The 57,671-nt window shown below is 37.4% G+C and carries 52 protein-coding genes (1 of these 52 only partly in view); 25 read left to right on the top strand and 27 right to left on the bottom strand.

Annotated features, from left to right (window positions below; all coding sequences use genetic code 11):
* Positions 1–4 precede the first annotated feature (4 nt).
* Together LIV57_RS12095 and LIV57_RS12090 are read left to right on the top strand one after the other, a co-directional pair.
* Positions 5–1,816, top strand: coding sequence for a TonB-dependent receptor plug domain-containing protein (locus LIV57_RS12095; protein ID WP_227942775.1), 1,812 nt, complete (start codon positions 5–7; stop codon positions 1,814–1,816).
* A gap of 71 nt (positions 1,817–1,887) precedes the next feature.
* Positions 1,888–2,604: a DUF2490 domain-containing protein gene (locus LIV57_RS12090; RefSeq protein ID WP_227942774.1), complete on the top strand. Its 717-nt coding sequence runs from the start codon at positions 1,888–1,890 to the stop codon at positions 2,602–2,604.
* On the opposite strand, the gene LIV57_RS12085 is transcribed toward LIV57_RS12090, so the two are convergent.
* The 13 genes from LIV57_RS12085 to LIV57_RS12025 all read right to left on the bottom strand — a co-directional run bounded on the left by LIV57_RS12085 (position 2,601) and on the right by LIV57_RS12025 (position 14,884).
* Positions 2,601–3,047 carry a phosphohydrolase gene (locus tag LIV57_RS12085; RefSeq protein ID WP_227942773.1) on the bottom strand — a complete coding sequence of 149 codons (447 nt, stop codon included), beginning with the start codon at positions 3,045–3,047 and terminating at the stop codon, positions 2,601–2,603. The two genes, LIV57_RS12090 and LIV57_RS12085, sit on opposite strands and share 4 nt — an antisense overlap.
* 81 nt (positions 3,048–3,128) lie before the next feature.
* Positions 3,129–3,464, bottom strand: a complete 336-nt coding sequence (locus LIV57_RS12080) for a YegP family protein (protein ID WP_110008738.1) — start codon at positions 3,462–3,464, stop codon at positions 3,129–3,131.
* A 27-nt stretch (positions 3,465–3,491) separates the two neighbouring features.
* The gene (locus LIV57_RS12075; protein WP_202842485.1) at positions 3,492–3,806 is read right to left on the bottom strand and encodes a hypothetical protein; all 315 of its coding nucleotides are present in this window, start codon (positions 3,804–3,806) and stop codon (positions 3,492–3,494) included.
* Positions 3,807–3,955: 149 nt separating this feature from the next.
* Positions 3,956–5,731, bottom strand: coding sequence for an acyl-CoA dehydrogenase family protein (locus tag LIV57_RS12070; protein ID WP_227942772.1), 1,776 nt, complete (start codon positions 5,729–5,731; stop codon positions 3,956–3,958).
* Positions 5,732–5,856: 125 nt separating this feature from the next.
* Positions 5,857–6,165, bottom strand: a complete 309-nt coding sequence (locus LIV57_RS12065; RefSeq protein ID WP_317259040.1) for a four helix bundle protein — start codon at positions 6,163–6,165, stop codon at positions 5,857–5,859.
* Between the two features lie 101 nt (positions 6,166–6,266).
* Positions 6,267–7,445, bottom strand: coding sequence for a thiolase family protein (locus tag LIV57_RS12060; RefSeq protein ID WP_227942771.1), 1,179 nt, complete (start codon positions 7,443–7,445; stop codon positions 6,267–6,269).
* Between the two features lie 103 nt (positions 7,446–7,548).
* Positions 7,549–8,013, bottom strand: coding sequence for an IS200/IS605 family transposase (gene tnpA / locus LIV57_RS12055; RefSeq protein WP_110008743.1), 465 nt, complete (start codon positions 8,011–8,013; stop codon positions 7,549–7,551).
* A gap of 83 nt (positions 8,014–8,096) precedes the next feature.
* Positions 8,097–10,490 (bottom strand): 3-hydroxyacyl-CoA dehydrogenase/enoyl-CoA hydratase family protein, encoded by a 2,394-nt coding sequence (locus LIV57_RS12050; protein WP_227942770.1) that lies wholly within the window; start codon positions 10,488–10,490, stop codon positions 8,097–8,099.
* A 53-nt stretch (positions 10,491–10,543) separates the two neighbouring features.
* Positions 10,544–10,996 carry a MarR family winged helix-turn-helix transcriptional regulator gene (locus LIV57_RS12045; protein ID WP_062671553.1) on the bottom strand — a complete coding sequence of 151 codons (453 nt, stop codon included), beginning with the start codon at positions 10,994–10,996 and terminating at the stop codon, positions 10,544–10,546.
* 165 nt (positions 10,997–11,161) lie between these two features.
* Positions 11,162–12,085 (bottom strand): ABC transporter ATP-binding protein, encoded by a 924-nt coding sequence (locus tag LIV57_RS12040; RefSeq protein WP_227942769.1) that lies wholly within the window; start codon positions 12,083–12,085, stop codon positions 11,162–11,164.
* A gap of 96 nt (positions 12,086–12,181) precedes the next feature.
* Positions 12,182–12,559: a GxxExxY protein gene (locus tag LIV57_RS12035; RefSeq protein WP_227942768.1), complete on the bottom strand. Its 378-nt coding sequence runs from the start codon at positions 12,557–12,559 to the stop codon at positions 12,182–12,184.
* A 769-nt stretch (positions 12,560–13,328) separates the two neighbouring features.
* Positions 13,329–14,300, bottom strand: a complete 972-nt coding sequence (locus tag LIV57_RS12030; protein WP_227942767.1) for a FecCD family ABC transporter permease — start codon at positions 14,298–14,300, stop codon at positions 13,329–13,331.
* Between the two features lie 23 nt (positions 14,301–14,323).
* Entirely contained in the window at positions 14,324–14,884 is a 561-nt protein-coding gene (locus LIV57_RS12025) for a TlpA family protein disulfide reductase (protein WP_227942766.1), read from the bottom strand.
* 33 nt (positions 14,885–14,917) lie between these two features.
* Between LIV57_RS12025 and LIV57_RS12020 the strand changes: the two genes are divergently transcribed.
* Positions 14,918–16,042, top strand: a complete 1,125-nt coding sequence (locus LIV57_RS12020; RefSeq protein ID WP_227942765.1) for a ferredoxin--NADP reductase — start codon at positions 14,918–14,920, stop codon at positions 16,040–16,042.
* A gap of 56 nt (positions 16,043–16,098) precedes the next feature.
* Positions 16,099–16,656 (top strand): vancomycin high temperature exclusion protein, encoded by a 558-nt coding sequence (locus LIV57_RS12015; RefSeq protein WP_395974871.1) that lies wholly within the window; start codon positions 16,099–16,101, stop codon positions 16,654–16,656.
* Here the strand turns inward: LIV57_RS12015 and LIV57_RS12010 are convergent.
* Positions 16,653–19,262: a BamA/TamA family outer membrane protein gene (locus tag LIV57_RS12010; RefSeq protein WP_227942764.1), complete on the bottom strand. Its 2,610-nt coding sequence runs from the start codon at positions 19,260–19,262 to the stop codon at positions 16,653–16,655. The two genes, LIV57_RS12015 and LIV57_RS12010, sit on opposite strands and share 4 nt — an antisense overlap.
* Between LIV57_RS12010 and LIV57_RS12005 the strand changes: the two genes are divergently transcribed.
* Positions 19,248–19,973 (top strand): TrmH family RNA methyltransferase, encoded by a 726-nt coding sequence (locus LIV57_RS12005; protein WP_227942763.1) that lies wholly within the window; start codon positions 19,248–19,250, stop codon positions 19,971–19,973. The genes LIV57_RS12010 and LIV57_RS12005 overlap by 15 nt on opposite strands.
* Positions 19,974–20,053: 80 nt before the next feature.
* Here the strand turns inward: LIV57_RS12005 and LIV57_RS12000 are convergent, their stop codons facing one another.
* From LIV57_RS12000 to porQ, 5 genes are all read right to left on the bottom strand, one after another.
* On the bottom strand, positions 20,054–20,554 hold the full coding sequence (locus tag LIV57_RS12000; protein ID WP_227942762.1) for a phosphoribosyl-ATP pyrophosphatase: 501 nt from the start codon (positions 20,552–20,554) through the stop codon (positions 20,054–20,056).
* A gap of 3 nt (positions 20,555–20,557) precedes the next feature.
* The gene (locus LIV57_RS11995) at positions 20,558–20,866 is read right to left on the bottom strand and encodes a phage holin family protein (protein WP_034694332.1); all 309 of its coding nucleotides are present in this window, start codon (positions 20,864–20,866) and stop codon (positions 20,558–20,560) included.
* 79 nt (positions 20,867–20,945) lie between these two features.
* Positions 20,946–21,296 carry a YtxH domain-containing protein gene (locus tag LIV57_RS11990; protein ID WP_047431084.1) on the bottom strand — a complete coding sequence of 117 codons (351 nt, stop codon included), beginning with the start codon at positions 21,294–21,296 and terminating at the stop codon, positions 20,946–20,948.
* 95 nt (positions 21,297–21,391) lie between these two features.
* Entirely contained in the window at positions 21,392–22,066 is a 675-nt protein-coding gene (gene cmk, locus LIV57_RS11985; RefSeq protein ID WP_227942761.1) for a (d)CMP kinase, read from the bottom strand.
* A gap of 83 nt (positions 22,067–22,149) precedes the next feature.
* Positions 22,150–23,142 carry a type IX secretion system protein PorQ gene (gene porQ / locus LIV57_RS11980; protein WP_110008755.1) on the bottom strand — a complete coding sequence of 331 codons (993 nt, stop codon included), beginning with the start codon at positions 23,140–23,142 and terminating at the stop codon, positions 22,150–22,152.
* Between the two features lie 167 nt (positions 23,143–23,309).
* Between porQ and pyrH the strand changes: the two genes are divergently transcribed.
* Complete coding sequence (gene pyrH, locus LIV57_RS11975; protein ID WP_076355472.1) at positions 23,310–24,017, top strand: UMP kinase; 708 nt, start codon at positions 23,310–23,312, stop codon at positions 24,015–24,017.
* An 81-nt stretch (positions 24,018–24,098) separates the two neighbouring features.
* Here the strand turns inward: pyrH and LIV57_RS11970 are convergent, their stop codons facing one another.
* Positions 24,099–25,454: a lipase family protein gene (locus LIV57_RS11970; RefSeq protein WP_227942760.1), complete on the bottom strand. Its 1,356-nt coding sequence runs from the start codon at positions 25,452–25,454 to the stop codon at positions 24,099–24,101.
* 742 nt (positions 25,455–26,196) lie between these two features.
* Between LIV57_RS11970 and LIV57_RS11965 the strand changes: the two genes are divergently transcribed.
* The 3 genes from LIV57_RS11965 to LIV57_RS11955 all read left to right on the top strand — a co-directional run bounded on the left by LIV57_RS11965 (position 26,197) and on the right by LIV57_RS11955 (position 29,243).
* The gene (locus tag LIV57_RS11965; protein WP_227942759.1) at positions 26,197–27,060 is read left to right on the top strand and encodes a hypothetical protein; all 864 of its coding nucleotides are present in this window, start codon (positions 26,197–26,199) and stop codon (positions 27,058–27,060) included.
* A 370-nt stretch (positions 27,061–27,430) separates the two neighbouring features.
* On the top strand, positions 27,431–27,985 hold the full coding sequence (gene frr, locus LIV57_RS11960) for a ribosome recycling factor (RefSeq protein ID WP_142722488.1): 555 nt from the start codon (positions 27,431–27,433) through the stop codon (positions 27,983–27,985).
* Between the two features lie 196 nt (positions 27,986–28,181).
* Complete coding sequence (locus LIV57_RS11955; RefSeq protein ID WP_227942758.1) at positions 28,182–29,243, top strand: 3-oxoacyl-ACP synthase III family protein; 1,062 nt, start codon at positions 28,182–28,184, stop codon at positions 29,241–29,243.
* A 43-nt stretch (positions 29,244–29,286) separates the two neighbouring features.
* Here the strand turns inward: LIV57_RS11955 and LIV57_RS11950 are convergent, their stop codons facing one another.
* The 4 genes from LIV57_RS11950 to LIV57_RS11935 form a co-directional block, all read right to left on the bottom strand.
* Positions 29,287–30,078 carry a hypothetical protein gene (locus LIV57_RS11950; protein ID WP_227942757.1) on the bottom strand — a complete coding sequence of 264 codons (792 nt, stop codon included), beginning with the start codon at positions 30,076–30,078 and terminating at the stop codon, positions 29,287–29,289.
* Between the two features lie 131 nt (positions 30,079–30,209).
* A complete protein-coding gene (locus LIV57_RS11945; RefSeq protein ID WP_227942756.1) occupies positions 30,210–31,667 on the bottom strand; it encodes an LptF/LptG family permease in 1,458 nt (485 codons plus the stop codon).
* Between the two features lie 110 nt (positions 31,668–31,777).
* Positions 31,778–32,425, bottom strand: coding sequence for a LolA family protein (locus tag LIV57_RS11940; protein WP_227942755.1), 648 nt, complete (start codon positions 32,423–32,425; stop codon positions 31,778–31,780).
* A gap of 65 nt (positions 32,426–32,490) precedes the next feature.
* Positions 32,491–35,070 carry an FtsK/SpoIIIE family DNA translocase gene (locus LIV57_RS11935; RefSeq protein ID WP_227942754.1) on the bottom strand — a complete coding sequence of 860 codons (2,580 nt, stop codon included), beginning with the start codon at positions 35,068–35,070 and terminating at the stop codon, positions 32,491–32,493.
* Between the two features lie 362 nt (positions 35,071–35,432).
* On the opposite strand from LIV57_RS11935, the gene LIV57_RS11930 reads away from it, so the two are divergent.
* The 13 genes from LIV57_RS11930 to LIV57_RS11870 all read left to right on the top strand — a co-directional run bounded on the left by LIV57_RS11930 (position 35,433) and on the right by LIV57_RS11870 (position 52,957).
* Positions 35,433–36,068, top strand: coding sequence for a cysteine hydrolase family protein (locus tag LIV57_RS11930; protein ID WP_227942753.1), 636 nt, complete (start codon positions 35,433–35,435; stop codon positions 36,066–36,068).
* Positions 36,069–36,507: 439 nt separating this feature from the next.
* Positions 36,508–37,008, top strand: coding sequence for a Crp/Fnr family transcriptional regulator (locus LIV57_RS11925; RefSeq protein WP_317259039.1), 501 nt, complete (start codon positions 36,508–36,510; stop codon positions 37,006–37,008).
* A gap of 269 nt (positions 37,009–37,277) precedes the next feature.
* Positions 37,278–40,547 carry a cytochrome c biogenesis protein CcsA gene (gene ccsA / locus LIV57_RS11920; protein ID WP_227942752.1) on the top strand — a complete coding sequence of 1,090 codons (3,270 nt, stop codon included), beginning with the start codon at positions 37,278–37,280 and terminating at the stop codon, positions 40,545–40,547.
* Positions 40,548–40,969: 422 nt separating this feature from the next.
* Positions 40,970–41,836, top strand: coding sequence for an SPFH domain-containing protein (locus LIV57_RS11915; protein WP_110008771.1), 867 nt, complete (start codon positions 40,970–40,972; stop codon positions 41,834–41,836).
* A 78-nt stretch (positions 41,837–41,914) separates the two neighbouring features.
* Complete coding sequence (locus LIV57_RS11910) at positions 41,915–42,103, top strand: hypothetical protein (protein WP_034694367.1); 189 nt, start codon at positions 41,915–41,917, stop codon at positions 42,101–42,103.
* A 474-nt stretch (positions 42,104–42,577) separates the two neighbouring features.
* On the top strand, positions 42,578–44,128 hold the full coding sequence (locus tag LIV57_RS11905; protein WP_120230952.1) for an aldehyde dehydrogenase family protein: 1,551 nt from the start codon (positions 42,578–42,580) through the stop codon (positions 44,126–44,128).
* Positions 44,129–44,240: 112 nt separating this feature from the next.
* A complete protein-coding gene (gene lat, locus LIV57_RS11900; protein ID WP_227942751.1) occupies positions 44,241–45,566 on the top strand; it encodes an L-lysine 6-transaminase in 1,326 nt (441 codons plus the stop codon).
* A 61-nt stretch (positions 45,567–45,627) separates the two neighbouring features.
* Entirely contained in the window at positions 45,628–45,858 is a 231-nt protein-coding gene (locus LIV57_RS11895; RefSeq protein ID WP_002979801.1) for a DUF2007 domain-containing protein, read from the top strand.
* A gap of 172 nt (positions 45,859–46,030) precedes the next feature.
* The gene (locus LIV57_RS11890) at positions 46,031–46,543 is read left to right on the top strand and encodes a GNAT family N-acetyltransferase (RefSeq protein ID WP_227942750.1); all 513 of its coding nucleotides are present in this window, start codon (positions 46,031–46,033) and stop codon (positions 46,541–46,543) included.
* A 116-nt stretch (positions 46,544–46,659) separates the two neighbouring features.
* The gene (locus tag LIV57_RS11885) at positions 46,660–47,115 is read left to right on the top strand and encodes a hypothetical protein (RefSeq protein WP_034694378.1); all 456 of its coding nucleotides are present in this window, start codon (positions 46,660–46,662) and stop codon (positions 47,113–47,115) included.
* A gap of 1 nt (position 47,116) precedes the next feature.
* Positions 47,117–48,304: an efflux RND transporter periplasmic adaptor subunit gene (locus LIV57_RS11880; protein ID WP_110008776.1), complete on the top strand. Its 1,188-nt coding sequence runs from the start codon at positions 47,117–47,119 to the stop codon at positions 48,302–48,304.
* Positions 48,304–51,450 (top strand): efflux RND transporter permease subunit, encoded by a 3,147-nt coding sequence (locus LIV57_RS11875; protein ID WP_062670038.1) that lies wholly within the window; start codon positions 48,304–48,306, stop codon positions 51,448–51,450. Before LIV57_RS11880 ends, LIV57_RS11875 begins: the two co-directional genes overlap by 1 nt.
* Before the next feature lie 91 nt (positions 51,451–51,541).
* Positions 51,542–52,957: an efflux transporter outer membrane subunit gene (locus tag LIV57_RS11870; protein ID WP_227942749.1), complete on the top strand. Its 1,416-nt coding sequence runs from the start codon at positions 51,542–51,544 to the stop codon at positions 52,955–52,957.
* A gap of 187 nt (positions 52,958–53,144) precedes the next feature.
* Here the strand turns inward: LIV57_RS11870 and LIV57_RS11865 are convergent, their stop codons facing one another.
* Together LIV57_RS11865 and LIV57_RS11860 are read right to left on the bottom strand one after the other, a co-directional pair.
* A complete protein-coding gene (locus LIV57_RS11865; RefSeq protein WP_227942748.1) occupies positions 53,145–54,032 on the bottom strand; it encodes a C1 family peptidase in 888 nt (295 codons plus the stop codon).
* A 195-nt stretch (positions 54,033–54,227) separates the two neighbouring features.
* Entirely contained in the window at positions 54,228–55,208 is a 981-nt protein-coding gene (locus LIV57_RS11860) for a BtrH N-terminal domain-containing protein (protein WP_227942747.1), read from the bottom strand.
* 168 nt (positions 55,209–55,376) lie between these two features.
* Here LIV57_RS11860 and LIV57_RS11855 point away from each other — a divergent pair, with 168 nt between their 5' ends.
* From LIV57_RS11855 to LIV57_RS11845, 3 genes are all read left to right on the top strand, one after another.
* Positions 55,377–55,865, top strand: coding sequence for a GNAT family N-acetyltransferase (locus tag LIV57_RS11855; protein WP_227942746.1), 489 nt, complete (start codon positions 55,377–55,379; stop codon positions 55,863–55,865).
* A gap of 2 nt (positions 55,866–55,867) precedes the next feature.
* Positions 55,868–56,347, top strand: a complete 480-nt coding sequence (locus LIV57_RS11850; protein WP_227942745.1) for a MarR family winged helix-turn-helix transcriptional regulator — start codon at positions 55,868–55,870, stop codon at positions 56,345–56,347.
* 102 nt (positions 56,348–56,449) lie between these two features.
* On the top strand, positions 56,450–57,031 hold the full coding sequence (locus LIV57_RS11845) for a YdeI/OmpD-associated family protein (protein ID WP_227942744.1): 582 nt from the start codon (positions 56,450–56,452) through the stop codon (positions 57,029–57,031).
* Between the two features lie 90 nt (positions 57,032–57,121).
* Here the strand turns inward: LIV57_RS11845 and LIV57_RS11840 are convergent, their stop codons facing one another.
* A protein-coding gene (locus tag LIV57_RS11840; RefSeq protein ID WP_227942743.1) for a TonB-dependent receptor crosses the window boundary here: on the bottom strand, positions 57,122–57,671 show its end. It continues 2,060 nt past the right edge of the window; the window shows 550 of its 2,610 coding nt (coding positions 2,061–2,610); its start codon lies off the right edge, out of view; it ends in the stop codon at positions 57,122–57,124.

The raw sequence follows: 57,671 nt of genomic DNA, 5'->3' as shown, positions 1-57,671 counted from the left end.
GATTATGATCAAAAAGATAGGAAGTGCTTTTTTTCTGGGATCTTTACTTTGGGTAAATGCACAGGAAAAGACAACAGATATTGAAAGCATTGAATTTCAGGGTAAATTTATCTCTACACCTTATAAAAGCGCTAACCAGAACATCAGCGTTATCACCAGAGAAGATATTGTAAATTCTCCGGCTAAAAGTATCGACGAAATTCTTCAACAGGTGCCGGGAATGGATATCAGAAGGAGAGGAGCTAATGGAGTGCAGAGTGATATCGGTTTCCGTGGTAGTTCTTTTGAGCAGGTTCTTTTATTATTGAACGGAATCAGAATGAATGACTCCCAGACCGGACATAATAATATGAATATTCCGGTAGATCTGGATGAGGTAGAAAAGATAGAAATCATAAAAGGCCCGGCTGCAAGACGTTTCGGACAGAATGCTTATGCTGGTGTTATCAATATCATCACCAGAAGTGTTCCGGGGAAAAAAGTGAAGATAAGCGCAGAGGGAGGAGATTACGGCAGCTATGGTTTGGGATTTAACGCGCAGATCGGAAATGAAAAATTCACGAACTCCCTGCAGGCGAATTCTGCTTCTTCAGAAGGGTATATGTTCAATACGGATTATGAGATCAGAAATGTATTTTATCAGGGAAAGCTGAATATCAAAAACGGAGATGTAAGAGTTCAGGCCGGCTTTTCGGAAAAGAAATTCGGAGCCAATGGCTTTTATGCTTCCAGTGCTGCAACGAAGCAGTATGAAGAAATGCAGGCTTCTATCGTAAGTGTAGCTCATCAGCAGACCTTTGGAAAGCTGAAGCTTAACTCTAATGTGTATTGGAGAAGAGGTCAGGATATGTACCTTTATGACAGATGGAATCCTGATTTTTACCGAAATATGCACATCGGAAATAATGCAGGTGGAGAGGTGAATTCCAGCTATCAGTGGGGGTTGGGAACAACCGGAATTGGTGTTGAGCTTAGAAAAGAATTTCTGGTCAGCAGTAATTTAGGAGACAGAAACCGTTTTGTATCTCAGGTTTTCTTTGAACATCATTTTTCATTACTGGATAAAAAACTGAATATCAGTCCGGGAATTTCATGGGCCAATTATTCTAAAGAAGGGAATTTCTTCTATCCGGGGCTTGATGTAGGCTATAACTTTAATGCTAATTCTAAAATCTACGGAAATATTGCAAAAGTACACCGTGTACCCACTTTTACCGAATTGTATTATGTGAGTAAAACGGAGCAGGGAAATCCGGATTTACAGCCTGAAAATGCGATTTCTTCAGAGGTAGGATATCAATATCTAAATAACAGAATTTTAGCAAAAATCAGTGGATTTCTAAGAAATTCCAATAATTCCATTGACTGGGTGAAAAAAGATCTCAGCGATAAAATATGGTATGCCCAGAATGTAGGTGATATCAAAACCAAAGGAATTGAAGCAGAGTGGAACCACAGACCGACAGATTGGTTAAAATATACGGTTGGCTATACTTATATTGACAGTAAGTATGAAGAAAAAGACGGTGTGGTTTCAAGATATATTCTGGACAATCTGAAGCATCAGTTTGTGTCCAAGTTAGAGGTGAAATTCCTGAAAAACTTTACCAATGAGCTTGTTTACCGTTACAATGAAAGAGTCAATCTGGGAACCTATAATCTTGTAGATGAGAAGCTGAGCTTTGCTAAAAAAGATTACTCAGTATATGTGTTGATTAACAATTTGACCAATACAAAATATACAGAAGCTTTTGGTGTCGGGATGCCGCAAAGGTGGTTCCACATTGGGTTTTCTTATACAATTAATATTAAGTAGGTGTTAATTTAATATTAATGAAAGTTAATATTAACAAATTGTTAAAAAATATACATTTGCAAAAATTTTTTATGAAACGTCTTATAGGCTTAGGTTTATTACTTGGAATATCTTTTTTTAAAGCACAGGAACACATTTCCAGCTTCAATGCAGTGACTCTGACCTATAAGTTTCATCCGAAATTTTTCCTGTACGCAGAGGGGCAATTGCGTGGTAACGAAGATTATACCTACCCCGATTATTATGAGATAAAAGGGGGATTAGGGTATAATCTTACCAAAAACCACAAACCTTTTGTTGGGCTGGGAAGATATGTCAACTATAAAGAACATAGCCTGAGCAGAGAAGAGTTCAGGGTATGGCTTCAGGATGTTATCGATGTTAAAAAAGGTGTTGTAAAGTTTGAAAACCGTTTTCGTGCTGAAAAGAGCTGGTTCTATGAGCCGAAAACAGATCAGACTTCCCAGAGAATGCGTTACCGATACCGTCTGAATGTAAGTGTTCCTTTAAACGCCAAAACCATCAAGAAAGGAACTGTTTTCGCCAATGCTTATGACGAAGTATTCTTTGTCTCTCCGATGAAGCCTACTTTCGCCAGAAACAGAGTCTATGGCGGTTTCGGCTATCAGATCGATGATTATTTTGGAATCGTGAGCGGATATCTGTGGCAGCGTGAATTTGAAGCAAAAGGGAACAAAAATTTACATTTCGTTTACCTTGCTTTAAACATCAACATCGATGGAACAGATCATCACACGAAGAGTTACGATTTCCCGGGTGCGGATTAATATTTCTCTATCAGATAACGATAGGCTTTCAGATATTTATTGAATCTTTTGATATCTTTAGGAGTAAGCTCTCTGTTTACTCTTCTGAGATCCATATTGTCTCGAAGGTCATTTAGTTTTACAGCTACAGAAAGGAGAGATCGTTCCGTTCTTTTGATGAATTCATCATAATCTTCTTCCGGATCAAGCTTTGTAAGGCAGCTGATGGCAAAAATAAGATATTCAGGAAATCCCTCAGATCTTAAATAATCCAGACTAAACTCCTGTGGATGGTCTTCTACAACATCGTGAAGTACTCCAACGATTTTTTCATCCAGTGTTTTACCATAGTTCATCACACGCATTACGTGGGCAATGTAGGGAGCATGGTATTTATCGGTTTGTCCTTTATGAGCCTTATCGGCGATTTTGATTGCTTTATTCAGTAATTCTTCTTTTGTCATTTCTAATGAAAAATAGAGTACAAAAATAAAAAATGCCTTAAGAACTAAGGCATTTTTTATGAAGAATATTTTCAGACGATTTTACAGGTTTGTTTCATCCTCTATATGAGCATGCGGAGCATTGTTTTTTACAGATTCTATTCCGTTTTCCATACCATTGTCAGATTCATACATCTGGCTGGTTCCAATGATCTGCCCGTTTCCGGCTTTTAGATTAAAATAGCATCTGCCGTCATTGGCCGTATTTCTTTCAAATTTTGCATCTTCCTGTGCATTGAGTTTTACGGATCCGATTCCGCTTTCACAGGAAGGTTTGGTACTGTATCCCTGACTGGTTAAAATGACCTGTCCGTTTCCTGCTTTAAGATTAAACTGGAAGTCTCCGTTTGTTCTTTTAGAGATAATAAATTTTCCCATGGTGATAGTTTTTAGGTTGTATTGTGTTTATTTTGACGGTATTATCTTTTTTCGGCTTACCTGAAGCTTATCAGGAGTAACCGAATTTAGAATTTTATATTGTGAATAATCCTTTGAAGGCTCTTTTAAGGCCAGATAAAGGGCAGTATCTTTAGGCATATACGTCAATATCCTGTAAAATTCTTTTTGAGGATGCTCGGGCTTCACAGCAGAATATCCCGGGAATTTTCCTTTAGAAATGATCTTTGTTGTATCAATCTTTGGAGCAGGGACTAAATTGTCTTTTTTTTGTGCCGTAACCATAGCCGAAATGAGGACCAGGGGAAATAATAATTTCTTCATGTGTTATTTAATTTAGAATAAAAATAATAATTTTTTTTGAATATACTTATTGGCTGTCAATAAATCCAATGATCATCATCATAAATAAGGGTGAAAAACAAAAGCGCCCCAAAAATTGGGACGCTGAATCAAATTTATGTTATTAAAGACTAATAAGCTCCTTTCTCAATATAGTGAGCTGCTACTTTTTCAGTAAGGGCTACCACATTTGGATGGTTGGTATATTTAGTGAATCTTCTTAATCCAGAAAGCATCATTCTCTGCTCATCTCCTTCAGCAAAAGAAACAATTCCTTCTTTAGCTGCAGTGATGATTTTCTCAACAGCTTTGTAAAGATTTAACTGAGCCATAGCTGCTTCTACAGATTCAGGAGAGAAGTGTTTCTCTGCTCTTAGTACTGCAGATTCTGCCATGTAGATCTGGTTAAGGATTTCAGATGCATTCAATAATAAATGCTGTTGTTTTTCAATATCCATCATGTATTTCTGAAGAGCAGCTCCGGAAACCATTAGGAATACTTTCTTAAGGTTTGCGATAATTGCTTTTTCTTCGCTCATGAATTCTGAATAATCAGGAACTTCAAATGAAGGGATACCCATCAACTCTTTGCTGATCGCCATTGCAGGAGATAAAAGATCCAGTTCACCTTTCATGGCTCTCTTAATAAGCATTCCTACAGCCAGCAGTCTGTTGATTTCGTTAGTACCTTCATAAATTCTTGAAATTCTTGAATCTCTCCAAGCCGCTTCCATAGGAGTATCTTCAGAGAATCCCATCCCTCCGTATACCTGGATTCCTTCGTCTGCGGTGTGTTGTGCAAGATCAGAAACAAATACTTTAAGGATAGAACATTCAACAGCGAATTCTTCTACACCTTTTAATTCTGCTTCCTGATGGCTTAATCCTGCTGCAACAAGCTCATCAATTTTATCCTGAACATTTTTAGCGGCTCTGTAAGAACCTGCTTCACTTACGAAAACTCCGGTTGCCATTTCTGCCAGTTTCTTTCTGATCGCTCCGAAAGTAGCGATTGAAACACCAAACTGTTTTCTTTCGTTAGAGTACTGGATAGAGTGGTTTAAGATTCTTCTCTGTGCATCAAGACATGCGGCAGCCAATTTGATACGGCCTACGTTTAATGCATTTAAAGCGATCTTGAAACCATTGTTTCTTTCTCCTAAAAGATTTTCCACAGGAATCTTCATATCATTGAAGAAAACCTGACGGGTAGAAGAAGCACGGATACCCAGTTTATGCTCTTCCTCACCGAAAGTTAAGCTTTCAGGGTTTTCAAGTTCAGATCTGTTGATCACAAATCCTGTGATATTTTTATCATCATCAATTTTAGCGAATAATGTAAATGTATCTGCAAATCCTGCATTGGAGATCCACATTTTCTGACCGTTGATGATATAATGTTTTCCGTCTTCGGAAAGTTTTGCTCTTGTTTTCCCTGAATTGGCATCAGAACCGGCATCAGGCTCTGTCAAACAGTAAGCTCCGAATTTTGTTCCCGTTGCTAAATCCGGAAGGTATTTTTTCTTCTGCTCTTCAGTTCCGTAAAGAACGATAGGAAGCGTACCGATTCCCGTATGGGCTCCATAAGCTGTAGCCAATGAACCTGTAGTTCCTGATAGATAATCACAAGCAAGCATTGTAGTCACAAAGCCCATTCCAAGACCTCCGTATTCTTCAGGAACAGCGATTCCCAACATTCCCATTTCTCCCAGTTTACGCATGGTCTCTTCAGTAAATGCGTAATCTTTCTTCTCAAAACGTTCTCTTTGAGGAACTACTTCTCTATCTATAAATTCCTTCGCAGAATCACGAAGCATCTTTTGTTCTTCATTCAGTTCTTCAATACTGAAAATTTCATTTGCAGGAATCTGTTTGATCAGGAATTCCCCGCCTTTTAATGTAGCCATATATTATTTTGTTTTTTTAATTTTTTGAGACATTCAGATAATAGACGGATAGATGATAGATTATTAGTGGCGTCTATTTTCTATCTGTCTATTCTCTCTTTGTCTTTTGTCTTATTAGTCTTTATTTAAAGTATTCTGAAATACCATTGTTGCTTTTTGAAATTCTTCAATCTTAATTTCAAAGATTCAGTTTTTTCATCAGATAAATATTTTCTATGATTTGCTAACAATATTTGTGTTTGCAATTCAAATGAAGAACCTAAAGAAATATCCAAAAAATGACTAAAAGACTTATTTGTCCTGCTTGAACCTTCAGCTATATTTGATGGAATTGAAATTGCACATCTGTCCATTTGCTTTTTCAAACCATACTTTTCATAAGTCGGAAAAGTATCTGTAAGATCTAAAGTTAATCTTGATAATTTCATACTCATTTGCCAGATTTTAAGCTTTTTAAAATTGTGCCTCTTAAATCATTCATACATTTTTGGTGTCTTTAAGTCTATTATCTATCCGTCTATTCTCTATTTGTCTATTAAAGAAGTTCAAAAATAGAAGCTGCTCCTTGACCTGTTCCCACGCACATAGAAACCATTCCGTACTTGTTGCCTCTTCTTCTCATTTCGTCAAGAAGTTGTACCGTTAGTTTTGTTCCTGTACATCCAAGCGGGTGTCCAAGGGCGATTGCTCCTCCGTTTACGTTTAAGATATCAGGATTTAAGCCTAATTCTTTTTTGATTGCAACCGATTGAGAAGCGAATGCTTCGTTAAGCTCGATCAAATCGATATCTTTTAATTCTAAACCAGCCTGTTTCAATGCTTTTGGAATAGCATAAATTGGCCCCATTCCCATGATTCTTGGTTCTAATCCGGCTGCAGCATAAGCCACTAATCTTGCCTCAGGCTCCAGTCCTAATTCTTTTACCATTTCCTCACTCATTACCATTACGAAAGCGGCTCCGTCACTCATCTGAGAAGAGTTTCCGGCAGTAACACTTCCTCCGTTGGCAAATACAGGTCTTAGTTTTGCTAAACCAGCTAAAGAAGTATCTGCTCTAGGCCCTTCATCTACTGAAAAATCAAACTTTTTAGTCTGCAGTTTCTGATTTTCGTCCAGGAAATTATATTCTACAGGAACCGGAACAATCTGGTTGGCAAATTTACCTTCCTGATTAGCTTTTAAAGCCTTCATATGAGATTCAAAAGCAAACTGATCCTGTTCTTCTCTTGTAATATTATATTGTTTTGCAACTTCTTCCGCTGTATAACCCATTCCCCAGTAGTAATCAGGGTTTGTTTTTGCGATATCCGTTTCAGGAACCGGCTTATAACCTCCCATAGGAATATATGACATAGATTCTGTACCACCAGCGATGATACAATCTGCCATACCAGCCTGAATTTTCGCAGAAGCAATAGCAATTGCCTCACTTCCTGATGCACAGTATCTGTTCACGGTTACTCCCGGAACTTTATCGGTATTTAACCCCATCAAAGAGATCAGACGTGCAACGTTCAGTCCCTGTTCAGCTTCCGGCATTGCATTTCCTACGATAAGGTCGTCAATTCTGTTTTTATCTAATTGTGGTAGCTCAGCCATTAATTTTTCAATAACAGTAGCCGCCATGACATCAGGTCTTGTAAATCTTAAACTTCCTTTTGGAGCTTTTCCAACGGCAGTTCTGAAACCTTTTACTATGTATGCTGTTTTCATTTTTTTTGTTTAATTAAATTGTTTTAAGAATTTTTTGCCTCGTAGAGGTAAACTGTTCATAGATTTTGCTTTTGCTTTTGCGGAGCTCCGTAGGAGCGACCTGTTAATCATTAATCCATTCAAATAAATATTTTGGATCATATTCTATCTCAAATTTTGACATAAAATCCAGGTATTCTTCTCTAAAAGTTTTCTTTTTATGATGTTCTTCCTGATTTAAAATATATTTTACAACAGAATCAACACTGCTTTTAGAATAAGAAAAAGCTCCGTACCCTTCCTGCCAATTGAATTTTTCATCTACCCATCCTTTTTCATTGATGAATTTTGAAGAACCTGCTTTAATATCTCTTACTAAATCTGAAACCGAAAGTGTAGGATTCATACTTACAAGAATATGCACATGGTCAGGCATTGCAAAAACTGCGAATAATTTTTGATTTCTATTGGAAACAATACCTGTTATAAACTGATGTAATTCTTCTCTGTTTTCTTTTGAAATCAGATTTTGTCTTCCTTTTACCGCGAAAACAATTTGAATATAAATCTGAGTGTAGGTGTTTGCCATACATTAACAGGTCGCCTCTACGAGGCTTTCCGATTTTTTTAATTATTCATGCTATTAACAGTTCGCTCCTACGGAGCTCTCTATTAGTTTCTCAAAGGTTTCCCATTTTGCAACATATACTGAATTCTCTCTAAAGTTTTTCTTTCCCCACAAAGCTGAAGGAAAGTTTCCCTTTCAAGGTTCAATAGATATTGTTCTGTTACAACTGTTGGCTCCGATAGATTTCCGCCTACCATCACGTTGGCCAGTTTATCAGCGATTTTCTTATCGTGTGCAGAAATAAAGTTTCCGGTTAACATTTGGTCTGTTCCTACATAGAACATTCCTAATGCGTCTTTACCCAAAACTTTTACTTTCTGTTCGATGGGCTGGGTATAGCCTTGTTCTGCTAATAGTTTCGCTACTTTTTTCGCTTCAGCAATCTGTCTGTTCTTGCTAACTGAAACAATGTCTTTACCTTTTTCAAGGATTCCCATATCGTAAGCTTCATAAGCAGAAGTCGCTACTTTACCCATGGCGATGTTCATGAAAGCATCACGAAGTCTGTTATTTTTAACATCATCGTTGTGGAATTCTCTGGAAGTTCTTAAAGTCAGTTCCTTAGTACCACCACCGCCAGGAATTACTCCAACTCCGGTTTCAACAAGTCCGATATAGGTTTCTGCAGCGGCAACCACCCGGTCTGCATGCATCGTCATTTCGCATCCTCCACCTAAAGTCATTCCGTGAGGAGCAACTACAACCGGAATAGAGGAGTAGCGTACTCTCATCATTGATTTCTGGAAGTAAGCGATCGCCATATTCAGATCATCCCAATCCTGCTCAATAGCCATCATAAGGATCATCGCAAGGTTGGCACCTACAGAGAAATTAGCTCCCTGGTTTCCAACTACTAATCCGTCATATTCTTTTTCTGCCAAATCAATTGCTCTGTTCAATCCGTCAAGAACTTCGCCTCCAAGAGAGTTCATTTTTGAACGGATCTCAAAGTTGATAATTCCGTCTCCCAAATCTTGAATAGCAGCCCCTGAATTGCTCCAGAGTGTTTTATTTTTTCTGATATTATCTAAGATAATGAATGCATCCTGGCCAGGGATTTTGTTGTATTCGCCTGAATTTTTATCAACATAAATAATTTGTCCCTCGTCATTCACTTTATAGAAAGTCTCTACATTTTTCACCCAGTCTGAAACTTCATATCCGGCATCTTTCGCCAGTTCAATACCTTTCTGAACACCTACGGCATCCCAGATCTCAAAAGGTCCGTTTTCCCATCCGAAACCGGCTCTCATGGCGTCGTCAATTTTGTAAACTTCGTCAGAGATTTCAGGAACTTTGTGTGAAACATAAGCGAATAATGCCCCTAAAGACTTTCTGTACAATTCACCCGCTTTATCTTTACCACCGATCAATACTTTGAATCTGTCGATTGGCTTATCAATAGATTTTGTTAATTCCAGAGTAGGGAAGGATGATTTTCCTTGAAGTTCATACTCCAAAGTATCAAGGTTTAATCCGTGAATTTCAGATTTTCCTTCTGCATTTTTCACTTTTTTATAGAATCCTTGTTCCGTTTTTGAACCCAGCCATTTATTGTCCATCATTTTCTGGATATAAGGAGGAAGGGCAAATACATCATTAAAGTCGTTCGCTTCTGCACCGCTCTGGCGGACACCGTTGGCTACCATTACCAAAGTATCAAGACCTACAACGTCAGCCGTTCTGAATGTTGCAGATTTTGGACGTCCGATTACGGGACCTGTTAATTTATCAACATCAGAAACGGTAAGTCCTAATTTTTGTACATTGTGAAGAAGATCCATCATAGAAAACACCCCAATTCTGTTGGCAATGAAAGCTGGTGTATCTTTGGCTAAGACAGTCGTCTTACCCAGGAATTTCGCTCCGTAATTCATATAGAAATCGATGATTTCAGGAGCTGTATCGTTGGTTGGGATAATCTCTAAAAGGGGAAGGTATCTTACCGGGTTGAAGAAGTGTGTTCCGGCAAAGTACTTCTTGAAATCCTCGCTTCTCCCTTCTGTAAGGAGATGAATAGGAATACCGGATGTATTGGAAGAAATTAATGTTCCCGGTTTTCTGAACTGTTCAATTTTTTCGTACACAGACTTCTTGATATCAAGTCTTTCAACGACTACTTCAATGATCCAGTCGGTATTTTTTATTTTCGGCAAATCATCATCGAAATTTCCGATTGTAATTCTGTCTGCAAACTTTGGTGAATAAAGAAGTGCAGGACTTGCTTTTTTAAGTTTTTCAAAGTTTTCGGAAGCAATTCTGTTTCTTACTGCTTTGTCATCTTTGGTCAAACCTTTTTTCTGTTCAGCTTCAGTTAGTTCAAAAGGAACAATATCCAAAAGTGATACTTCAACGCCGATGTTGGCGAAGTGAGCAGCGATTCCGCTTCCCATAATTCCTGAACCAAGAACCGTTACATGTTTGATTCTTCTTTTCATATGTAAATTTTTATTTGTATAAGATGATATGAGCCCGAAGGCTTCATCATAATTTATTTCCTGTTATTTAATAATTCGTTGGCTATTTTCATGATTTCACCCATCACATCTTTGAAAGCCTCCAGTTTTTCCGGAGAAATTTTTTCCATCACCTTCTTGTTGAAATTCACAACGACTTCCTTAGACATATTTCTGGAGTTTAATCCTTTATCTGTAAGTTTGATGATCACCTCTCTTTTATCAGTGGTGGTCTTCTCCTTATAGATGTATCCGTTATCTTCAAGAAGTTTGATGATTCTTGTTAAAGAAGTGGGTTCAATAGCCATCTTCGGTCCAAGATTGGTACTTCGGGTTCCTTCTTTAGGATCTATTTTTAAAAGTGTGAGTGCCTGTACCGCTGTGGAATCATGTTCCTGGGCTAATTCTGTGTACATTTTAGAAACAGCCAACCAGGTCTGTTTTAAAATTAAATCTACGTTTTCTATTTTTTCCTTATTATGATCCATCATTTTTGCGCCAATGGTTTTACCCAAATTTAATAAATATTATGCATGCATAATATTTATTAACGTTAAATTTTGTTAATAGGCTGTAAATAAATGGATTAAATTGTATGATTAGCATAATACTATGCATGCATAGTATGTGGATAAATCAAAGAAAATCAAGTATTAATGAATGTTTGAGACTAAAATAATGATTTCTTCAAAAGATTCACATTGATAGGTGGAGGAATCCTTAGCAATTACCCAAAATGGGTTCTGAAATTCGAAATTCAGGTCAGACAGGTCTTTTTGGAAGTTTTTTTGAAGCAGAGAATACAGCATTTCCTTGTGAAACTGCGGGGCAGAGATAACTGGCGGAATAAAGGTCTCATTGATTTGAAATAAGGAAGCATTCGTAAGTTCATTATGCTGAAGCAAAATGTCCTCAACAATTCCGGAATACAGATGATTCTCCTTTACATACCATATTTTGTCCGCAAACTCTTTGGCAAGGCGCCAGTCGTGAGACGAAAACAGGATGATTTTATTCTGTTCCTTAGCCAGCTTTCTCAGGGTTTTAAGAATGATGATTTTATTTTTTTCATCCAGATGGGTAGTAGGCTCATCCAGAATGATAATAGGCGAATTTTGGGTGATAGCCCGTCCGATAAACGCTTTCTGAAGATTTCCATCTGATAGGTTTTTCAAAAGAGTATATCGGTACTGATTAAGTTGCAGTTCTTCAATAATATGTGCAACTTCATCGCGGTCTTCTTTTTTTAATTCAAAATAAAAAGGGTAGTAGATATACTTTCCCAGAGAAATAAGATCTTCAACGGTATAATGCTGCGGAATAACCGACTTTGAAAAAACAATGGCAATGTTCTCCGCAATCTCTTTTACCGAAAGATTTTTTACATTTTTTCCATTAATAGCAATTTCCCCGCTCAGTAAAGGAAGCTGATGCAGGATAGATTTGATTAATGTTGTTTTTCCTACACCGTTATTACCAATCAGCAGGCATACATCACCAAGCTTTAAATCTGCATTGACATTGGAGATTAAAGTTGTATTGTAGCCGATATTTGCCTGTTTGATCTGTAGATGCATGTTTTTGTTCGTTTTCGCGAAGACGCAAAGTTTTTTACAAAAATAATGTTTTAAGACGCAAGGAATTTGACTTTGTCAAATTTTATCCTCTTTACTTTATAAGTTGTTTACAATCCTTGTTACTCCATTTTTGAAAACATCAGATTGGAAGTTAAGTAATAGTCCCAATTTACAGTTTGTCATTTTTAAGTAAGTTAAAAGCTGCGCTTTATGAGTAGGTGATATATACTCAACTGTTTTTATTTCCAGAATTACTTTGTTTTCAATAATCATATCGAGTTTGAAAGCGTTCTCTATTTTCAAATCTTCATAAATGATTGGAAGTAGCTTTTGCTTTTCTACTAAAAATCCTGCTTTTGTTAACTCATAGAACATGCATTCTTCGTACACATGCTCAAATAATCCTGCTCCAAGTTTTCTGTGAATCTTTAAACCTGTTTCAAAAACTACTTTTGATAATTCATTTTCTGTCATTTGTGTTTTGTTGGACTTAAATATATGAATAGTTGCTTAATAATTACAAAGACTGTTACTAATGATTTTGGAACATAGTATGCCTATTGATGCGAAATGTTGGGTAAACGCGAAGACGCAAAGGCTTTTAATATTTTGTGTAATATTTTAAGGCGCGAGAAAATCGAAGATTTTCAGCAAGGTATTGGAGAAATTTTTTGTTTAGAATATGAGGTGTTCAATTTTATCGGAGATAAAATCTTTGCGCCTTAAAACAATGTCAAACTCATTTTTATTGCGTCTTTGCGCTTATCCAACAAAAAAGTTACCTCTTATTCTGCTTCTACAGCATCAACAGAATGACAGGAATCCCGAATACAGAACTTATTACATTCAGAGGAATCTGACTTTTTTCGGCAATGACAGAGAAAAATAACATGATAAGCATTCCCAGAAACATATCGAGAATCTATTCCTAGCATAGTTGAGCTTAAATATATGAATTGTTAGATAAGTATAATAGATGTAAGTATATACTTATCAACATTCAAAACTATACTATTAAGTTTATTAGGAAGTCTGTTGGGTAAACGCGAAGACGCAAAGGTTTCTAATATTTTTATGTAATATTTTAAGGCGCGAGAAAATCGAAGATTTTCAGCAAGGTATTGGAGAAATTTTTTGTTTAGAATATGAGGTGCTCAATTTTATCGGAGATAAAATCTTTGCGTCTTAAAAATATAAAATTTTTTAAAAGTTTTTTGCGCCTTTGCGTTTATCCAACAAAAAATCACACTTTATTCTGCTTCAACAGCATCAACAGAATGACAGGAATTCCGAATACAGAACTTATCACATTCAAAGGAATTTGTGTTTTTTCGGCAATGACAGAGAAAAATAACATAATCAGCATTCCCAGAAACATATTAAGAATCCATTGCTGCCATAATCTGGATGGATTATAAACAAGTCTGCAAAAGTGTGGCACAATGATTCCAATAAACAGAATAGGTCCTAAAAATGCAGTAACAGAAGCAGATAAGAGAGAAGACGCCACGATTATTAAAAGTTTCAACTGTTTCAAATTTACACCTAAACTTTGTGCATAGGAATTGCCCAGAGAATTTCCAATGAGCGGTTTTATCGCTCTGAAGCAGATCAACATTCCGGTTAAAACCAGGACGGAAAGTACATAGATCTGATTCCTCGTTACCATATTATTCGCTCCGAAAGACCATAAAATATAGTTTTTAAGACTCTGATTTTCTGCATAAAACTGAAGCAGAGAAACAATAGCTCCGGCAAAAGCAGAGACAAGGAATCCAAAGATAATAAGATACGATTTGTCCTGAAATCTATTGGACATAGAGAGGAGTACTAACATCAACAATAAGCTTCCTCCAATAGCTGATAAACTGAGAAAACTATTCTGTAAAAATTCAGGAAGGGAAATAGTATGGGAAAAGAAAATATAAAAAGCGACTGATAAACTGGCGACTGATGTTATCCCCAATATATCAGGCCCAGCTAGCGGGTTTTGAAAATATTCCTGCATCAGAAAACCAGAAGTAGGAATGGAAATTCCAGCCAGCATCATTACCAGAACACGGTTGATACGGATTTCAGCAATTTGATTCTGAGCGGAATCCTGAAAGAAATCCTGGAAGCTTAAACTTAAAAATCCTGTGTTCAGATTAATAATTGCGCTTGCAATAATGGCAATCACGAATAATAAACACAGGATTTTAAATCTTTTTGACATGATTCAGAAAGAGTTCAGTCTATTTATTTTAGGAAAGAATCGATTTTAGAATTCAATACATCTTCCGTCATCATTCCCAGATATTCGTCGGTTTTATCACCTTTTCTCATGAAAGTAAAAGGAATAGAACCTCCGTCCCATTGTTTGAAGTTATTGTGGAAGAAGTTTTGATCTAATTTTTGTCCATCCAGTAGGATAATACTGCTTCCCAATTTATTTTCTGCAGCAAAATTCTTAACAGCACCAGCCCAATCTGCCTTATCATCAAGGTTGACGAAAGTGAATTTTACAGGTTTTCCTTTCAATTCCTCCATTTTACTTTTAAAGCTTGGAATTTCTCTGATACATGGGCCACACCAGGTTGCAAAAAAGTTGGTTACATATAACGTATCATTATTTTTTGCCAAATGCTGGCTTATGTTTTCAGGAGAAAGTTCTTGGGGGATAGCTGTACTTCCTTCAGATTCTGTAGTTTGAGATACAGAAACAGGGTCTGTGCCAGCTGTGTCTTCAGTTTTCTGACCTTCTTTTTTACAGCTGTAGAGAGCAGTAAGAAGTAACGTGGAAAAAATTATCTTCTTCATAAATTATTTTTTATCTATTTTTGAATTGAAGTTATGGAACAACAAATCTATAAAGGGAAACTGATACAGTTTCATCCGTTAAAAATAGCGAAAAAGGAAGAGCTGACCAAAAATACTTTTTCTCTGGAGTTTGATATTCCTGAGAATTTAAGAGAAAATTTCAGGTTTGAAGCCGGGCAGTTCGTCAGTATACGATTTCAATCACATGGGGAAGAGGTTATTAATGATTATTCAATGACTTCGGCTCCTTATGAAGGAAAAATATGTCTGGGGATAAAGGTGAATTCCTCTGAAGGAGCTACTTCGCAGTTATTTCAAAATTATAATGCTGGTGATGAACTTTGGGTAAGTGAACCTGCCGGAAGATTTACCATTGTATCCAAGCCCAGCGAATTCAGAACTATTGTTGCTTTTGCTGCTGGTATTGGGATTACGCCCATTTTGAGTCATTTTAAAAATATTCTCCACAACGAACCCAGAACACGGCTGTTCTTATTTTTTGGAAATAAAAGTTCAGAAGATTTAGTCTATCGCGAACAGCTGGATAATCTTGCCAGAACATGTGGTGACAGACTTCAGATATTTTACTTTTTTTCTCAGGAGAAAACGGCAGATCAGTTTTTTTATGGAAGACTTGATGAAAAAAAGCTGAATCTTATCATCAATCAGATCCTTCATTTGGATGATACAGACGAGGAATCTACAATCTGGGATGCTGTAGACGAAGTGCTGATCTGTGGAAAAGGTGAAATGATCAAAACTTTAGCTAATGCCTGCTATCATCACGGAATTCCGAAAAAGAATATCCATTTTGAACTTTTTGAAGAATTTAATGACGATATTTATCCTGTGGAAAAAGAATTTCCTCTTATTGAAAATATAGAGGTCGAATTTACCATGCTTGGAAAGAAATATACCACTTATCTGCCTGACAATAAGGATAAAGTCCTACAGCAGCTTTTGATGCAGAAATTTCCTGTTCCTTATTCCTGCAAGTCAGGAATCTGTGGAAGCTGTGAATGTTCTCTGGAGGAAGGGGAAGTAGAACTGCTGGAGAATGAGTATCTTACCGAAAAAGAGGAGGAGCAGGGACATATTTTAGCTTGTATGTCTATTGTGAAAAGTAAAAAAATAAAGCTTAACTTTGATCTTATTTGAGAATTATTAGGAACATATTTAACCTTGGATTTATATCACTGGAATTGGGAATTCTGATGATATGCTTCTGTAATGTGTGGGTTTTCGGGCTTACCAATGGAAGAACTTATACCAAAATCTCAAAAATTCCGCCAAGGGAAATTGCACTGGTTCTGGGGACATCTCCAAAAATGAGATCAGGAAAATCAAACCCTTATTTCACCAAAAGAATGGATGCGACTGCCCTTCTTTACCATCATGGGAAAATCAAGAAAATTATAGTAAGCGGGGAAAAAAGCAAAGGTTATAACGAGCCAGGAGCTATGAGAAATTATCTGGTTAACCAGGAAGGTGTGCCGGAAGATATTATTGTAGAAGATCCGAAAGGGTTCAATACCTATAAAAGCATTCTGCGTTGTAAGGATGTTTATAAGAAGAAGAATGTCATTATTGTATCTCAGGGATATCACAACCTGAGAGCATTGTTTTTTGCAAGAAATAATGATATGAATGCCCTGGGGTTTGATGCGCAGGATGTCACAAAACCAGAGAGTTTCTACAGAAACCAGACGAGGGAAATCCTCGCCCGTGTGATTGCTGTAGTGTATTTTATTTTAGGCGTTTCTCCGGATTAGAAAGGATATCCGAACGCGATATTAACTGTAGGTTTGAAAGGCTGGATGAATTTGAATCTCCATCGGTCGCCTTCAGGTTTATTCGGGTCATAGATCTTATACGCAAGGTCAATTCTCGCCGTTACATAGGCAATATTTAATCTTAATCCGAATCCACTTCCGATACCTACCTGTTTCCAGAACTTACCGAACTTAAATTCATCTCCGTATCCGTCATTATAATTACGAAGACTCCATGTATTTCCGATATCGGTAAATAGTGCGCCTTCATAAGTTTTATTGAAAGGAATTCGGTATTCAATATTGGTGGTAAGCTTCAGGTTATCCGTCATATAAGTACGAACTCTTTCGTCTACCTGAGAATCGGCAGGACCTAATCCTCCAAAGGCTACCCATGCTCTGATATCGTTGGAACCTCCATTGAAATAAGACTTGATGATGGGCATATCCTTAGAGTTTCCATAAGGTATTCCAACTCCGATAAACTGGCGCAGTACCAATGTCTGGTTTCCGTTAAACTTGAAATATTTTCTTGTATCAATATCAAATTTTACAAACTGTGCATAGGGCAGCCCGAAAATAGTTCCTTGCGGGCCGGTAACAATACCTCCGCCGTTATCTTTTTTATTGAATATACTTAATATATTTCCCGCAAGCTCCACTTTTCCGTTAAAATAAAAGGCATTTGGATATTCCTTTTTTCCAATTTCACTATAAACAAAATTATAGATCATAGAAGAGATAAGGACATCCTGGGTCTGTCTGTCTTTGTTGACCAATGTTCCGGTAAAGGCTGTTAAAAGATCTCTTCCCTGCTGATTAAGACTTCCACGGTAAGCATCGTTCTCAATAATCATTTTGGAAACTTCATCTACATTCAGTTTTCCATCTTTGTAATCTTGTCCGGTCTGCGCGGTTTCCGGGCTAAACATAAAATAATTTCCGAATACTTCATCTTTTACCCTTCCGTCATTCACAAAGTAGTCATAGTAGGCATCTTTATTTTTTGTCAGACTGACCTGAGTATTGAATAAAGTAAGCTTGTGATACACCTGATCATTAACACTTGCCTGATAATTCAGTCCGGTATTGAAAATCAACCTTCCCAAACCTATGTTGTTCTGTATGGATGCCCCCAGCAAAATAGATGATGTAGGCGTGTATCGTTTTGGAATAAACTTATAATAATTGAAAGGAAGCAGCAGTCGTGGGAAGTTCAGGGATGCCTGAGCTGATATTTCGTAGGCAGCAACTCTTTTACTGATATCTTTTGTACTTCTGATAGAACCAAATGTCCCTGAAAGGCTGGTAGAAAGGTTTTCTGCTCCTCTGAAAACATTTCGCGTGGTAAGGTCAACAGAAGGAGAGATCCCCAGATTTAAAACCTGAGAATAATTGATATCCGTTCCCACTTTAAGTTCGTACTTTGGTAGTGGTTTCAATACATACAAAACATCAACAATACTGTCGTTAGGAGAAGTCATTCCACCTTGTCTCAGAGAGTCTCTGGCTTTAACGATGCTGAAGTTATTCATCGATAAAAGATTTCTCTTGGTAACGTCCAGTTTTGTCTGGTCAAAAACCTTTTTATTGTCCGGAATAATAGCTCTCCATACCGATGAAAGTTTATATTTATCATTCATCGTATGGAATCTTATTCTCCTTAAGCTGTCTTTTTTGGTATTTTTAGGATAGTCACCGGGTTCATCCACAATGGCCACATCAATATTTCCAAAAGTGGCTATTTTATAGGGAGTATCCAGAGAATCTTTATGAATTTCCAGGGTTAAAGGAACTTGTTTTCTGCTTTTAAGTGAATCTGCAACAAAAAAGACTTCATCATTGGAAGCATTGAACCTGTAGAAACCAAATTCTCTCATCAGATCAGTAATTCTGGTAACCTCTCTTTCCAGAACGGTCTGGTCAAGGATCTGTCCTGATCTTACAAGACTTCTGTTCAGATTATAGTTGTAATACCCTTTGATCCCCTGATCCGGAATATTATAGAAATAATCCTTGATACGCGTAGGTTCGTTATGTTTGATGGAATAATTAACCGATGCTTTTTTGGAAGCGGAATCCAGCGTATGTTTAAAATTGACATCAGCATCCCAATATCCCCTGTAGGTAAGTCTTTTCTTGATAGATTCAGCACTTTTTTCACTTCTTGTCTGATCAAGAATAACCGGCGGTGTTCCCCAGTTGTGCAATAGACGGTCAAAAAGAAGGCTTTTCCCGACACTGCTTTTCATATTATATTTAATAAATAAAGAATCTCTCAGCTTCTGATTTCTCATCTCACCGGGATAGGTCATATATTCATTAAGTATGGTGTCGTATTTCGGATCCGCCATATTGTACAGGAGGAGACTTAATGGCATGAAAAGAAACTGCTTTTTGTTGGGCTTCTGCTGAATATAATCTTTAAGTTCCTCATCGAAAAATACTTTCTTATCCTCGAACTCTAAACTGTTCTTGGTAAGCAGGTATTCGCCGTCAGGAACTTTTTTTGTCGTACTACAAGCATAAAGGAGACCAACAAATGTTGCAAATGAGATAATTTTATAATATTTTTGAGGAGAATTCTTATAATGCTTACAGCTCATACAATAAAAGTTTTACAATCTTTAGATAAAAAGAAGTTCAGACAAAAATACAATTTGTTTTTGGTTGAAGGTAATAAAATCATTTGTGAACTTTCTAATTCTAACTTTAAAGTTAAAGAAATATTGTCAACCGATCCACAAAAATTGGACTGTACTGACATTCCTGTTACCCATATCTCTGAAAATGAATTAAAAAAAATAAGTTTTCTTAAAACTCCAAAAGATTCCGTGGCGGTATGTTATCTTGCTGAGGAAGAAAAATGGGAAGATAAGAATATACAATTGGTTTTGGATGGAATACAGGATCCCGGAAACCTGGGAACCATTATACGTCTTGCAGACTGGTTTGGTATTGAACAGATCATCTGTAGTGAAGACACTGTAGATGTTTACAATCCGAAAGTGATTCAGGCAACCATGGGATCTTTTACCCGGGTGAATGTTGTGTATACTGATCTGGTGGAATATCTTTCCAAAACAGAGAATGTAAATATCGGAACGGATATGGAAGGGGAGAATATTTATACTTTTCAGAAACCCGAAAAGCTAAACCTTATTTTAGGAAATGAAGGAAACGGAATGAGACCGGAGACGGAAAAACTTGTACAAAAAAGTATCAGTATTCCTAGATTTGGAAAATCCCAGTCTACAGAAAGCCTGAATGTATCAATGGCTGCCGGGATTATTTTAGGACAATTATTTTCAAAATAGAAAATCAGAAACCAGAGGTTGGAATGGTGGATAAACTACTTATCAATATTCTCTAACTTCTGGTTTCTGATATTTAAAACCTATATCAATTGTTCCATACTTGAAACACTTTTGTTTTTCTGGTATACTTCTATTTTTTTTCTGACATATTTCAGCGCAATAGGAGCAAGGTAAATCAATGCAGCACCAATCAGTTTATTCTTCCAGTTGGAGCTTTTCATATTCTTTTTGGCATAGTTCCCTACGATAGCAGTAACCCCTAGTTTTACAAGCCCGTCTGTAAGATTTCCTCCTTTGAAAGCAGAGCTGGCAATTCCTACAGCTGTATTTTTGCTGATTAAAAGGTCTTTCACCTCTGAAGTAAGCTGTTTGGCAATGACATCTTTCCTTAGGACCACTTTTTCATCACCGTCTTCATCAATCTTTTCCTGAAGATACTGATCAGTTAAACCATTGGTAAATGCACTCAGGCTTTCTTTTGTATTTTTGAAGGTCAGAAGATTTTCAAGATCACTAATTTCACCCTGAAGCAGTTTTTTCTTTCTTCTTAATTCTTCTATGCTCTCGTATTTTCTGCCCATAGTTTAATGATTTAAAAATTTAATAACCTGATCTGCAACAGTATTCACAATTTTTGTTTTGAAGGCAACAACAAACGCCATTACCAGTGCATAAAATGCAGCAACAATTAAGAATCCATAGGAATAATTATCCAGTGCTTTTCCGATAAGGAAAGCGATTCCAAAGTTGAAAAGGATAATAAAAAAAGCAAAAGCAACAAGCAGTACTACAAAGTAAGTAATGAGCCCGGCAGAAAGTGACGACTTTTCAGTCGCTTCAATTTTCAGAAGATCGATTCTCTTGGAGGCGTATTCTTTAATAGTTTCTATCATTGTTTTTTTTTAAAGTTACAAAAAAAGGAACTTTCGCACAAAAGTTCCTTTCTGTAATTTACTTAAAAAGATAAATTACTTATTTTTTCAGATCATTCAGTTCTGCTTCTACATCTTTTGCCAAATCTGCAGTTTTAGAAACAATCTGATCTTTGTATTTGTCATATCCGTCTTTCACAGTATGTGCTACGCTGTTTGCCGTTTCTTTGAAAGTAGAAGAAATATTACTGTACTGGTCTTTCACTTTTTCAGAAACCTCACCGTATTTGTTTTTTGCCTGATCTTTAAGATCATTTGCCTTCGTTTTGATTTTTTTTCTGGTTTCTTTACCTTCTTCCGGTGCGTATAACATTCCTAAGATTACACCTGCCGCAGCACCTGCAAGAAGTCCTGCCAATATACCTGCTGTATTATTTCCTTTTCTAGACATTTTAAGTTTTTTAATAATTAATAATAGATTAGTTTTTACAGTAATAAAACTTACAATTTGTATACCAAAGGAGGCCTAAAGCCTATTAAAAATTGTTAAATCTTTTGGATGTGAGATAAAATAAGCTGTATGGTTTCCTCTTTGGTGAGTGCCGAATTATCAATGACAATAGCGTCGTCAGCCTGCTTCAAAGGGGCTATTTCACGCTCACTATCGATTTTATCGCGTTCTACAAGGTTTTGCTTTACCTGTTCCTTGTCCGCCTCAATTCCCAGTCCTTTCAGTTCCAGAAACCTTCTGTTGGTTCTTTCATCAATACTGGCGGTAAGAAAGAATTTATAGTCTGCATTTGGCAGAACTACTGTCCCGATGTCACGTCCGTCCATAATAACGCCACCTTTTTCTGCCAAAGTGCGCTGTGACTGCAGGAGGAAATCTCTCACCTCTTTCTGCTTGGCAACAAGGCTTACATTATCAGATACGATATTGGTACGGATTTCCGTAGAGATATCTGTGTCATTCAGGAAAAGAATAAGTGTGCCGTCGTTGTTTTTAAATTCAAGTTTAATCTGGTCAAAAGAAGAGAACAGCGTATTCAGATCAATCTCGCCGTTTTCATTCAGACAATGCTGTAAAGCATACCAGGTAACTCCTCTGTAAAGCGCTCCTGTATCCATATGAATAAGTCCCAGTTGATCAGCAATGATTTTAGAGATAGAACTTTTTCCGGTAGACGAGTACCCATCGATAGCAATTACAGGTTTTTTCATACTGCAAATTTCAAGATTTTTTTTAGAAAATCAAGAGGAAGTAAGAAATTTTCAGAATAATTAAGAAATTTCCGGCCAGGAAATTATTCTCCTCTGTGGCTGGAAAGGTCCATGGAAATTCCTATCTGATTGACGTTCGAAGAGTTGTGATATCTCACGTGGGCATAATCAATACGGAATCTGGAAACTTTAACTCCAAATCCTGCAGAAAGTCCTGAGAAATTTCTTTGATCCGCAACCGCCAGCTCATTTCCTCTTTTTACATTATATCCCAGCCTGATATTGAAATTCTTTTCCGGAAACAATTCGGCTCCCAAAGAAAAGTGGTCTGCGATCTTTCTTCCGGCACCTACTTTTTGCCCGTCCAGGTTTTCTTCTGAAGAAATATCAAACTTCTGAAGGTCATGTGCGGTAATAGTAATGGCAAGAGGGAAGTTCTTGATGATTTTGGTATATCCAAGATCAATTCTGAAAGGAAGATTTTCTCTTGTTCCATTAAAAGACTTCAGCTGAAACCCAAAGTTTCTCATGACCAATGAAACGACTTCCTTGCTCTTTTTATTATGATAGGTAATTCCCGCTGTTCCTGAGATCGCGGAAGAAGTATAGTTATCAATTTTTGAGGTAATAAAATTCAGTCCTCCACCAATCGTCCAGTCTTCTTCAAACTGGTAGGCATAGCCTGCACCAATCGCTACATCTGAAGCTTTGAATTCTCCGTTTTCGAAACCGCTTTCATCCGTCCTCGGAATACTTCCATAGCTCATATATCTTGCATTGATGGTAGCCATATGGCCATTCTCAAAGTCTTTGGCATAAGCAATCGTTCCGTATTTCGAGTCGGCAAGGTAAGCCGTTGCGTTTACAGAAAGCTGTTTGTCAGAATCTTTATTTAACAGGGCAGGGTTTGCAATAGCAAAGGAAACATCATAATCTCTTACCGAAATTGCATCGCCGCCCAAAGCAGCCTGTCTTGCAGATACAGGTACATTTAAGAACGGATAAACATTTGTTCCCGTTTGCGCATAAGAAACAATTCCTGATAGAAATAATGAAAAAATGATAATTTTCTTCAACTCAATTTATAATTAATGCAAAAATAATCCTTTTTCGTACTTTTCAAAATATTTCTGACATTATTTCTATTTAAATATTTTTCTTTCATCAATATCTTTAATGATTATATTTGCAAAATCAAATTCCGGGGAAACCGGTACTAATAAAAAGTTATTAAAAATAAAAGATGAAATATAAAAGAATCCTTCTGAAACTGAGCGGTGAGGCCTTAATGGGAAACAGACAATACGGTATTGACAACGAAAGACTGCAGGAATATGCAGCTGAGATCAAAAAGGTAGTTGAAAAAGGCTGTGAAGTAGCGATCGTAATCGGAGGAGGAAACATTTTCCGTGGTGTTGCAGGAGCTGCCAAAGGAATGGACAGAGTGCAGGGAGATTATATGGGAATGCTGGCTACGGTAATCAACGGAATGGCTTTGCAGGGAGCATTGGAAGATGCAGGAATTAAAACAAGACTTCAGTCTGCTATAGAAATGGATAAAGTAGCTGAACCTTTCATCAAAAGAAGAGCGGTAAGACACCTTGAAAAAGGAAGAGTAGTGATCTTCGGAGCAGGTACAGGAAACCCTTATTTTACCACGGATACAGCGGCTACCTTAAGAGCCATCGAAATCGGAGCTGATGTGATCTTAAAAGGAACAAGGGTAGACGGAATCTACGACAGCGATCCTGAAAAGAATGCAGATGCTGTAAAATACAATTCATTATCTTTTGATGAAGTATTTGAAAAAAACCTTAAAGTAATGGATATGACTGCGTTTACTCTGAGCCACGAAAATAAATTGCCAATCATTGTATTCGATATGAACAAAGATGGAAATTTAGAAAAAATCGTAGACGGAGAAAATGTAGGGACTTTAGTTGATTTATAATCAGTTTAACCGTTTAAAATATAAAAACACCTGTTACAGTAATTGTGACAGGTGTTTTTTATTAATGATTGTTTTAAGTATTTATTTGTCTGCTTCAACATTCTGTGTGGCATTTTCCTTTTCAACCAAAACATAACGGGAAGAAATCCATCCGATGATCTGATTTATTATTTTAAGAATCATCTCCAATTCCGTGACAGCAGTTACTCCCGGTACCAGCTTCACCTCTGGTTTTGGTAATGGCTGTGATAAAATAAGTCCTTCTACCTGTGGATTGGATCCTTCCGCAGGAATGCCATTATACATTCCCACATGCTGTACGGATAGCTGCAGCATATAGTCCTGCAAAGACTCAGGAGGTGTCTTAATGCTCACCGAGGAGGCACTTGAGTGTTGGAGCCGGCCTGGCAGCGATTGGTTCTGTATTCTTGTATAACTGGCTCCTGAATTTGAAGAATCAGCAATTGCCATCTTTTGTAAAGCGTTTAATAAGGCTGCCGTCATATAGGTAGGAGCCTGGCCATAAATCGTTGCAATTTTCCCCAGTTCCGATACCGGCCATGCATGAGGAACAACGTCCAGATCGTTCCAGTGCATGGTATTCCAGCTTTGATAAGTACCTGTCTGTTGCTGCCATCCCGGAGGTAATGGTGGGAATTTACTATTGAACAGATTGGCGAATGCTGCCTCACCTGGCGTTGGCCCGGCAGTAGGATATACAAGCGTTACCCCGAAAGCATCCAGATCTTTATTTTCTTTCAGATAAAGAGCAAGGGTAGGAGATAATGCTCCGGCAAGGCTATGTCCACAGAATATGATGGCTGTATCCGGATCCGGACTTAAGCTGGCAAGAAACTGTTGAAGCGTGGTATTGGGTGCGGCTGCATCACCCGGACTTATAAGTCCCAGAAGTATACCGACTCCGGTAGCCGTTCCTTTTGAAATATAAGGGTCAATGCCGTTAAAGGCTGATGGAGCAAAGTTGGAAGGATTATAAGTGGTCCAGTTTACTACTTCTGCCACTGAGAAATCTTCTGTTTCCCAATCGTAAAGTGACGAAGGATTAGTGGCAGCAATAGCCACAACGTAGGTAGGCAATGTAGGACCTCCCGGAAATGCGACAGCATCAGATTTAACAACATACAATGCATTATCTGCAACTCCGGTAGGAACTCCTTTTTCATTTTTTTCTTCGATCAGAGCAGGGCCCCAGACCAGATCCCAGTTTCCTAATTCCGCTACTGCTGAAGGATTAGCTATGGAAGGTGTTTTCTGATCCATTATTTTAACCGGAGGAACATTGTTAAAATAATAGGATAAATCATACTGAAGCTGTTGCTGCAGTTGGATACCAAAACCGTTGTAGCCTCCGGCACGGTTGGCAAGACCTGCCATACCGAAAACTTGTTGATAGGCATCTAAAGATGGATTTGTCATGATGTGATGGGTTTAAATTAGTTTATAATTGTTCATTTCTGCAAAATGTCTTATCCAGGACTTTCCGTTTGTTACGGCAAGTTTTCCGTTTGAAATACCTGCCGACGTTTCGTTTAAAAGAATAGAGTAAAGGACGTTATTAAATATGATATCACACTAAGTAGAAATAACCAAAATGTTTGGTAGGTATTTGTACCCGAAGCTTTTGCTTGCAGTTGGATTTTTAGGTAAAAACAAGTTTCTTTTTTCAAAGAGGAGACAGGTATGTAAAATCCATGTTGGAATAACTATTATTCGAAAACAAATATTAATCCGAGAAATAATGGAGAAAGTAGAGGTCAGAACGTGGATAAAGTATAAGAGGAATAAATTAAAGAAATGTCAGTTTACGTAAAAGAAATTGTAAAAATTCAGTATAAATATTTTTATATTAAATTTAATTTCATTATATTAGAGATAATGGTGCTATTGCCAGAACAAAAAACATCTCGAATATGGAGCAGATTATTTATGGTCACATAATCAAAGTGATCGAAGTGGAGGGAAGAGAAAGTTTTCCCTATGAGGAAATGGCTAAATTGTTTGGTTTAAAGTCACAGCAATATCAACAATTAGCGAAGAAAGCTGGAGGGTACAATTTGAGGTCGCTTATAACGAAACAGACGATATTCTTCAATAAGATTTAAGTTTAATAGCCTTCTCTTTGAGAGGGCTTTTGTTATATTTGCGGAAAACTAGTGTAATGAATACAACTTATTTTCATTCTTCGGGCACGAATTATGTTGAACTTGATTTTGATTGTCCTAAATGTTCACACAATATACAAACAGATGGCTTTTCTATTCCAGTGCCTAATAACACAGCTGATAATTCTGATGAATCGGAAAGTATTGCAGAGTTCGACATAGCATGTGATAATTGTGACAAAGAATTTAACATTTTAATAACAGTTGGTTTTGGTGGTGGGTATGTAGAGATAATGGAATTGGATAGTAGTGCAGAAGTTTTTGTCACCGAGATATCAGCTGAAGAAGAGTTTATTGATGACCAAATTGAAACTTATTTATATGATACAGAAAAAATGAAGGTTTTTAGAACAGAGATTTCCAAACTTAAACAGCTTTTAAACATTAATATTAAAGATTTAGATGTAGAAAAGACACTTTTAAAACAAGTATATACAGGAACTATTACATGCTTGGAAGATTATCTTTCAGCAACTTTAATACAAGCGGTTATAAATAATAAGAATACATTGAAATCATTTGTTAAAAAAGATAAAGTACTGAAGGATCAAACGTTTACGCTTTCTGAAATATACGAAAAATATGAGCGTATTGAAAAAATAGTAAAGGAAAGATTATTAGGTATACAATATCATAACATGCCATTAGTCAAAGCTCTGTACAAAATCGCCTTTAGTTATGAAATTCCAGATATTTCAGAAGTGTCACGAATGGTAAGTAATAGACATGATCTAGTCCATAGAAATGGAAGGAGAAAAGATGGCTCCGAAGTAATTATTGATAGAACTACTGTAAATTTAGGAATTGAAACTGTTGAGAGATTTGTTCAAAGTATCGATAATGTAGTAGGAATAATTTAAACATAACAGCCCTCTAATTAGCTCTTTTAAAGATTTAAAAAGCCTCTGATACTGAGATTATAATTTGTAAGTTAATTTTTTCTAACACAATTTCACATTGTGGTACAATATGTTTTTTTCACTTTTCTGGAAAAGACTGGTAGTAAAACAATTTTGCACAGTGCCATATTCAAAAAATATCAACGTTTTCACAAAATACAGAATGCAGTCTTACCAGAATATGGAAATAATCATTATTTTTGCAGCACTGAATAGCAAAAAATAATTTAAAATAGTAAGAAAACACTGATGTTTACAGTGTTTTTAGTTTTAATTGATTGATATTCAGATGGATTAATAGATGTGTAATTTATCAAACTATACTATAATAATGGAAGAATTAGATCTTATATTAGAATCTGTAAAACAGGACATGGATGCAGCGGTAAAGCACCTGGATCACGCATTTCAAAGAATTAGAGCAGGACGTGCTTCTACGGCAATGGTTCAGGATGTAATGGTAGAATACTACGGAGCAATGACTCCTATCAACCAGGTTGCGAATGTTTCTGTTCCGGATGCAATGACAATCTCTATTCAACCTTGGGACAGAACGGCAATCAATGCGATTGAAAAAGCAATCATCAATTCCAACTTAGGTTTTGCACCTTCTAACAACGGGGAAAACATTATCCTTAATGTTCCGCCTTTAACAGAGGAAAGAAGAAAGGAGCTTGCAAAACAGGCTAAAGTGGAAACTGAGAACACTAAAGTAACGGTAAGAAATGCAAGACAGGACGGTTTGAAAGAACTTAAAAAACTGGAAGGAGTTTCTGAAGATGTCGTAAAAGGCGTGGAAGAAGAAATCCAGGCTTATACTGATAAATACGTTAAGCTTTGCGATGAGCATCTTAAGACAAAAGAAGCTGAAATTATGAAAGTATAATTTTCAGTTGTTGAAAATAATAAAGAGGTTTCCGATGGGAGACCTCTTTTTTTTATTACTTTTCAGCTATTTCTTAAATTTTTTATAATGCAATGCATTCTTATTCTATACTATATTGTGAAGTATTTACGTTCATTCATTATATTTAATGAATTATTCCTGACGTTTAATTAAAAAACAGGAAACAGATACTATAATGATGACAAAAATAATCGGGGTAGGAAATTATATCCCATCGGAAACCATAACCAATTTATTTTTTGATAAACATATTTTTCTTAATGAAGAAGGGATTTTATTAAAGGAGAATAACGCTTCCATTACGGATAAGCTTAAAAGGATTACGGGTATTGAAGAAAGGAGGTATGCGGACAGTACACAGGTCACTTCAGATCTGGGCGTCATTGCGGCGCGTGCAGCCATAGAAAATGCAGGGATCGATCCTGAAACATTGGACTATATTATATTTGCCCATAATTTTGGGGATGTTCGCTTCGGAACGGTTCAGTCTGATACGGTGCCCAGCCTTGCAGCAAGGGTGAAACATGTATTGGGAATCAGAAATAATTTCTGTGTGGCCTATGATGTGCTTTTCGGATGTCCGGGATGGATTGAAGGAGTCATACAGGCTCACGCGTTTATCAAATCCGGTATAGCGAAGCGATGTCTGGTTATTGGAGCAGAAACCCTTTCCCGTGTGGTAGATATCCACGACAGGGACAGTATGATCTATGCCGACGGTGCCGGAGCAGCGGTTGTGGAAGTGAACCAGGATGATGATTCCGGGATCAAAGCGCATTTATCAGCTTCGTATACGCTTGAAGAGAAAGACTATCTGTATTTTGGAAAATCTTACAACAACGAAAGATGCCCGGATACCCGGTATATTAAGATGGATGGCAGGAAAATATATGAATTTGCTCTCGTGAATGTTCCGGATGCCATGAAAAAATGTCTGGATAACAGTGGATATTCTATTGACCAGCTCAATAAAATTATTATTCATCAGGCGAACGAAAAAATGGACGAAGCCATCGTTAACAGGTTTTATCAGCTGTATGGAAAACCCGTTCCGGAAAATATCATGCCTATGGTTATTCATAAATTGGGTAACAGCAGTGTGGCTACGATTCCTTCTTTGCTGACGATGATTTTACAGGACGAACTGGAACATCATAAAATCAAAAAAAATGATATCGTATTATTTGCTTCAGTAGGAGCAGGGATGAATATCAATGCTTTTGTCTATAAGTTTTAAAAATAAAAAGAGGTTTCCAACCGGAAACCTCTTTTTGTATATTCTATTTACAGTTCTCATTGTAATCATAGATCACTTCATTGATAATTGAAAGTTTATCCACCGTTGAATTGCTGATCTCATCCCGGATGAATTTTCCAAGACCGCTTCTTTTCTTCTCTTCGTTTTTCAGGGAACCATATTCTCCCTTTGTTATTTTTGCTTTTACATAAGGGCAGTCTGCCAGGATAATTTTGGCTTTTGCGGGTGTTAATTCTTCAGCTTTTCCTCCTTTCTTTGAAAAGATATAATTAGGATTCTCTCTTAACCGGTCTGTTTCCCGCTGCGTGATGGCCTGAGTACTGTTTGCAGAAAGAGCCGTAGGATAGCCATAAAGCTTATACACTGTAATTTTACCTTCTGCTACTACTTCCGCAAACTGTTCCGTTCTTGACAGGTTGTTGATTGCCTTAAAGCCGGCTGATAATCCTGTTGAACTTTCAGAGCTGTTCAGAGCCTCTCTCATGTTTGAATATTTTACCGACTTGAAAACCCTCGGAGTGTCACCTTCATACAACATGTATTCTTTGATATCGTCTGTGTCGTAGGTTTTGAATTTTATCTTATTCTTTGCTTTGTCAATATCAGCAATGGCAGCAAATTTTACTTTTAACTGATTTTGCCAGGGACTTGAATAGCTGCCGTGCAGATGTACAACACCTTCAATTTTCTTTCCGGATTTGTCAATGATGTAGCCGTATTTTTCACCGTTGTATGTTCCGGTTTCATCCTGATCCTGAGCATGGGCATTGAGTGATACAAGACCGAACAGGCCTATAAGTAGTAATTTCTTCATGGTTTTGTTTTAAATTCCCACAAATATAAATTTTTAAATTCAAAATCATTATCAATTAAATATTGTAATAATAATCAGCGAAAAGCTCCGGAATTTCTCCGAAGCTTTTAATCTTATTTTTACAACCAGAATTATTGATATCTCTGATGTTCCTTACTTTTGGTAAACCTTTTGGTGATAGGTTTGAACAATGCTTTGTATTTTTCTGCATCAAACAGTTGTGAGTCCGTAAGAGCTTTGTACGTCATCCAGACTCCAAAGGGAAGAAGGATCAGGTTGGGCAGCCAAGCTGCAAGATAAGGATTCATTTTCCCGCTCCATGACATATTTTCCACCCCGACATTCATGACATAAAAGATGATGAAAATAACGATTGCAATGATGACCGGAAGTCCCATTCCTCCTTTTCTGATGATAGAACCTAAACTGGATCCGATCAAAAAGAAGATGATACAGGTCACAGAATAGGCAACAATTCTCTGCTGGTAAATCACTACCTTACTGAAGTATTTTACATTAGAACTGTATTCATTCTTTTTAGATTCCAGTGTTGATTTCAGATTGTCAAGCCTGGTGTAGGAATTATAGATGATTTCCAGTTTTTTATCCCCTTTTACTGTGTCCAGTTTGATCTGGGTCTTCGGAGCAGCTTTATGTTTATTCCCTTTATCCATATAGGTAATGACAGAATTGGTCTGGTTAAGAACTTCTGAACCTATATTGTCAAAGAACTGCTTATTGTCTTTTTTGGTTTTGGTAATCGTTCCGTCAAGCTGGTTATAGGTCTGGAAACGGTAGTCATCCGTAATCTGTTCCTTTTCGATCGCTTTATTGATGATTTCACTGATGTCAAAGTGAGAAACCAGTGTATCGAATTTAATAGCCTGGTCCGGCTGTTTCAGCCTTACGTTATCGCCTTTTCCGGCAAAGGCATCTTCAAATACATAACCGTTATACAGTACCAGTTTTAAAAAGTTCTTGTTGGCCGCTGGAACAAATTTTCCTTTTTCTGCAACAACAGACTGCTGGTTTTCGTAAGCATTGGCTTTTTTATGAACAAAAACGCCTTCTATATTTTCTCCGTTTTCCCCGTATATTTTATCAAATTTTACCATATAACCGGGAATCTGATCAATAAACTGTCCCGGAGTAAAGTTGATGGCTGGTTTGGTTTGAGCAATATTGAAAAGCATGTTCTTGGCTTTTTTCTGAAAATCCGGGATAATATTGTTGGAAAAGAAAAACAGCATGATCGCAAGTGCTGTTGAAATTCCAAGAAGAGGCGTCATTACACGGGTCAGAGGAATTCCCGCTGCTTTCATGGCTGCAAGCTCGTAGCGTTCTCCAAATTCACCGAACGACATAATACTCGCCAGAAGGATCGTAAGCGGGAGCACCATACTGATGACGTTTACCCCAAGATAAAAAAGAAGTTTAAGGATCTGCCAGTAGCTTAATCCTTTTCCCATAAACTGTCCCAACTGTACCCAGATAATGTTTACAATAAAAATGAAAAACAATACGCTGAATATAAAGAAAAACGGTCCAAAGAAGGTTTTTATAATGTATCGGTCTAGTATTTTTAACATGCGCCAAAATTAATCAAAAAGCCACAAAGTTTACTTGTGGCTTTTTATATTTTGTTATTTTTTTAACGTTAAAAGTAAATTTACATAGTTGCGAATTCACTTTCAGCTTTTTAAAGTTCTGTAACGATGTAGTTTTTAAACTTATTTTTGTCAAAAACAAACATATTAGGATCCAGTTCCTGGTTTTCTTTATATTCTTTAATAGCAATTACTGCAACATCTTTATTGTTTCCGTGCTGTTCCAGTTTTACCATCTGCTTTTTCGCTGAATCGACAAAAAGGTACACAAACTTAATTCCGTTGGCTTTTACCGGAGTCAGTTTAATAAAATCGGCATTCACACCATTCACCATTTTCTTACCGTTGTATGTTACATTATAATCGTTTCTATACGTTGTAAGATAGTTGATAGGGGAGAACATGGTGCTGGTTCCGTTGGGCTTGGCAATGGTTACTTCCATATCATCGGCGTTGATGTTGTAAATTTTATTTCCATCGAAGATCTGTTCCGTATCCATGATCTTCAGTTTGTATTTCTCTCCGGCAACATAATAAATACCAGGTTCTGTTTTGGTCACCTGTCCGTTAAGGCCGCTTCCAAAAGAAAATTTGAAGTAAGAATTCTTTTTAGAATTGTAGTTGGCTGTAATATCATCCAATATCTTTTTAGCTTTAGCATCAATCTTCTGAGCGTTGGCCATACCTACTGCACCTACAACAAAACTTCCCAATATAACTTTTGAAATAATATTTTTCATTTTCTTAATTTAATAATCGTTAGATTTTCTTTAATTCTTAAGGTTAAAACAATGTGTTTTTCCCTTTAACTACGCAGATCTTCCAAAAACTGTTCCAAAGAATGAAGATCACTGATCAGAACCTCTCTTGCTTTAGCACCATTGAATCCTCCCACAATACCACTTGCTTCCAACTGATCCATAATTCTTCCGGCTCTGTTATAGCCAAGTTTCAATTGTCTCTGAAGCATTGAAGTAGATCCCTGCTGGGTAGAAACGATTATTCTTGCGGCTTCTTCAAATAAAGCATCTTTTTCGTTCGGGTCAAAAGCACCTACTGTACTTGCTGAATCTTCAGAAACGTATTCAGGAAGTAATAATGCTGAAGAATACCCTTTCTGTTCTCCGATAAACTCTGCCAGTCTTTCCACTTCCGGAGTGTCTACAAAGGCACACTGAAGTCTCAGGATCTCATTTCCGTTGAAATAAAGCATATCTCCTTTACCAATCAGCTGATCTGCTCCCGGAGAATCAAGGATGGTCCTGGAGTCAACACTGGAAATTACCCTGAAGGCAGCTCTTGCAGGGAAGTTGGCTTTGATCATCCCTGTAATTACGTTTACGGATGGTCTCTGTGTAGCTACAATAAGGTGGATTCCTACGGCTCTCGCAAGCTGTGCAAGTCTGGCAATTGGTAATTCAACCTCTTTTCCTGCGGTCATGATCAAATCTGCAAACTCGTCTACTACCAATACGATATACGGTAAATAACGATGTCCGTTTTCAGGATTTAATTTTCTTTCCGTAAACTTTTTATTATACTCTTTTAAGTTTTTACAAAAAGCATTTTTCAGAAGATCATATCGGGTATCCATTTCAATACAAAGAGAGTTCAGCGTATTGATTACTTTATTGGTGTCTGTGATGATGGCTTCTTCTGCATCCGGTAGTTTTGCCAGATAGTGTCTTTCAATTTTAGAATATAATGAAAGTTCCACTTTTTTAGGGTCTACCATGACGAATTTCAGTTCGCTCGGGTGCTTTTTATAAAGAAGGGAAGTAAGGATAGCGTTAATACCAACAGATTTACCCTGACCTGTTGCTCCTGCCATCAATAAGTGAGGCATTTTTGAAAGGTCGGCCATGAAGATTTCGTTGGAAATGGTCTTTCCAAAAACTACCGGAAGGTCCATATCCGTATTCTGGAATTTCTGGGAAGCGATAACAGAACGCATAGAAACCATGGTAGGATTTTTTCTTGGTACTTCAATACCGATTGTCCCTTTTCCTGGCATTGGCGCTATAATTCTGATTCCTAATGCAGAAAGGTTCAGCGCAATATCATCCTGCAGTTTTTTAATTGCTGCTACTCTGATTCCTGCTTCAGGAACAATTTCATACAGCGTAACTGTAGGACCGATGGTTGCTTTAATCTCTGCAATTCCAACGTTGAAATTCTTCAGAAGTCCGACAATTTTATTTTTATTTTCTTCTAATTCTTCCTTATTGATGGAAATTTCTTCATTACCGTAATCTTTCAGCAAATCTACAGGTGGCATCTGGAAGTTGGCAAGATCTAGCTTGTGGTCATACAAACCATGCTTTTCTACCAGTTCCTGGGACTTTTTATCGGAATCATCCAAAACATCAACCACCTGTGCCACTTCTACATTGAATTTAATGTTTTCCTGTGCCGGAGCTGTTGTTACTGCCGGAGACGGTGCAGAAGGTCTGATGTCAAATGCTTCTTCGGGGCTTGAAACCGGAACAATGGGCTTGGTAGAAAGGTTTAAGCTTACCTGTTGAGGAACATCTCTTGGCTCTGCTTCAAAAGAAGTATGGTTGGGTGTGGAAATGGTTTCTATTTCGTTGGAAACCGGAACCTCAGGAAATCCTTTCGGAGCACTTACCGGTTCTGGGTCTTTCATTGTATTGACAGGAGTTGTAACGGGCTTGTTGGCAACATCACTCACCGTAACTCTGGAAAGTGTTTCTTCTTCAGCTTCCTCTGCTTCCTCTTTCAATTCCTCATCAGCCTCAAAATCATCATTAGAGTCAGGCATCATGGATTTTACTTTTCCGATCGTATTTTCATTGATCTTATCCAGCTTCGCCTTGATCGAGCTTGGACGAAGATTAAACTCAAGGATAAAATAGAGAAGAATGCTTGCAGCTAACACTGTCCACAGGCCTACTGCTCCGATGATGGAGTTAAGATAGTCCATGATCTGATATCCATAAACACCGCCTAAAACACCTTGACCTTTCGTAAGTGCCCCCATAAAAATAGGAAGCCAGCAGATGAAAAATAAAGAGTGGCCGATCGTTTTCCATGGTTTGAAGATTTTCTTCTTAAGGATCAGAGTCCCCACTACAAGGAATAAAAATGCAATGATAAATGAAGCAATACCAATACTTTCAAAAATGAAAATATTTCCAAGCCAGTCACCTACCTTGCCAAAGACATTGGAAGATTTTATGCTTTTGTCCAGCATAGTTCCGGCCTGGCTTTGATCTGCTTTCCAGTTCATCAGATAAGAGACGAATGAGAGTGCAAGAACAGCCGATAAAAGTATAAAAGTAAGCCCGAAAAAAATACGTGGCTTAGATAAGATTCTGCCTTTCTCAGGCGATTCAGTCGGTTTTTTTTGTGTCTTTTTATCCATAATATCAATGTCGCAAATTTAATGTTTTATTCAACACTAAATAAATCTTTTTTATCCAAAAAACATTTTGGTAATCCCGCTTTTACAAAGGGTATTTAAAATTTTTACTTTAAGAATATTTTCTTTTATGACAGAATAAAATAAGGTTATTTTTTTGGCTTATCCAAATCTGATACCGTTAAATTATATTAACTGTTTATGAGTTGTTTTTCTTTAAAAAGATAATAAAATTTTTGATTTAATCGGACAGAGATGAAAAAAATTAACAATATTAAAGTTTTTAGATAGCAATAGTGTTTTTTGAACTAGTTCAAAGGTCAGGAGGTGAAGCCTCTGTAATTTTGGCCTATACAATTTCACCTATGAAAAATAAATTTAAAACTATTCTGACCTCTTGTCTGATAGTAATTTCAACGATTACAATGAACGCACAACAACAAAAAACAGAACACACGGCACTATTAATTATCGACGTACAAAATGATTATTTCCCGGGCGGAAAAATGACACTGGAAAAAAGCGTACAGGCCGCTGAAAACACCAGAAGAATTTTAGAATATTTCAGGAACAATCATCTTCCTGTCATTCACATTCAGCATATTTCTACCAATGATGGTGCAACGTTTTTCCTTCCGGGTACAGAGGGCACTAAAATCAATCATCTGGTTTTACCGAGGGAAGATGAAAAAGTTATCGTTAAGCATTTTCCCAACAGCTTCAGAGAGACGGATCTTCTAGGTTATCTTCAGTCAAAGAACATTAAAAATCTGGTGATTACAGGAATGATGACAGATGTCTGTGTGGAATCAACAACCAGAGCTGCTTTTGATTTCGGGTTTACCAATACCATTATCGGAGATGCTACAGCAACCAGAAATCGTGAACTGAATGGGGAAGTGATAAAGGCTGAAGAAGTTCAAAGATCCTTTTTGGCCGGGATTTCTGCTCTTGGAAATCTTTATGCCCGTGTAATAAATACTGATGAACTTTTAAAATAAGGCTATTTTTAGATATGGAACGTGTACAATGAACTTCAATTTTTGTTGGGTAAACGCAAAGGTGCAAAGTTTTATCATACGTATTTTTTAGTTTAAGACGCAAGGAAATCGAAGATTTCCAGCAAAATGAATCTAATAAATTTTATCATAGATAAAATCCTTGCGCCTTAAAAACTGCTGATATTTCAAAAAATTCTTGGCGCCATTGCGTTTTCTAATATTTTTTATTTAGCAAATACCGAAGATTTCTAATAAACTTATTTAAAAAGATCATTTGCTTAATATAAAAACAGCTTAACATAACTTAATTTGATAAAGGTGTCAATAATTTTGATACCTTTATTTTGCTTAAATAATCCGATGTCCGATTTACTTTTTAAAAATATCAGTCAATATATCAATCTTCCAGAAGAGGATTTTCAAAAGTTTGCAAAGCCTTTTGAACGCAAAAACATTTAAAAAGAAAGAAGTGGTGCTCAAAGAAGGAGATTATTGTTTCTTTGAAGGATTTGTTCTGAACGGGTGTTTTAAAATCTATTATCTCAATGAAAACGGATTGGAGCAAACCTTATATTTTGCGGTTGAAGGCTGGTGGATTACGGATATTGACAGCCTCATCAATACCGTTCCCAGTATTCTGAATATTGAAGCCCTTGAAGACAGTGAAGTATTGATGATTTCTAAAAAAGATAAGGAAGATTTGTATGAAACAATGCCACAGATAGAAAAGCTTTTCAGAATTATGAACCAGAAATCTTCAGTAGCATTACAAAGGAGAGTTCTTTCTTTAACAGGGAAAACAGCGGATAAACGGTATCTTGAATTCCTTGAAAAGTATCCGGGATTGGAACAGCGAATTACCCAGCAGCAGGTTGCTTCCTATCTGGGAATTACCCATGAATTTTTAAGTAAGATCAGAAAGAAATTATTGATTGGCTGAAGGGATTTGATTTTTATATGAAAGTTTAGCTATAAACCAATGTTTTACAGTGTTTTATTTTATTTTCATATAGAAGGGTTCAATCATCAGAATAGTTTTTATAAATCTATATCTTTTCGGAATTAGAAATTGAATTTTTCCTAATATTTTTAGGCTTATTAAGAATGTTTCAAAATAAGCAAAACCAAGGCCAAAGTGATAAAAAACAGCTTTTTTTAGGCTCTTTGTGGTTTATCATGCTTATTTTTGCATGTCAAGTACAATAAATCATGAAGAAGCTCCAAGATATTCTTATCTCAACCAGGACAATGGCTGTATTGTTGCTGGTGTACGCATTCGCGATGGCTTATGCAACGTTCTTAGAAAACGACTACGGAACTCCTACAGCAAAAGCATTAATTTATGAGGCCAAGTGGTTCGAACTGATCATGGTCTTACTGATTCTCAATTTCATAGGAAATATCGGAAGATACAGACTGTGGAAAAAAGATAAGTGGCCGGTTCTTGTTTTCCACCTTGCCTTTGTTTTTATTTTTATTGGTGGTGCCATCACCAGATATATCAGTTTCGAAGGACAAATGCACATCAGAGAAGGTGAAACGTCCAACGAAATTGTAACTGATAAAAATTTCTTTAAAATCCAGATTGAGGAAAAAGGTGATGTGCTGAATTATCAGGATGTTCCTTATCTGATGTCTCCGTTACACAAAGATTTCAAAGCAACTTATGACTTCCACGGAAAAGAAGTGAAAGTGTTTGCCAAGGAATACATCCAAAGAAAAAAAGACAGCCTTATTGCTGAACCAAATGGTGCTGAGTATCTTCATCTGGTTTCTACCGGAAATACCGGAAGACAGAATATTTACATCAAACCGGGAGAAACAAAATCTATCAACGGAACTTTGGTGACATTCAACAGAGCGATTGAAGGTGCTGTTGAATTCAAAAATGAAGGCGGAAAATTATTCATCAAAACTCCTGTAGATGCAAGCTATATGACCATGGCTACGCAAGCAACAGGAACTACAGTGAAAGATGAGTTTCAGCCTTTGGCATTAAGAAGTTTATATACCATCAACGAGCTGAAACTGGTAGTACCTGAAGGTCTTAAAAAAGGAAGACTGATGGCTATTGAAGGCGACAGAAAGAAAGATGCTAACGTTCCTGATATGCTTCAGATTGAGCTTCAGGGGCCAAAAACAAAACAAATTGTAGACCTTTCGGTTGAAAAAGGAAACCCGAATGCTTACAAGCAGGTGACGATGGATGGTTTAAACATCATGGTAGGTTTCGGACCTAAAGTATACAACACGCCTTTCGCATTGAAACTGGATGATTTCGTGATGGAAACATATCCGGGAAGTTCATCTCCAAGTGCTTATGAAAGCCACGTAAAAATCATTGACGAAGGTAAAGAAACTCCTTATAAAATCTATATGAACCACGTTCTTAACCATAAAGGATACCGTTTCTTCCAGTCGAGTTTTGATCCGGACAGAATGGGAACCGTTCTTTCTGTAAACCACGACTACTGGGGAACTTTGATTTCTTACATCGGATACGGACTTTTATTCCTTGGAATGTTTGTCATTTTCTTCTGGAAAGGAACACATTTCTGGAAATTAAATAAAATGCTGGCTGAAGTGAATAAAAAGAAAGCAGCAGGTATACTTTTATTGTTCTTAAGTTTAGGTTTACATGCACAAAAAATCGAAACTCACGGAACTACCGACGGAAGCAGAGAACATATTCATGTGGAAGGAGACAACCATTCCCATGCTCCGGCACCGTCTGCCCAGCCGCTTGATGGCGCTGCTCCGAAGCAGAACTCTCTGGCAACTCCAATGGGAAAAATGAGAACTATTTCTCCGGACGAGATCATTGCAAGAAACAAAATCAGTAAAGAACATGCTGATAAATTCGGATATCTTTTGGTTCAGAACTTTGAAGGAAGAATTGTTCCTATCAATACAGAGGCAATCGATATTTTAAGAAAATTATACAAGAAAGACGAATTTAAAGGAACAGACGGAAAATCTCTTACAGCCAACCAATGGTTCCTTTCTATCAATACAGATACTCCAAGCTGGACAATGGTTCCGATTATTAAAGTAGGAACTAAAGGAGGGGATGAGCTGAAGAATAAAACAAAAGCAGATGAAGATGGTTATACTTCTCTGATGAACCTTTTCCCGGCAGATGCAAACGGTAATCTTACTTATATTCTTGAGCATGATTACAACACCGCATTCCGTAAGAAACCGGCTGAGCAAACAAACTACGATAAAGAAGTAATTGCTGTAAACGAAAGAGTACAGATCTTCAATGAGTTCTTCAGCGGTCAGTTTATGAGAATTGTTCCTGTGAAAAATGATGTCAACCATACATGGCATTCATGGCTGGATCAGAAATTCGAACCGGATATGGAATCTCAGCAGGTAATGGGACCTTATTTTGCAGAAGCGCTTACCGCACAAAAAACCGGTGACTGGAGCAAAGCAGATGCAGAATTGAAAAAGCTTTCAGACTATCAGCAGAAATGGGGTAAAGCAGTTGTTCCTGCTAAATCCAAAGTAGATCTTGAAGTATTTATGAATAAAGTAGATATTAACTTCAAATTATTGATCTTCTATACGCTTATCGGCGGTCTTCTTCTGATCTTAGGATTTGTTGAATTATTCAAATCAAATAAAGTATTAAATAAAGTAATTAAAGTAATTATTGCGATTGGTTTAATTGGATATCTGTGTCATTTCTTAGGACTTGTTGCAAGATGGTATATTTCAGGTCATGCCCCTTGGAGTAACGGATATGAAGCAATTATCTTTATCTCCTGGGTAGGGATTACGGCAGGTTTGATCCTGTACAGAAATGCCAATGCATTGATTCCTGCAGCCGGCTTCATGGTGGCTGTTATTATGATGGGATTTGCCCACGGAGGTTCAGCACTTGATCCGCAGATTACACCGCTTGTTCCGGTATTGAAATCTTACTGGTTAATTGTTCACGTAGCTATTATTACATCAAGTTACGGATTCTTCGCGCTCTCCATGATTATTGCTGTAATTTCATTGGTATTCTATATTATTTCCAATAAAGAAACGTATAAAATTCACCACGATACGACATTGAAAGAATTGGTAATCGTTTCTGAAATGTCATTAACCATCGGATTGTTTGCTTTAACAGTAGGAAACTTCTTAGGAGGAATCTGGGCCAACGAATCATGGGGAAGATACTGGAGCTGGGACCCGAAAGAAACATGGGCTTTCATTTCCATTATGGTGTATGCATTTGTACTGCACATGAGATTAGTACCTGGATTGAGAAGCAGATGGGCATTCCACGTAGCAACAATGTTTGCGTTCTGCTCAATGGTAATGACATACTTCGGAGTAAACTATTATCTAAGCGGACTTCACTCATACGCAGCGGGAGATCCGGTACCGGTACCAGCCTGGGTATACATCGGAATCTCAACAATGATCATCTTATCAGCTGTTTCTTATTGGAAGTTTAAAACTTTAACAAAGAAATAAAATACTGAACCTATAATTTTAAAATCCCGGAATTCATTTCCGGGATTTTTTTATTCCTGATTGTTGCTGGTTTTGGGGTGAGTCAAGAGCTTGTTTTTTTTAACGCTAGGTTCGCAATGATTTTTGATGATGATAAAAATATCGTTCGCAAAAGCGTCTCACTCAGCAAAGAAAGTCGTGGTCTTTGCTAAACGAAGTGGCTTTGCGAACTAAAATAAAATACATCATGATAAATTAACCTTGCGAACTTTGTGTTAGTTAGATACCCGCATCCTATATCCCAACCCCGAAACCTGCACCTCGTAACTCGGAACCCGAAGCCCAAACCTCTCACCTCAAAAAAAATCAAAATTTATCATTCATAATTCAAAATTCATTACTATCTTTATGATATCAAAATAATATCAAAATAAAATTCAATTATGGAAAAAATCTTAAAACCTATGTCCGGCTATCTTACATTGGTTATTTGCCTGGCTTTGTTTATCGCAGCTGTCTACTTTTTTATTACCGGAGTAGACCAGAATATAACTTTTGTTGCGCTCGCTATGCTGTGTTTTCTGATATCATGCTTTTTCTTAAAAGGATTAATGATTATTCAGCCTAACCACTCAAGAGTGCTTAACTTTTTTGGAAAGTATGTTGGAACGGTAAAAGAAAACGGACTTTTCTTTATCAACCCGCTTTATTCATCACAGAAAATAAGTCTTCGTTCTGAAAACCTTCAGGGGCAGACTTTAAAAGTAAATGATAAGATGGGGAATCCTATTGAAATTGCAGCCGTAATTGTATGGAAAGTAGGAGATACTTACAAAGCAGCTTATGAAGTAGAAAGATATACGGATTATGTAAGAATGCAGAGTGAGGCTGCAGTAAGACACCTTGCGGTAAGCTTTCCTTATGATAACCTTGAAGATGAACATGCTAACATTACCTTAAGGGACGGTGGGGATCAGGTCAACAAAATTCTCGAGCAGGAATTATTAGAGAGACTGGCACCGGCGGGGATCATTATCCAGGAAGCAAGAATTACCCATCTGGCTTATGCTTCAGAAATTGCGGGAGCAATGCTTCAGAGACAGCAGGCTACTGCGATTGTTGCTGCAAGAACCAAGATTGTGGAAGGAGCGGTAGGAATGGTAGATCTTGCCCTGAAAAAGCTTTCTGAAGATAATATCGTTGAACTGGATGATGAAAGAAAAGCGGCAATGGTAAGCAATTTAATGGTGGTTCTTTGCGGTGAAAAAGCGGCAACACCTATCCTAAATGCAGGAACACTTTACAATTAAGAAATTTAACAGTGGGCTTTTGGTACAGACAGTTTCTATACTGACAGCAACTGTAAATAATGTTAGAGAATTAAAAAAATGAAATCAGAAAAAGCTCAGAACTCTTCAGAAAGCAAAGGCAAAAAATCCTTTGTGATAAGAATAGACGAGTCTACTTATAAACTCCTTGAAAAGTGGGCCAATGATGAATTCAGAAGTGTAAACGGACAGATAGAATACCTGCTGCATCAGAGTCTTGTTAACGCGGGGAGAAAGAAAAAAGAGTAAATAAAAGGTAAGAATAGAGAAGGAATGATAATATTTTGGGGAGGTATAGCCACAAAAATGATGATATCCTCCTTTTTTAAAATTACAGAAAATATAAAAAAGAGCTTCTTTTTTAGCTTTTCAATAAAGAAATAACAATTCAGTTAACCTTATACCAAAAAAGAAAGCAGAGAAATTTTCTCTGCTTTTTTATTGTATACAACTTTGAAGACTATCTGCTCCAACGTAGAATATGACGAGCCAAATCAAGCCTTTAATGGTAAAGAAAGCTAATCCTGCCCATCCCACGCGCTTGAACCACTTTTTAAGCTTTGAGTTATTTTCCTGTGAATTTTCCATTGGTGATTATCAAAATGATTACTTTACAAAGATAAGCATGTTTATAATTAGTCCAAATAAAAAGCCTATTAAAAATTAAAGTTTTGAGGTTCACATAATATTTTTATCTTTAGAGAGAACGAAAAGTAAGATTTTATGTCAAAAAAAGTAAAAGATTTCGGAATCGAAAAAACACTCAGAAATCTTGGGATTAAAGAAGAGAACAAAGGGACTTCAGTGGGCGGAAAATATTTCGCATCAGGAAAGGTGATAGAAAGCATTTCTCCTGTGGACGGAAAGTTGATTGCTAAAGTAAAAACTTCCGGAGAAAGTGATTATGACAAAGTAATTGAAACTGCTCAAAAGGCATTTCAGGAATTCAGGCTGATTCCGGCTCCCAAAAGAGGAGAGATGGTAAGACAGCTGGGCTTAAAATTAAGAGAATATAAAGACGACCTGGGTAAACTTGTTTCTTATGAAATGGGTAAATCATTACAGGAAGGTCTTGGAGAAGTTCAGGAAATGATTGATATCTGCGATTTCGCAGTAGGTCTTTCAAGACAGCTTCAGGGATACACCATGCACTCTGAAAGACCGGGACACAGAATGTATGAACAGTATCATCCGCTTGGAGTAGTGGGAATCATCACTGCATTCAACTTTCCGGTAGCCGTATGGTCCTGGAATACAGCATTAGCATGGATCTGCGGTAACGTTACCATCTGGAAGCCATCTGAGAAAACGCCGCTTTGTGCTATTGCATGCCAGAATATCATGATGGAAGTTCTTAAAGAAAATAATCTTCCTGAAGGAATATCAAGTGTATTGGTATCAGACCACGAAATCGGACAGAAATTAGTAGACGATAAAAGAGTTGCTCTTGTTTCTTTCACAGGATCTACCAGAGTAGGAAGAATGGTTTCTTCTAAAGTAGCTGAAAGATTCGGGAAGTCTATCCTTGAATTAGGTGGAAACAATGCGATCATCATTACAAAAGAAGCTGATATTGATATGTCAATTATCGGAGCTGTTTTCGGAGCTGTAGGAACTGCAGGCCAGAGATGTACTTCGACAAGAAGACTGATTATCCACGAAAGTGTATATGATGAAGTGAAAACAAGATTGGCAAAAGCTTATGGCCAGTTGAAAATCGGAAATCCTTTGGATGAGAAAAACCATGTAGGACCACTTATTGATACTGATGCTGTAAACCAATACGAAGAGGCTATCAAAAAATGTAAGAAAGAAGGAGGAAAATTTGTTGTGGAAGGCGGAGTTTTATCCGGGAAAGATTACGAATCCGGATGCTATGTGAAACCTTGTGTGGCTGAAGTGAAAAACTCTTATGAGATTGTTCAGCACGAAACTTTTGCTCCGATCCTATATCTGATCAAATACAAAACACTGGAAGAAGCTATTGCCATTCAGAATGATGTTCCACAAGGATTATCTTCTGCGATCATGACCCAGAATTTAAGAGAGGCTGAATTGTTCCTTTCTCATGCTGGTTCAGACTGTGGTATTGCCAACGTCAATATCGGAACATCCGGTGCTGAAATCGGTGGAGCTTTCGGTGGTGAAAAAGAAACCGGAGGAGGAAGAGAGTCAGGATCTGACGCTTGGAAATACTATATGAGAAGACAAACCAATACTATAAATTATACCGCGCAACTTCCTCTAGCACAGGGAATTAAATTTGATTTATAAAAGCTTTACTTAAAGCACTCAAAAAACATAAAACTTAATAACCTGAATGATTAAACGCTTCATTTTTGGATCATTTAATTATTCATTTATTAAATCACACTACAAATTTATTATGGAACACACATTAGATATAAAAGCAAATAAAGTAAAAGAAACAGTAGGAAAACATGTGTTGGCAGACGGTTTCGATTTTGTGATGGATATTGAAAAGTCACACGGATCATGGCTTTATGATAAACTGACAGACAGAGAATACCTGGATATGTTCTCTATGTTTGCATCTGCATCTATCGGATATAACCACCCTTATCTTGTTGAAAGATCAGAATGGTTAGGTAGAATGGCTGTTAATAAACCTACGCTTGCGGATGTTTACTCAGAAGAGTACGCTCATTTCCTTGAGGTATTCGAAAGAGTAGTTATTCCTGAAGAATTACAATATGCTTTCTTTATCGAAGGCGGAACGATGGGAGTTGAAAATGCAATGAAGGCATGCTTCGATTGGAAAACCCGCAAAAACTTTGAAAAGGGATTAGACACTGAAGCTGGAATCTGTATTCACTTCAAACAGGCTTTCCACGGAAGAAGTGGTTATACTTTAAGTTTAACAAACACTGCTGATCCGAGAAAATACCAATATTTCCCGATGTTCAACTGGCCGAGAATTTTAAATCCGAAATTAAAGTTCCCGATTACAGAAGAAAACCTTGAAGAAACTATCAAAAACGAAAACCTTGCTTTACTTCAGATTGAAGAGGCTATTTTGATGAACCCTGATAAAGTGGCGTGTATCATCATCGAACCTATTCAGGCTGAAGGCGGTGACAATCATTTCAGAGACGAATTCCTGCTGGGATTAAGAAGAATCTGTGATGATAACGAAATCTTACTTATTTTTGATGAAGTTCAGACAGGAATTGCTATTACAGGGAAAATGTGGGCATTCCAACATTTTACAGCAAAACCGGACATTATTTCTTTCGGGAAAAAAGCTCAGGTTTGTGGTGTGCTGGCTAATAAGGAAAAATTTGATCAGGTTCCAAACAATGTTTTCAGGGAAAGTTCAAGAATCAACTCAACATTCGGAGGAAACTTTATTGATATGCTTCGTTTCCAGCTGGTAATGGAGGTGATCGAAAAAGAAAATCTTGTAGAAAATGCAAGAGTAGTGGGAGATTTCTTACTGGAAAGTTTAAAAGCTCTGGCTGAAAAACACCCTGAGAAAATTTCAAATGCAAGAGGAAGAGGCCTGATGTGTGCTATTGATCTTCCTACTGCAGAACAGAGAAACCACCTAATGAATGAACTTTTCAATGACGGATTAATTATTCTTCCTTGTGGAGATCAGTCTCTTCGTTTCAGACCCCATTTGAATGTTACGAAAGAAGAAATCCAGCTTGCTTTAGATAAAATCGAGAGCAATATTAATAAAATTTAAATCCCGGAATTTGTAATTTTAAAAAAAACGTTGTACATTTAGATACTCAAACATTTAGAATATGGAAAGAAGTACGAGAGTATCAGTTTATGAAAGTGATAACCCTTCAGAAATTCAGTTGGTTAAATCTAAATTGGATGACGCACAGATTACAAACACGGTTGAAAATAACTATCTTACATTTACTACAACGCCAACAGCCACTTCGCTGAAGGTAATGGTAGATCTGGAAGATGAATCCAAAGCATTTGAAATTATTGATGCTTACCTTCAACAAAGTGAAAATCAATAAACAATTTCATAATTTTAAATTTTACTACTTCGAACCGAAAATTAATTTTAATTAATTTTCGGTTTTTTAATTGCAACCCATCAAAAAATAAATATCTCAAAGATTGAACGGAAAGCAGCAATTCTGATTTTAAATTCTTAAATCATTCAATCTTTTAATCAAATTTTATAACATGAATCCAGAAATTAAACTAAGACAAGCGGAAATTGAAGACAGAAACATGATTTGGGAAATCATCCAGCAATCCATTGAAAGAAGAAGACAGGACGGAAGCACCCAATGGCAGAACGGATACCCTAATCTAGGAACGGTAGAAAGTGATATTGCGAAAGGATTCGGGCATGTATTGACCGTAGACGGAGAAATTGCAGTATATGCAGCCCTGATTTTGAATGATGAACCGGCGTACAGTACCATTGAAGGAGCATGGCTAAGTGATGGTGAATTTGTTGTGGTTCACAGAGTGGCCGTAGATGAAAAATTTGCCGGACAGGGAATGGTAAAGAAACTTTTTGATCAGATTGAAGAGTTTACCAAATCTCATGGAATTCAGAGTATTAAAGTAGATACCAATCATGATAATATCGCCATGCTGAAAATTCTTGAAGGCAGAGGGTATTCCTATTGTGGAGAGGTTCTTTTAAGAGACGGGATGAGGAAAGCTTTTGAGAAGATTATAATTTAGGCAAAAAGTTAAATCAACTTTCATTGAATTTTTAAAACGTCCAGTATTTATAAACTCTATCGGGTTTGTTCGTTTGGTTCTGAACTAATTTCTACTTTTGTTCAAATTTTTATATTATGCACCAAAGTATAGAAATTGATGAAAAAATTTTTCAGGATGCCGTAAAATTTTATGGTACTGTGTTCAGCTTACCTCCTTTAGCATCAAAAATTTATTCCTACCTTCTTTTTGACTATGAGAAAGTAGGAATTACTTTTGACGAGTTCGTTGAAGTGCTCTCCGCGAGCAAAAGTTCTGTTTCCACCAGTATTTCATTACTACTGAATGCTCAGCTTATCGTAGACCATAACAAAATGGATGAGCGGAAACGGTATTTTTTCATCAATGATGAATACAAAAAAATACGATTCGAGAAAATTGTCCAAAAAATGCAGGACGAACTAAGACTATTAGATGATTTAAACAATTTTAAAAAAAGTAAAGACGATGGATACAACGAAAGAATAGAAGTTTACAAAGCACTCTTAAATAAAAACATAGAAAATATTCAGGAATCTCTTAATAAACTATAAAATGAATAATAAGCTAGTTATACTTTCCATTGCAGCGCTTTCACTGACAGCCTGCAAAAAAGAAGCTCCGAAACAGGATGGTGCCAAGCCATATCCTGTTATCTCAGTGGAGTCTAAAAATATAGTGGGTTATCAGACGTTTCCGGCTACCATCCAGGGTAGAGTAAACAATGATGTACGTGCAAAAATACAGGGATATATTACCCAGGTATTGGTAGATGAAGGACAATATGTTACAAAAGGACAGCCATTGTTCCGTCTGGAAACCAATATCCTGACCGAAAATGCAGCTGCTTCCAAAGCAGGAATCGGTGCTGCAGCATCAAGTGTTGCCGCTGCGCAGGCTTCTGTAAATGCAGCTCAGGTTGAAGTGAACAAACTTAAACCTCTGGTTCAGAAAAATATCATCAGTAACGTACAGTTACAGACCGCCCAGGCTCAGCTGGCTCAGGCTCAGGCACAGTTACAGCAGGCCAATGCAGCCAAAAGACAGGCTGAAGCCAATTATAAAGGGGTGGAAGCCAACATCGAATATTCTATTATCCGTGCTCCTATTTCTGGGGTAATCGGAAGACTGCCATTAAAAGTAGGAAGTTTGGTAGGACCGTCTGATCAGACTCCTCTGACAACGATTTCTGATACATCTGAGATCTATGCTTACTTTGCAATGAATGAAAAAGAATATTTTGATTTCCTTGAAAAATCTCCGGGAGCTTCTATGCCTGAGAAAATCAAAAACTTACCAATGGTTGAGCTTCAACTGGCCAATGGTAGTCTTTATCCTGAAAAAGGGAGAATTGAAGCCATTACCGGCCAGATTGATCCTACAACCGGGACAATCCAGTTCAGAGTTGCTTTCTCAAATGCTCAAAAATTATTAAGTAATGGTAACAGCGGAACCATCAGGTTCCCTCAGCATTATGACAATGTACTTGTAGTACCTGAAAGTGCTACTTATGAGCAGCAGGGTATTGTTTACGTATACAAAGTAGAAAAAGGAGATACTGCCAGAAATGTTGTTGTGAATGTTATCGACAGAATCGACAATATGGCTCTTATCAAATCCGGAGTTAATAAAGGTGAAAGAGTTATTGCAGCTGGTATCGGAGGTCTGAAACCGGGAACAGCCGTGAAACCGCAGCCAATTAAAATGGATAGTCTTGTTCAATCAATAAAACCGAAATTCTAATGATAAAAAACTTTATTAACAGACCGGTTTTATCCACCGTAATCTCAATCCTGATTGTGATTCTCGGTGTGCTGGGACTGATCTCGTTACCGGTTACACAGTATCCGGACATTGCACCGCCTACGGTGAGTGTTTCCGCAAACTATACGGGAGCCAATGCCGAGACGGTAATGAAAAGTGTAGTAGTACCTTTGGAAGAACAGATCAATGGGGTGGAAGGTATGGATTATATCACTTCCAGTGCCGGAAACGACGGTTCTGCCCAGATCCAGGTTTTCTTCAAACAGGGAATAGATCCGGATATTGCAGCGGTAAACGTACAGAACCGTGTAGCGAGAGCTACGCCGCTGTTACCTGCCGAAGTAACGCGTTCAGGGGTAGTAACCCAGAAACAGCAGACCAGTGCCCTGATGTATATGTCCTTCTATTCTGAAAATAAAGACCTGGATGACGTATACCTTCAGAACTTTTTGAATATCAATATTATTCCTAACCTGAAAAGGGTAAATGGTGTTGGAGATGCGAACGTTTTCGGTGGTAAAAACTACTCGATGAGAATCTGGCTTGATCCTGCAAAAATGGCTGCCTACAGTGTAACGCCTACTGATGTTACCAATGCCATCAATGAGCAGAGTAGAGAAGCAGCGGCAGGTTCTATCGGGCAAAACAGCGGTAGTTCTTTTGAATATATCATCAAATACGTAGGGAAATTCAACGATAAGGAACAATACGATAATATCATCATCAAATCTCTTGCAAACGGACAAAACCTGATGCTGAAAGACGTTGCTAAAGTGGAACTTGCAGGACAGTCTTACACAGGAATCGGGGAGAACGGAAACAATCCTTCCATCAGTATGGGGATCTTCCAGACTCCGGGATCCAACGCACAGGAGATTATTAAAAATATCAAAGCCTATCTGAAATCTGCTGAGGGAACTTTCCCACAGGGAATCAAGTATACTTTCAACTTCGATACCAACGAATTCCTGGAAGCTTCTATTGAAAAGGTAGTTCATACCCTTATCGAAGCCTTCATTCTGGTATTTATCGTAGTATATATTTTCCTTCAGGACTTCAGGTCTACACTGATCCCGGCTATCGCGGTTCCGGTATCTATTGTGGGAGCATTCTTCTTCCTGAATCTCTTCGGATATTCATTGAACCTCTTGACTTTATTTGCATTGGTACTGGCCATTGGTATTGTAGTGGATGATGCCATCGTCGTCGTCGAGGCCGTTCATGCGAAGATGGAGCATGGTATTTCTGATGCTAAAAAAGCAACTGTAGAGGCGATGGATGAGATTACAGGAGCTATTATCTCGATTACTTTGGTAATGGCAGCGGTATTTATTCCAGTGACGTTCATTACAGGTCCTACTGGGGTATTCTACCAGCAGTTTGGTATTACGCTGATTATAGCCATCATCATTTCTGCGATTAATGCATTGACCCTGAGCCCGGTTTTATGTTCATTATTCTTAAAACCTCACGAAGCGCATCATGCAGAATATAAAAATCTAAACCTGTTACAGAAGTTTTTCTATAAGTTTAATATTGCTTTTAAAACGACTACTGAACGTTATGGAAGAGGATTTGTATTCCTGTTGAGACATAAATGGGTAACCCTGATTATTTTCGCTGTTACCGGAGGTATTCTGTTCTGGGCAAGCAGCAGCATGAAGAAAGGGTTTGTACCTACGGAAGACAGAGGGATTATCTTTACCGATGTTCAGCTTCCTCCGGGAGCTTCTATGGAAAGAACTTACAACGCATTGAAAACTCTTCAGGCTAAAGCATTGAAAGTGCCTGGTGTGCAGAATGTAACGATCTCAACAGGTAGAGGGTTCTTGTCCGGAAACGGAAGTAACAACGGTCTTGCCTTTGTTAAACTGAAACCATTCGAAGAAAGAAAAAAAGACGGACAGACTTCTGAAGATATTACCAAAAAATTATTTGGAATTGTAGGATCTGTTCCTGATGCTAAAGTAGTATTCTTCCAACCACCAAGTGTACCGGGATTTGGTAACAGTGCAGGTTTTGAAATGGTATTGCTTGATAAGTCAGGTGGAGAATATGCTGATCTGGATGCTAAAACCAATGAATTCATTGGTAAGCTGATGCAGAGACCGGAAATTCAGTTTGCACAGACTTCATTCAATACCAAATATCCTCAGTATCAGATGGAAATTAATGTTCCTCTGAGCAAACAGCTTGGAGTTTCTGTTAATGAAATTCTGGCAACGATGCAGGGGTATATCGGAGGTATTTATACTGCAGACTTTACCAAGTATGGAAAGCAGTTCAGAGTGATGGTTCAGGCTCTTCCTGAAAACAGAAAGAATATTGAAAACCTGAATCAGCTTTATGTGAGAACAGGATCTGGGATCATGACTCCGATTTCACAGTTTGTAACATTGACAAAAGCATACGGACCACAATCCGTAAGCCGTTACAACCTCTTTACTTCAGTGAAGGTGACGGGAGCCAACTCTGACGGATACAGTTCCGGGGATGCGATTGCAGCGGTGCAGCAGGTGGCAGATGAAACCCTGAATCAAAACTATGCCGTAGAATTTACAGGATTAACAAGAGAGGAGTTAAACTCAGGATCTCAAACGCTTTTGATTTTCGGACTGAGTTTGATCTTCGTTTACTTTATCCTTTCTGCCCAGTATGAAAGTTATATTCTTCCGCTGATCGTTATTATTTCTCTTCCTCTTGGGGTAATGGGAGCTTATTTCGGCCAGAAGATTATGGGACTTGAAAATAATATTTACTTCCAGATTGCCCTTATCATGCTCGTGGGACTACTGGCGAAAAATGCAATCCTTATTGTTGAATTTGCTGTTCAGAGAAGACACCATGGAGAAACGATTGTGATGTCAGCCATCAATGCAGCGAAAGCCAGGGTGAGACCTATTCTGATGACCTCATTCGCCTTTATTTTCGGTTTATTACCGTTGGTGCTGGCAAGTGGAATCGGAGCAGTAGGTAACAGATCTATCGCTACGGGAGCGGCAATCGGACTATTGATAGGAACTGTTTTGGGATTATTTGTAATTCCGGTTCTGTATGTGATTTTTGAAACACTGCAGGAAAAAATTAAACCTATCAAAAAAGAAGATATCAATTTAGCAGAATAAAATTAAGATTTAAGAAATTAGAAGTTAGCAATTAGAGATAAGTCTAAAAACTAACTTCTAACTTCTAAACTCTAACTTCTAATTAAAAATAATGAAGAGTTTATTAAACATCATAAAAGGAATCACTTTTTCAGTTTTCATACTCGGAGTCATCTCATCCTGTATGGCGAGAAAAGAATATGAAAGACCGAAAAATGTTGTAGACGAAAAGCTTTTTCGTACAGACATGCTTCCTTCGGACAGCACGAATATTGCAGATATTTCATGGAAAGAAATATTCACTGATCCGATATTGCAGGGGCATATTTCCAAGGCACTGGAAAACAATCTTGATATCAGAATTGCTTTGGAAAGTATTAATTCTGCGGAAGCCTATCTTAAACAGAGTAAGGCAGCGTATCAGCCGACGCTTTCTATCGGACCCAACTATACATTTCAGACCCAGTCTATCAATACCCAGTTTGGACAGATCATCGGAGAAAGACGTTATGTAAACCAGTTTGACATTACGGCAAGTATCGGATGGGAAGCTGATATCTGGGGCAAATTGAAAGCACAGGAAAAAGCCCAGCTTGCCACTTATTTAGGAACTGTTGCCGCTCATAAAGCCGTTAAAAGCAGCTTGGTGTCTTCCATTGCTTCTGCGTATTATCAGTTGCTGACTTTTGATGCCCAGAAAAGAATTATCACGGAAACAATTGCTGTAAGGGAGAAAAATCTTGAAGCCACAAAAGCTTTAAAAGCTTCCGGTTCTCTTACTGAAGTAGCAGTTCAGCAAAGCGAAGCGCTTGTTTTCAATGCCAAATCATTACTGATTGATATTGATACACAGATCCAGCTGCTCGAAAATACAATGAGCCTTTTGATGGGAGAGCCTTCTCATTCTATAGAAAGATCTACATTGGAAGGGCAGAAACTTCCGATCGATTTAAAACTGGGTTACCCGACTCAGCTTCTGGCCAACCGCCCGGATGTAATGAGAGCAGAGTTTAACTTAATGAATGCTTTCCAACTGACGAATGCTGCCAAAGCTCAGTTTTATCCTACTTTAAAACTGACAGGAAGCGGCGGATTGCAGTCTGTGGATATTGACCACTTATTCAGTGTAAACTCTTTATTTGCGAATGTAGTGGCAGGACTGGCCCAGCCGATTTTAAATAAAAGACAGATCCAGACCAACTATGACGTAAGTCTTGCCAATCAGGAAACAGCTTATCTGAACTTCAGAAAAACAGTTTTGACTGCTGGAAAAGAAGTTTCGGATGCCATCAGGGTTTTCTCTGTTCAGGATTCATTTATTGAATTGAAACAAAAAGAACTTGATGCCTACAAAAAATCGGTTGACTATTCCCAGGAACTGGTGAACTATGGGATGGCCAACTATCTTGAAGTGCTGAATGCAAGTGTGAATTCATTGAATGCAGAACTTAACATTTCCAATGCAAGATACAGCAAAATGAAAGCTGCCGTAGAGCTTTATCAGGCTTTGGGCGGCGGCTGGAAATAACCGTTTCAGCAATGTAATATCATAAAAACGTATGTCAGGAATGGCATACGTTTTTTTATTGACAATATTAATCTGATTTTACCAGTGTTATTATTTGTAAAAAATAAATGATCCGGTTTTAAAAGTATAAAAATGAGACTGTCTCCTATGACAATACAAACATAGGAGACTTACTCAAAGTTAATTTTTATTGAACATAGGCTACATAAGATTCATTGATAGCTCCTTTTCTAGTCTTGGCAAAAAATGCATAGTCTATCCAGAAAAATCCATTGTTTCCCCATGCGGTACCCCAGGAATTTTGTACTTTAAAAGCTTGTTTAGTATCGTCATAACCCACTACGCAAATGGCATGTCCTCCTCTTACAGCACCGGAATGACTTTTCCATATCCAATTGTTTGCTGAGCTTAAACTATCAAAGCTTCCATCTACCGTCACCGTAATAATTATGGGTAAATTCATGCTTAAAAGTGTCTTTACATTGGTGATATTGGTCTTATCTACAGTAGCCCAGGTTGTAAATTTATGAGTACTTGCTGCACTTTTTTGAGTTGCATTGGGCTGTGTAGAGCACTCTACATCTGTGTAGGGCATTTCATCCCAGCTGCAAACTCCCTGATCTTTTATTAAATTTAATCCACTGGAGGCATAAGTTCCATTAGCGCAGCCATTTATCTTTATCTGATTATATACGTACTCTGGACTTCTTGGGGTTGTTATCCCTTTAAAATTATATTCCAGAATACTTGCAGCAGCATAAGCTGTAGCAAATGCAACGCATGAACCTTCCTGTCCCTGATTTACTACTGGAGGAGTGTTGGGTATGGTATAACTTGATGGAATAGAAGCTATAAGCGTTTCTGCCGATTTGCCCTTGAATTTCATAGCTAATGCATCTATATCAGCTTTAGCAAATGAACTGTAGGTTTTGTCATCTACCGGGATTGCTCCTAAGGAATGCATTGCCTGATTTTCCTTGTTAGGCTGCTGAGTATTTTGTTCTTCTTCATTTCTGTTACATGAAGACAGAGATAGCATCCCTAATGCGATTGCAATTAATTTTAGATTTTTCATCATTATATTATTTAAAATTTATCACATAAAAATATAAATTATTTTCATATAATAGCGATATAATTTATGAATAATCTATTGTTTTAGCTTTTTTTATGTGTTTGTATGTTTTTATTTATCGATTTGTTGATGGGTGTTAATATTATTCATTATTTTGTGAATTTATTATAACAGGAGTACTCCTTTCTTTTCCAGCTATAAAGTTGTCAATATTTCCATAGTTCTTTTTTCTTTTCCAGATATCTCTTTTAAAATATCCGAAGCCTGCTGAATATAAGTAATTTCTTTTGTCTGACTTACTTTTTCAAACAGCTGAGACACATTTGTCCAGAGTCCGGCAATTTCAGTGAAGGCTTCATAGCCTGTGTTCAGCGGATCAAGTTGAATCAGTTCATAACTTTCTTTCAAAAAATCACAGTATAAATTCCTGAACAGCGCACCTCCGGTTCCTGCTTTTTCCATTAGTAAAGCCGCTTGCTTAAATTCTCCTTCAATATCTTTACTTGTATTGAACCATTTGATAATTTCAGCACTTGTTTTTAAAATCCCTTTGTAAGAAATATTGGTAATGGGTGGGTTTAGGTATTCGGCCGCATTATTCCTGATTGCGGCGGCTATGGCTTTTTCCAGATCAAATTTTATATCGGTTTTCATGAGGGTATAATATAGATTTTTGGAAGCCATCGGACCTTTTTCAGCCCTTGCTCTTGCCAGGCTTTTTAAGGATGTCTGTACCTGGCCGCCCTGTTGTCTGGTATCAATCAGGAAAGCATTTTCGTCATCATAACCATAAATAGCAGCATAATGTCCTGCAAAATGGAAAGGATTTGAGAAATATTCCAGGTGATAACAATCCATTTTCAATCCTACTGCCTGTCCGTCATCGAGAAGTTCTTTAACCTGATCCCAGGCCTTTTGTTGTGAAGAAGTTTCCTTTACGGTTAGTTCCAGATTCAGATTTCTGGCTAAATTTTGAGTGAGCAGATCAGGTTTTATCCGTCCTCCTATAAAAGGAAAGTCCATCGTTTTCATATTCCAATAGATAAAACCCAGCCCTTCACCCAATCCGAAAAGCATTGGTTCGGAAAGTTCGATCCCGATTTGATGTAATAATGTTCCCGTAGCGGTCGTTTCACAATGCTGACCATTAAAAGGTTTTATGTTTTCTATTTTCATTTTTAAAGTGAAGTTTTGAATGGTATTATTTTTTTGAGGAAATTACATAAATATCATCATGTAGAAATTCCGGTTTTGAAAATTTCGTGTTAAAATTTTTTAAAAATTAGAATTGATTTGTATTTATGTATTCAACTACGTAGTTTTGTACTTTAAAATATAAACACTATGAAATTAGAAATACAACCCATCGGAAATTCTTATTCGGAACAGGCTATTGATCTGATTTTGACGATCCAGCAAAAAGAGTTTAATATTCCGATTACCATAGAAGATCAGCCTGATCTTTTGCAGATAGAAAGTTTTTACATGGAAGCCGGAGGTAACTTTTGGGGTGCTTTTGCAGATGGTGAGCTGGTAGGTTCTATAGCATTGGTTAAATTTGACGAAAGGGCAGGAGCCATCAGAAAAATGTTTGTTAAAAAGGAATTCAGAGGAAAAGAACTGAATATTGCCCAGAAATTACTGGAAGTTTTAATTTCTTTCTGCCGTGAAAACAGAATTGATGATCTATATCTGGGAACCATAACGGTACTGAAAGCAGCTCAGCGTTTCTATGAAAGGAATGAATTTGTAAAGATTGAGAAAAGCAATCTTCCCGTAAAATTTCCTTTAATGAGTGCCGATGATGTTTTTTACCACTTAAATCTTGACTGAATATGAATGTAATCAACGAAGCAGGAATTCTTGCCATATCCACAAGGCTGCACCGCCTCAGCGAACAATTGAGGAAAGACGGAGCATTGATTTATAAAACATTTGGAATCGATTTTGAACTGAAATGGTTTCCGGTTATTTTCACGATTTATAAAAAAGAAATAGCAAGTGTAGTAGAAATAGCCAATGAGATCGGTTATACCCATCCATCCACCATAACACTGCTCAAAGAAATTGAAAAGCAGGAGCTGATCCAATGGGAAAAAGATAAACAGGACGAGCGCAAAAGGCTTTTTAAACTCACTTTAAAAGGGCAGGAGCTCATTGAAAAAATGAAACCCGTTTGGGAACTGATGTCACAGGTTTTGGGAGATATCGCAGACAATCAAAATAATCTGCTTGCTGCGATTGATGAAGCAGAAGAGAAAATTGCCAATCAGTCTTTTTATCAGAGAGCAATGCAGGTGAAGAATGAGAAGTAATTTTATTTGCTGCAAAAATTAGCTGTTCGAATTATCTATAGCTACTGACAAACTATTGTCACTAAAGTATTTTAATTTTACATCATCAATAAAATAAAAGCTATGGGAAAAATTGCAGAGAAACAAACTTTCAATGTTAATACCAGGGCAGAATGGCGGCAATGGCTGGAAGAGAATCATCATACAGAACAATCGGTATGGCTGATCTGCAATACAAGAAAATCGAATTTACCCAATGTTTCCTGGAGCGAACTGGTAGATGAAGCGCTTTGCTTCGGCTGGATTGACAGTACAAGAAAGACTATTGATGAAGGCTCGTTTATGCAGTTATTCAGCAGACGCAAGCCGAAGAGTACATGGTCTAAAATCAATAAAGATAAGGTTCAGAAGCTGATCAAAAATAATCTGATGATGAAAGCGGGATTTGAAACCATCAGAATTGCCAAAGAAAACGGCTCTTGGACTATTTTAGACAGTGTGGAAGACCTGATAATTCCGGAAGATCTGACTGAAGCATTTAAAATTCATGAAGGTTCTGAAGCCTATTTTCAAAGTTTGAGCAAGTCTGTAAAAAAAATGATGCTGCAATGGATTGTGTTGGCCAAAAGACCCGAAACGAGAAAAAACCGTATAGATGAAATCGCAAAACAGGCTGCTCAGAACAGGAAGCCGAAAAACTTTTAATTTTCTTATTGATGATTAATAGATATAAAAACAGGCTGTTCCCAAAAGGAGCAGCCTGTTTAATAGTTTCATTATTGAAATGATATTGTATTAGAATCTCAAAGTCGCTGCAACAGACCAGGTTCTTCCGAAACCAAGGAATCCTGTATTACCGTCTGCAACACCCTGATACACTCTGCCAGCTTCCTGATACGTTTTTCCGGCATCCGGACCATTGGCAATTTTATCGCCTGCAAAGATATTGGAGCTTAATTCAGAAATATAATATTTGTTGAATAAGTTGTATACGTTCGCTCTCAATGTCAAAGATTTTTTTGCATCAAGCGTGAATTTGTAAGAAGCTCCTACATCAAATAAATGATAGCTTGGCAGTTTTACAATTCCTTTTTCTCTTGCCGCTTCAGTAAGGAAGTTGATCGGGTTGAACTGAGCATACAGCTTGTCATAATATTCCCAGTTGGCATCGATACTGAAAGCTTTGGTAATATTGTAATCTGCTCCGATGCTTGCTGTTGTCTGGGCCGCATCTCCAACCTTCAGGTCTTTGATATTGATCATTCCGGTTGCTCCTGCTATTTCCTGGTTGTTCTGAACATCAAGAATATTGAAGTTAGCGTTTCCTTTGTACTTCCAGTTCCCC

Source organism: Chryseobacterium sp. X308 (assembly GCF_020733145.1).
Classification (GTDB): Bacteria; Bacteroidota; Bacteroidia; order Flavobacteriales; family Weeksellaceae; genus Chryseobacterium; species Chryseobacterium cupriresistens.
Note: the sequence above shows the minus strand (reverse complement) of the source record. Positions and strands in the feature narration are given on the sequence as shown.

Bases quoted from the DNA above. Each gene is read 5' to 3' on its own strand.
- LIV57_RS12080 (WP_110008738.1), bottom strand. From the start codon at position 3,464: ATGGGAAAATTTATTATCTCTAAAAGAACAAACGGAGACTTCCAGTTT.
- LIV57_RS11890 (WP_227942750.1), top strand. From the start codon at position 46,031: ATGAATCCAGAAATTAAACTAAGACAAGCGGAAATTGAAGACAGAAAC.
- LIV57_RS12030 (WP_227942767.1), bottom strand. From the start codon at position 14,300: ATGTCAAAAAGATTTAAAATCCTGTGTTTATTATTCGTGATTGCCATT.
- lat (WP_227942751.1), top strand. From the start codon at position 44,241: ATGGAACACACATTAGATATAAAAGCAAATAAAGTAAAAGAAACAGTA.
- LIV57_RS12085 (WP_227942773.1), bottom strand. From the start codon at position 3,047: ATGACAAAAGAAGAATTACTGAATAAAGCAATCAAAATCGCCGATAAG.
- LIV57_RS11875 (WP_062670038.1), top strand. From the start codon at position 48,304: ATGATAAAAAACTTTATTAACAGACCGGTTTTATCCACCGTAATCTCA.
- LIV57_RS11880 (WP_110008776.1), top strand. From the start codon at position 47,117: ATGAATAATAAGCTAGTTATACTTTCCATTGCAGCGCTTTCACTGACA.
- LIV57_RS12050 (WP_227942770.1), bottom strand. From the start codon at position 10,490: ATGAAAAGAAGAATCAAACATGTAACGGTTCTTGGTTCAGGAATTATG.
- frr (WP_142722488.1), top strand. From the start codon at position 27,431: ATGGAAGAATTAGATCTTATATTAGAATCTGTAAAACAGGACATGGAT.
- LIV57_RS11995 (WP_034694332.1), bottom strand. From the start codon at position 20,866: ATGATAGAAACTATTAAAGAATACGCCTCCAAGAGAATCGATCTTCTG.
- cmk (WP_227942761.1), bottom strand. From the start codon at position 22,066: ATGAAAAAACCTGTAATTGCTATCGATGGGTACTCGTCTACCGGAAAA.
- LIV57_RS11910 (WP_034694367.1), top strand. From the start codon at position 41,915: ATGAAATCAGAAAAAGCTCAGAACTCTTCAGAAAGCAAAGGCAAAAAA.
- LIV57_RS12025 (WP_227942766.1), bottom strand. From the start codon at position 14,884: ATGAAGAAGATAATTTTTTCCACGTTACTTCTTACTGCTCTCTACAGC.
- LIV57_RS12020 (WP_227942765.1), top strand. From the start codon at position 14,918: ATGGAACAACAAATCTATAAAGGGAAACTGATACAGTTTCATCCGTTA.
- LIV57_RS11930 (WP_227942753.1), top strand. From the start codon at position 35,433: ATGAAAAATAAATTTAAAACTATTCTGACCTCTTGTCTGATAGTAATT.
- LIV57_RS11870 (WP_227942749.1), top strand. From the start codon at position 51,542: ATGAAGAGTTTATTAAACATCATAAAAGGAATCACTTTTTCAGTTTTC.
- LIV57_RS12040 (WP_227942769.1), bottom strand. From the start codon at position 12,085: ATGCATCTACAGATCAAACAGGCAAATATCGGCTACAATACAACTTTA.
- LIV57_RS12035 (WP_227942768.1), bottom strand. From the start codon at position 12,559: ATGACAGAAAATGAATTATCAAAAGTAGTTTTTGAAACAGGTTTAAAG.
- LIV57_RS11935 (WP_227942754.1), bottom strand. From the start codon at position 35,070: ATGGATAAAAAGACACAAAAAAAACCGACTGAATCGCCTGAGAAAGGC.
- LIV57_RS11895 (WP_002979801.1), top strand. From the start codon at position 45,628: ATGGAAAGAAGTACGAGAGTATCAGTTTATGAAAGTGATAACCCTTCA.
- LIV57_RS12075 (WP_202842485.1), bottom strand. From the start codon at position 3,806: ATGAAGAAATTATTATTTCCCCTGGTCCTCATTTCGGCTATGGTTACG.
- pyrH (WP_076355472.1), top strand. From the start codon at position 23,310: ATGAAATATAAAAGAATCCTTCTGAAACTGAGCGGTGAGGCCTTAATG.
- LIV57_RS12010 (WP_227942764.1), bottom strand. From the start codon at position 19,262: ATGAGCTGTAAGCATTATAAGAATTCTCCTCAAAAATATTATAAAATT.
- LIV57_RS12060 (WP_227942771.1), bottom strand. From the start codon at position 7,445: ATGAAAACAGCATACATAGTAAAAGGTTTCAGAACTGCCGTTGGAAAA.
- ccsA (WP_227942752.1), top strand. From the start codon at position 37,278: ATGAAGAAGCTCCAAGATATTCTTATCTCAACCAGGACAATGGCTGTA.
- LIV57_RS11965 (WP_227942759.1), top strand. From the start codon at position 26,197: ATGAATACAACTTATTTTCATTCTTCGGGCACGAATTATGTTGAACTT.
- LIV57_RS12000 (WP_227942762.1), bottom strand. From the start codon at position 20,554: ATGGGCAGAAAATACGAGAGCATAGAAGAATTAAGAAGAAAGAAAAAA.
- LIV57_RS11990 (WP_047431084.1), bottom strand. From the start codon at position 21,296: ATGTCTAGAAAAGGAAATAATACAGCAGGTATATTGGCAGGACTTCTT.
- LIV57_RS11885 (WP_034694378.1), top strand. From the start codon at position 46,660: ATGCACCAAAGTATAGAAATTGATGAAAAAATTTTTCAGGATGCCGTA.
- LIV57_RS12095 (WP_227942775.1), top strand. From the start codon at position 5: ATGATCAAAAAGATAGGAAGTGCTTTTTTTCTGGGATCTTTACTTTGG.
- LIV57_RS11970 (WP_227942760.1), bottom strand. From the start codon at position 25,454: ATGACAAATCCATCTTTAGATGCCTATCAACAAGTTTTCGGTATGGCA.
- LIV57_RS11845 (WP_227942744.1), top strand. From the start codon at position 56,450: ATGGGAAAAATTGCAGAGAAACAAACTTTCAATGTTAATACCAGGGCA.
- LIV57_RS11855 (WP_227942746.1), top strand. From the start codon at position 55,377: ATGAAATTAGAAATACAACCCATCGGAAATTCTTATTCGGAACAGGCT.
- LIV57_RS11950 (WP_227942757.1), bottom strand. From the start codon at position 30,078: ATGAAGAAATTACTACTTATAGGCCTGTTCGGTCTTGTATCACTCAAT.
- LIV57_RS11860 (WP_227942747.1), bottom strand. From the start codon at position 55,208: ATGAAAATAGAAAACATAAAACCTTTTAATGGTCAGCATTGTGAAACG.
- LIV57_RS11955 (WP_227942758.1), top strand. From the start codon at position 28,182: ATGATGACAAAAATAATCGGGGTAGGAAATTATATCCCATCGGAAACC.
- LIV57_RS11915 (WP_110008771.1), top strand. From the start codon at position 40,970: ATGGAAAAAATCTTAAAACCTATGTCCGGCTATCTTACATTGGTTATT.
- LIV57_RS11865 (WP_227942748.1), bottom strand. From the start codon at position 54,032: ATGAAAAATCTAAAATTAATTGCAATCGCATTAGGGATGCTATCTCTG.
- LIV57_RS12015 (WP_395974871.1), top strand. From the start codon at position 16,099: ATGATATGCTTCTGTAATGTGTGGGTTTTCGGGCTTACCAATGGAAGA.
- LIV57_RS12090 (WP_227942774.1), top strand. From the start codon at position 1,888: ATGAAACGTCTTATAGGCTTAGGTTTATTACTTGGAATATCTTTTTTT.
- LIV57_RS12070 (WP_227942772.1), bottom strand. From the start codon at position 5,731: ATGGCTACATTAAAAGGCGGGGAATTCCTGATCAAACAGATTCCTGCA.
- tnpA (WP_110008743.1), bottom strand. From the start codon at position 8,013: ATGGCAAACACCTACACTCAGATTTATATTCAAATTGTTTTCGCGGTA.
- LIV57_RS12065 (WP_317259040.1), bottom strand. From the start codon at position 6,165: ATGAGTATGAAATTATCAAGATTAACTTTAGATCTTACAGATACTTTT.
- LIV57_RS12045 (WP_062671553.1), bottom strand. From the start codon at position 10,996: ATGGATCATAATAAGGAAAAAATAGAAAACGTAGATTTAATTTTAAAA.
- LIV57_RS11945 (WP_227942756.1), bottom strand. From the start codon at position 31,667: ATGTTAAAAATACTAGACCGATACATTATAAAAACCTTCTTTGGACCG.
- LIV57_RS12005 (WP_227942763.1), top strand. From the start codon at position 19,248: ATGCTTACAGCTCATACAATAAAAGTTTTACAATCTTTAGATAAAAAG.
- LIV57_RS11940 (WP_227942755.1), bottom strand. From the start codon at position 32,425: ATGAAAAATATTATTTCAAAAGTTATATTGGGAAGTTTTGTTGTAGGT.
- LIV57_RS11905 (WP_120230952.1), top strand. From the start codon at position 42,578: ATGTCAAAAAAAGTAAAAGATTTCGGAATCGAAAAAACACTCAGAAAT.
- LIV57_RS11850 (WP_227942745.1), top strand. From the start codon at position 55,868: ATGAATGTAATCAACGAAGCAGGAATTCTTGCCATATCCACAAGGCTG.